We start from the raw sequence: 57,671 nt of genomic DNA, 5'->3' as shown, positions 1-57,671 counted from the left end.
AATTATGGACCAGCTCAAAGCGCAGCCACAGCAGATGCGGGACAGTGCGGCCAAGTATTTCGCCATCTTAAAGGATGGAAAAACGTTCAAATTGGACGACCCATCCATGGCATTCCTATTTCGCGAAAGTGTCCAGCCTTACATGATTTCCTGGATGAAATACAAACCACAGCAGGACATCAAGGCACTTAAAATCCCTGTACTTCTCGTGAATGGCACAAAGGACTTACAGGTTGCCGTATCGGAAGCGGAATTGTTGCATGCGGCGAAACCAGACGCGACGCTGGAGCTGATTCCGAATATGAATCATGTGCTCAAGACGATTGAAAATGGTGATGCAGAAAATGCTGCCTCGTACGGAAAACCCGATCTGCCGGAAAATCCAAAATTCCTTACAGTCGTTAATCAATTCATAAAATCGATTTGAGTTGTAACAGAACCGTGGTAAGTTTGACTTATGCTTAAAAAATCAAAAGGATGAGAAAAACTTTCGCTACGCTGTTTACTATATTATTGCTGACTGGCTTTACTGCAGAAGCACAGAAAAAGAAGGCTAAAGCACAGAAGCCGTCAGCGACCATTACTGAATCTGTTAAGGTTGACATTGACCTCAATATTGTACAGGATGACAAAATTATGGTTACGGTTTTACCTCCAAAAATCAATGTTGAAACCATCACGTATAATATTCCAAAAACGGTTCCTGGAACTTATTCTACTGATAATTACGGGAAGTTTGTTGATGATTTTAAGGCATTTGACGCTAGTGGAAAAGAGCTTACCGTAGTCCGTGATGGCGACAATTCCTGGAACATCAGCGAAGCCAAAAAGCTTGTAAAGGTAACTTATTGGGTTAACGACACCTTTGACGTGGAGTACACTCATGATATTTTTTCGCCGGCCGGCACCAATATCGACGATGGGAAAAACTTCCTGCTCAACACGCATGGTTTTATCGGCTATTTTAAAGAATTCCTGCAGATTCCTTATACGCTTTCCGTTGAACATCCGACAACTTTGTGGGGAGCAACCTCGATGACCGATAGCGACAAAAGCGATGCAAAAGATGTTTTTACGACACCGCGCTACGCAGAATTGGTCGAAAATCCCATCATGTACTCGAAGCCTGACCACACCACATTCAACGTCAACGGCATGGATATTCTGATCAGTGTTTACTCCCCGACCGGAAAATACACTGCAGCCATGATTACACCCGAAATGCAAAAAATGATGACGGCGCAGAAGAATTTTCTGGGCAGTTTTAACAGCACCAAAAAATACAGCGTGCTGCTGTACCTTACGGATTTGAGAAAAAAAGACGCGAAAGGCTTCGGCGCGTTAGAGCACCCGACGGCAACAACTGTGGTAATGCCCGAATTGCTTCCTAAGAAAACGATGGATGAGCAAATGAAAGACGTGGTATCACATGAATTTTTCCATATTGTAACACCGTTAACCATACACGCGAAGCAAATCCAGGATTTCGATTACAATGACCCAAAGATGTCAGAACATTTATGGATGTATGAAGGCGTTACCGAATATTTCGCAAACCTGTTCCAGGTCAATCAGGGATTGATTACGGAACCCGATTTTTATAAAAGAATGCGGGACAAGATCCGGAATGCCAGGTCGATGGACGACACGATGTCTTTTACCGAAATGAGCCGCAACGTACTTGTCCCGCCTTACAAAGCCCAATACAATAACGTGTATGAAAAAGGCGCCCTGATCGGGATGTGCATCGACATCATCATACGCGAAAAGAGTAACGGACAACGCGGCATCCTTGACCTCATGCAAAAATTATCTCAGGAGTATGGCGTCCACAAGGCATTTGATGATTCCGAACTGTTTCCGAAAATAACTTCATTGACATATCCTGAAGTGGGGGAATTCCTGACCACGTATGTTGCGGGGAAAACGCCGATTCCGTATGCGGACTATTTTGCGAGGATGGGCATTACGGACTTTGAGTTTACCGATACCTCCAAAACCGCATTAAAAGATGCTTGGCTGAAAAAATAAGTCCACATGGGCACAATCGCTGGCCCGGATGGAAGCGGCATCCTTTTTCCGGCCCTTTCGCCGGGAAAAGATATAGCGGACAGCCGGATCATGCCTCAAAAAACAAATTAATTCTATCCCTGATTTCGAAAGAGATTGGGGATTTTTTCATTATTTTGCGCCACTCCAGGCCAAGGTGGCTAAATGGAAAGAAGTTAAATCAAAACGAATGAGAAAAATAGTTTCGGCCATTGGATTGTGCCTGTTGATGGCGTCATGTGCCAAAGAAAAACCCAAAGGAAACCTCCAAATAACGGGAAATATTGAAGGTCTGAAGAAGGGCACCTTATATATTAAGCATATTAAAGACACCAGCCTGGTTGCGATTGACACCATCAACATTGACGGCGATTCCCATTTTGAAAGCTGGCTCGAACTGCCGTCGCCGGAAATGTATTACCTGGTTTTGGATCGGGGCGTTACCAATTCATTAGATGACAAAATTCCGTTTTTCGCCGAACCCGGGAAGATGACGATCGACACGAAGCTTGACCAGTTTTTTACACAGGCAAAAATTACTGGGTCAAAAAACCAGAAACTGTATGAGGACTATCGCAAGATTTTGGCGCGTTATACGGGAAAAAACCTGGACCTGACAGAAATATTGTTGCGGAAGCAGCATGCCAAAGTGACCACCGGTGTGGACAGCATTACTGCATTACAAAACCGCACGACAAAAAGCCAATACCTGTTTGCGGTAAATTTCGCTAAAAATAACGGCAAGTATGAGGTTGCACCTTACATCACGCTATCCGACATTCCCAATATCAGATTGGAATACCTCGAAATCATTTACAAGGCAATGTCTCCAAAAGTGGCTTCCTCGTACTATGGAAAAAAGCTGACGGCTTTTTATAATGAGCGAAAAAAAATGGGGCAATAAGTCCTGTTGACCAAAAGTAAAAAACCATCCTATTGCGGATGGTTTTTTTATTTCAGGCCGCTCGTAATATGTCCGATAGCAGGATCTTTTGGAAGCCCGATTAAAAAAACCACCTAACAAGCGGATGGTTTTTCTGGAGCCGATAGCGGGACTTCCCGAAGTGCCAGGCATTCGGGATAAACTTCTCATGGAGCGTATCACAAAAAAAAACCACCACTAAAAAAGTGATGGTTTTTTTGGAGCCGATAGAGGGACTCGAACCCACGACCTGCTGATTACAAATCAGCTGCTCTAGCCAACTGAGCTACACCGGCGACTTAACGGTGCAAATATAATTTTGATTTTCTAAATTCCAAAAAAATATGGACACTTTTTATCGTTAAATTTAATTACAGCGTGTTGATTTTAGCAATAAGCTGATTAGCAGATTGTTCTAAATCGGCACTGATCTGTTTAAAGTGTGCTTTTTTATTTTCAACGTTTTTAGCATTCACTTTTGCAATCAAAGCATCAAATGCAGCAAGCGCTTCATCGATTAATGCATTGGTTTCTGGTGTTGGTTGCCCTGAAGTCGACATCTCGAAAAGGTAAACCGCTTCTATGATATCGCCTAAAACGTAATTGATGTCTTTCTTTAAATTTCTAACATTTGCCATCTTGAACTGTATTTTTAAAATTTGGTGCAAAACTACACATTATCTTTGGATTAGCCTAGGAAATATAAATTTCTAAGATCGTGGCCTTCCCTTCCATCGTGTAGGATTCGATAGCCGCAGGCAAAAGTACGGTGTCGCCCGTGCTGTATTCGTAATGCCCGTTTCCGGTATCCAAAGAAAAACTCCCTTCCGTACACATGAATACACGAAAAGAATCTCCGTCCTGTGCAACTTGCTTTTTCCCATCAAGCGGAATAAAATTAGTTGTAAAGTAAGGGCAGTCTACCACTGGGTTCGACTGGTTTGGTGTCCTGGCATATTGTTTCTGCGTTTGAACCACGTCGTAATTAATCGCGTCCAATGCCAGGTCGACATGAAGTTCCCTGGTATTCCCGTTGGCATCCTTTCGGTCGAAATCATAAATCCTGTAGGTGATGTCTGAAGTCTGTTGAATTTCCGCAATCACAAGCCCTGCGCCAATCGCATGAACCGTGCCCGTTTCAAGAAAAAAAACATCGCCTTTTTTTGCCTCAATGGTGTCAAGGATGGAGATAATGCTGTTGTCTTTTAAGCTTGTGAGGTATTGCTCCGGACTTGACTTTTCTTTAAACCCAACAATGATGCGGGCGTTGGGGTCGGCTTGCATCACATACCACATTTCCGTCTTACCGAAAGAATTGTGCCGTTTTTTCGCCAACGCATCGTTAGGATGTACCTGGATCGACAGGTCTTCGCGGGCATCAAGGTATTTGAACAATAAAGGGAAATCTGTTCCGAAACGCTGGTGCACGGACTTTCCCAAAATGGCTTCCGGCGCCGCTTCAATGACTTCAGTCAGCGGCATGCCCTTGTTTTCACCATTGGCAACGATACTGATGTCGCCTTTGACAGTCGACAACTCCCAGCTTTCGCCTGTAATTTCAGATGTTATCGGTTTATTTAAAAGTGTATTTAGTTTTTGTCCACCCCAAATCCGTTCTTTCAGTATGGATTCAAATTGCATTGGATACAGCATAAAGACTATTTTATTGGTTTAAGCAAATGTCAATTTTCAGTACGAGAAATACTAATACAATTTTGATATTCTATTGTACAATTTCTATTGCCCCCTGTAAGTGGCGAATATACGTGGCGTTTCGTATAGCGTGACTTCGAGGTCATGTGCTGCCTTAATGTGGGCCCTGATCTTGTTATAGATGACTACCGAAAAATTCTCGACAGTAGGATTCAGTTCCTTAAAGTCAGGCACGTCCAGATTTAGGTTTTTGTGGTCAAAGGCATCTTCGACTTCGCTCTCGATAATATCGCTCAGTTTCTTGATATCCATGACAAAGCCGGTCTCAGGGTCAATATCACCTGTCAGGCTCACAATTAGTTCATAGTTGTGCCCGTGGAAATTCGGGCTGTTGCACTTCCCAAAAACAGCACTGTTCTTTTCGTCGGTCCAGTCTTTACGGAACAGTCGGTGCGCGGCATTAAAATGGGCTTTTCGGGAAATGGTTACTTTCATAGTGTTCTATAAGGTATGTGCTTCGAGATAATGGTAAAATTCGTCAAATATAATTTTGAACCAAACAGTATAAATTTCCGGATGACGCAGCATATCAGATTTTATGTCTTCCACTGACATCCACTTCCAGGCTTCGGCTTCTTCGGTATTTAAAACAGGTTCGTCATTGTAATACCCGATCATTACGTGATCGAGTTCATGTTCGGTAAGGCCATTATCGAATGGCGCTTTGTAAATAAAGTGAAACAATTCCGTTAAATCGGTCCTGATTCCCATCTCATCAAACAGTCGTCTTGTTCCAGCTTCAATGTTGGTTTCGCCTTCACGCTGATGGCTGCAACAGGTGTTTGTCCAGAGCAACGGCGAATGGTACTTCTGGCTGGCGCGCTGCTGGAGCATAATTTCCTTTTTATCGTTAAGGATGAATACGGAAAATGCGCGATGCAACACCGCTTTTTCGTGGGCTTCAAGCTTAGGCATTAAGCCAATCTGGTTGTCATGCTCATCAACCAATATAACCTGTTCTTCTGTCATGTTAATTCTATTGCAGCCAAAAATACTAAAAAAGTAACGGGCATCAAATCATGACTGTGAATTTGGGATTTGTTTAAGGTAAACTTGAATTTTTTAATGGGGGGAGCAATTCCCTTTCCCACTATTTTGCTTAGGAAAAACCTCCTGTTGTTCTTTTTGCTATTTTTACACCAAATCTAAAACCAACAATCACATGAGGAAACTATTATCAGTTTTACTAATAGTCGCAAGCCTTTCTTCTTTCGCCCAGGACTATAAGGTACCTGTATACAAATTCGGAAACGCGACGGACTACAGCAAATACAATGCTGAAATCATCAAATGCATCACCTGGATCGAGAGCAATCCTTCAGACATTGAAAGTAAAAACGCAGCCACACAGTTTTTTGTGGAATGGCTTACCGGAACCCCGGACGTCAGCGTAGAAATGTCATCAGCAATTCTAAAATTCAATCAGGAAAACAGTGATTTACTGATGGCTTTTATGTTTGGATGGACAAAGTATGCACTTCAGACTCCCGGAGCTGTAGAGGATAAAATAAAATTGAATGCTGCAGCGCTGAGGAATGTCATCAGGGTATATAAAAAAACAAGCGACCGCGATCCCGAAATAGACAAATTAGCCACGTTGGATAAAGAGGGGAAGCTTGAAACCTGGGTCAAAGACCAACTCAAAATAAAGTAATCAAAGTCGGGAGTTTCCCGATTTTTCTTTTTTTTAAATACTCATTTTAAAAAATAGGTTCGGGGTGATGCCCAGGGAATAATAATCCTGTTTTTCGTAGCGCTCGTTAGCCAGGTCGGTAAACGTCGAGTATTGCCGCTCGTATTCACGGCTGATTAGACTTTTCCTGTTATACAGATTATACACCGAAAACCCGGTTTTAAAATTCACTTTCCCGGATGTGAATGCATATTCGCATGAAATATCCATCCGGTGGTAGACTGGCAGGTTGTCCGCATTAAATGATTCTGTCATACCCCTTTCATTGACGGCGCTGTAAGGTTTTCCGGTGTGCCAAAACCAGCCCAATGCCGCCGAAAACTTCTTCCACTTCCGATTCAGGTTCATATTTACGGCATGTGCGATGTTATTATTTGCCTGAAAGTAACCACCATTGTTAATCCCGCTAAATTTATGCTGCGAATCCTGGAATGAATAGGTTAGTGATGTATTCCAACGATCCGATTTGTTTTGGATAAAAACCTCAACCCCTTTGGTAAATCCCTTTCCCTTAGAAGTCTGGTTTTCATTTTGATTAAAAAAGCCGAAATTCAATCCCGTAATCCCGTCGATGGTTTTAAAATAGCCATCGATATCCAATAGCCAATGGTCCTTTTTGTAAATGCCTCCAACGGAAAACTGGTTTGCCTTCTGGATTGGATACTTCCCGCTATCGGAAAGCACCCAGACATAGTTCTCGAGGCTCAGGTCATTGATGCTGTTCTCCCGCGCCTGGTTCATGAACTGATTCCGGCGCTCAAAGGACAGCTGCAATGCAAATGCGCCGGTAATCTTATCCTGCACAAAAATCCGCGGTTCAAAGGTACTGACGCCAATCCTCGCAAAATAATTGTACCGCAGCCCGGTCTGGAAACGCCAGGTCTTCAGTGTGTAGTTGTGGCTGAGATAAACCGAATGCAGCACGTTAAAAAGCTGCCGTTGGTTTAGATCGATCCCGACATCCTGATTGTACGTATTGAACAAATGGGACACGTCATTCCCGGAAATCTGGTATCCATAATCGAGTTGCATCGAAGGACTCAATAGGGACATGAAATTTAGTTCCGCGCCGGAATTCACAATCCTGTTCAGTTTTTTAAATACTTCAAAATTAGAGGTGATTTCATTGACCTGTTTCTTTGAATACTGAAAATCATACACCGAATAATATGCCAAAATTTCCTGGGAGAATGCTTTCGAATATTGCTGATGCCAATGAAGACTGTAGCCATCGTTGATGATTTGCATTTGCTGATTGGAGGTACTATCGGCAACAATTTTGTACTTGTAATTCAGGTTGTTGTTGATCGACAGGCCGGTGAAGGTAAGCAGCGATTTCTCGGAAGGCTTAAAAATTACCTTTGCTGAAAAATCATAAAACCGAAACTTATTCCGGTCATTGAACGACCTAAAGTCGGTATTCTGGAAAACCTTGTTTGCAAGCTGGTTAAAAGTTGTGCTTCTCCACACTTCTGTAAACGACTTTCTGCCGGAAACCTGAATATCCAGCTTGCCTTTTATTATGGGAAGCTGCATAAACAGATCGGCATTGAGCGCGTTAACTCCGCCAATGACTTTCACGTCTTTTTCAAGATTCCCAGACGTCCTGATGTCGATGACACCCGATACCCTTTCGCCATAATTGGCGCTAGCAGCCTTATTATAAAAGCTGACGCTCTTCACAATATTGGGATTGATACCGGAAATCATCCCGAACAAATGCCCAGGATGGTACAGCCTGATGCCGTCTATCAGGATTAGGTTTTGATCCTGTGACCCGCCGCGCACGTAAAGCCCTGTCGCGGTTTCATTTGGGCTCTTCACACCGGGAAGCTGTTGTAAAGAAAGCAGGATGTCTGAATCCGTAACGCCGGCTAATACCGATGATTTCTGCGGCGACAGCAAAAAACGCTGGTTGCTTTTGGTGATTCCGTCGGTGAGAAACGAACCGACAATGACCTCGTTCAGCTGTACTGGTTTTGCTTCACCACCTTCCAAAAAGGAAACCAAAGCATAATATCTTTCGCTGATTTTTTCCGGATGCAAACTGGTTTGCCGTTCCATTTCAGCATTGATTTCGTCTATCGAATATTCCTTTTCCGGCAGCGAAATCCTTTTATCGACGACCAGGCTGTCGGCGTACGAATATTTTATATCGAACTTCCTCTCAATTTTAGGAATCGCCCGTTCTAAAGCCATCCCGTCACATCCAAATTTCACTTTGTATTGTGACATGATAAGATTGGAAAAGAGTAAAAGACAGAAAAACAGAACCTTATTCATTCGTTACTGTTATTTTACCGGGACTTTGAAGGGTATATTTCAAATGCAGCGGTAAACAAATCGACTGCATGGCCTTGTTGAAATCGGTGTTCGAAATGGCACCGGTAAAACTGGCCTGTCTCATTTTATCAGGGAAATCAATATGAATCCCGTACTGGTTTTCTATCTTTTCAAAGACAACTGACGCAGGTGTCCTGTAAAAACTGCGCTCTGAAACCTTCAGGTAACTCCGTTCCCCTTCCCATTGACTTACTTTGCCACCATTCACACGGACACTCTTACCCGGTGTTAGTATAAAGCTCGATGTACCGGCATCAACTCGGACCCTACCTTCATCACAATGCACTTCGAAGTAATCATCAGAAGCGATTACATTGAATTTTGTTCCCAACACCGTCACCGTCCCCTGCCCAGTGTGCACGGTAAAACGGCTTCCTTTGGCTGCTTCAAAATACGCCTCTCCGCTGAGTGTCAGGTCTCTGCTATACTTGAAAAAATTAGAGTATGACAAGGCTGATTTTGGATCTAAATGTACCCGGGAATGATCCGCAAGTCTAATGATACGGTTTTGTCCGTAATCTGTAATAACCGAATGGCTTGTAGAAAAATACGCAAAAACACCTATACACAAAAATACTGACGCGGCCACCGTGATGTATTTCCACAAAGCAATGACTGGTTTCGTGGTCTCCTTTTGCAGCACCATCTTGTCTTTAATCAATTGGAAATGGCTTTCCAGTTCCGGGGTTTTCAAATCATATCCCTTTATAGCCCGTTTAATCCTGCTGTATTCAAGGAATTCTTCTTTTGAAATTAGCTGTTGCAAGGCTTCATCGGTCATTCTGTCCTCAAACCAATCGGCTAAATATGTTTCGTGGTTTTCCATAACAATAATCTCAAATTTTAGGGGTGGTTTTTCTTAGGGTCACCAGTGCCTGATGCATCCGTTTCTCTACCGCTTTGACTGATAGGTTCAATAGAGCGGCAATTTCGGTATAGGATTGGCTTTCAAACCGATTAAGCATGAAAACCTCACGCTGTCTCTCGGGCAATGCGCCAATAGCCCTTTCGAGTTGCTGCCTGAACTCGGTTTCCTCCATCAAGAACTGAGGCGATTCTTTGTCGGCTATCTTTGGTTCCAATTGCAATTGATAATCAGCCACCACTTTCTGGTGCTTAAGCTGGTTTAACGACAACCGGATTGCCGTGGTAAACAGAAAGCTTTTCGCCTGTTCCTTTTTCAGGATAGCGCAATTTTCCCACAATTTGACAAACGCATTTTGGGCAATATCATCGGCGAGATCATTGTCGCGGTATCGGAAAAGCAGGAAATTGCGAAGCATTTTATAGTGCGCATCAAACGTCAGCCTGAAAGCCGCCGGTTCGCATAACCCATGATTGTCTGTGTGTGTGTCCATCTGTTTAAAAAAGCATTACCACATGTCGTAAAAAACATGTGGCAATGCATACCGCAATCGGTTTAAATTTAGTTACAGTGGGTATTGATAAATTGTGAAAACTGCGCCGCACTTGTAATCGAAATCGAGCTTACTGGCGTGTCAATCACCTGCACTGGATAATGAAAATCAGGTAATTGCTCTACACTTGCATCATAATATTGGAGCAATTCTCCATCATTATTTACGGTAACCAAAGCACCCTGATACGCTACCTGAACCGGATAACTCAGCTGGAAACAGGTTCCGAGCAGCCCGCCGAAATTCGCCGGTGAGATGATCCCGCAATCCACAAAGTCTGCCTCTGTATATCCGGCACATGTGGCTAGACACTGGTTTCCAAACGTAATCACGCCCCCCATCCCGTCATTGACACATACTGGGTTATAATCCGCAGTACAAATGCAATCTGTATCACCTTCACATTGATCCATAAGATCGAACAATTCATAAATGTTGTTTGCCTGAACGGTTTGGTTATCCTTAATTAAAGAAATCGGATACACGAAATCTACGATATAATCATCCGAGTTTGAATTGGGAGAAGCAAATAAATTGTACAAATCAGTTTCATTGTTGATCACGATGGTTTGATTATCCTGATTGATAACCGAAAATGGATACACTGCCTGATAGCAGTTAAAAACATAAATATCCTCATCAATGGTATCAAAACCGCAGGACTGGACCAATGCCATAAATTCATCCTCGTTGTTAATCGTGGTAATCGTCATTTCCTCCTGGACCTGGAACGGAAACTGTATGCCTTCAAGGTAAAAGTTTTCGGTTTCGGCTTCCAGCAATGCGATCAGCCCATCATAGGAATTCACTTCAATCACAGTGCCGTTATTGTAAGACAGCGTAATCGGATAAACAAAATTAAAGCAAGTGGCCTGGTCGCCGCTGCCATCCCTTCCGGCGGTGCCGATGGTTTTCTTAATTTGCCTAAGCGTCGTCCTTAATGAAATGCTTGCATCGGTGTTAGTGGTGTTGTTCACCGGACTTTCGTCTGCACAGGATGATAAGGTAAGTGCCATAACGGCCAGCAGCAGGAATAATGATTTGATCTTTTTCATAACAATTTTTTTTAAGAGTTTAAGACTAAGACAACCCAGAAATGGAACACCCTACTTTTTTAAATAAAGTTTTAAAGATCCGGAGTTCAAAAGATCGGAAGTTATCCTGGCTTAAGAACTTACGATCTCACGAACTTACAAACTTCCGATCTTCAACGCACATTTCTCCCCATCAATCGCTGCGGAAATAATCCCTCCGGCAAAACCTGCGCCTTCTCCACAAGGGTAAAGTCCTTTGATCTGAGGATGTTCAAGCGTTTCAGGATCACGTGGAATCCTGACTGGTGACGATGTACGCGATTCGGGCGCGTGTAGTATGGCTTCATTGGTATAATAGCCTTTCATTGACTTCCCGAATTCCACGAATCCTTCTCGCAAGATCTGTGTCAGGAATCCCGGGAATACCTGACCGAGTTCGACCGAAGTCGTTCCGGGAACGTATGATGTTTTCGGAATATCCGATGATAATTTCTGTTGGCTAAAATCGACCATACGCTGTGCGGGTACTTTTTGCGTCTGTCCTGCTGAATGCCAGGCTTTCTGCTCAATGCTTTTTTGGAATTCCATTCCGGCAAGCGCGCCGAATTTAGCAAATGGCTTGAAATCCTCGAGTTTTAACTCGATGACAATCCCTGAATTTGCGGTGGCTTGGTCACGCTTCGACGGTGACCAGCCATTCGTGACTACCTCTCCCGGACTTGTTGCACAAGGCGCAATCACACCGCCGGGACACATACAGAAAGAGTACATTCCGCGGCCGTTTACCTGTTTCACAATCGAATACGGCGCCGGGGGCAGGAACTCGCCACGGTAGTCGCAGCTGTATTGGATTTTATCAATCAATTCCTGCGGATGTTCGGCACGGACGCCTAAAGCGAATGGTTTGGCTTCGATTAATATCTTTTTGCGGTCAAGCAGTTCGAAGATATCGCGCGCCGAATGTCCCGTAGCCAGGATCAGTTTATTGGCCGAAATGGTATCGCCGTTTTGGGTTACAATTCCCTGCACTTCATTATTTTTGACGAGGATGTCGGTCAGCCTGGTTTCAAAAAGGACTTTGCCACCGCACTCGATAATTTTTTCGCGGATGTCGCTGATGATTTGTGGGAGCTTGTTGGTGCCAATGTGTGGATGCGCGTCGACGAGTATGTCTTCCGTGGCGCCGAAAGCAACAAGCAGCCGAAGGATGCGGTCTACATCGCCGCGTTTTTTAGACCGGGTATATAATTTTCCGTCAGAATAGGTACCTGCACCGCCTTCGCCAAAACAGTAATTACTGTCTTCATTGACAATATGGTCACGGTTGATTGCCTTCAGGTCACGCCGGCGTCCGCGCACATCCTTACCGCGCTCGACCACAGTCGGCTTTAATCCCAGTTCAATCAATTGCAATGCCGCAAACAATCCCGCCGGGCCTGCGCCTACTACAATCACTTCTTTTGCATGAGCCACATTTGGGTATTCCGGAAGTTCAGGCTTTTCATGGGTAAAGGCATCTCCCGTAAAGAAGATATTGATTTTCAGGTTGATCTTAATCGCCTTCTGCCGTGCGTCGATTGACCGTTTTAATATCGTAATGTGCTGTATATCCGCCACAGAGGTACGGATCAGTTTCGACACATGGGCCAACAGCAGCAGTTGGTTTGCAGCAGTTTCAGGAGGCACCTGTATAAGCAGTTCTTTTGGCATGCGGCAAATTTAGGGAAATATTCTGAGCCGCCGTATCGATTGCCATAGCGCTGTCCCTACTTCAGGTTCCGCGCCGCCAATTCCTTTTTAATATCGGCAATCATATTAAAATTCATGATCAGGATAGGCAAAAGTGCCACCGGAATCACAACAAGTGCTGTAAATCCCTGATGCATAGTGATCCAGATGCCCAGTCCAAGCAATGCAATCTGCATCCCGGCTAACGTACCCGTCACGACCGAAACCGTCTTTTTCTTCTTGATTAATTCGTCCGTAGACAACTGCGTAAAATCTTCTTTTTTCATTTTGTTTCAGTTTGGTTTGAAGTTTATTGCCCTGGGAATCGGCGTGGGAATCGGCGATAACATGCCGTACGAAGCTACGAAAAGTAATTTAATTTTCTATCCGACGTCAATTTGAATAACAGCAACAGGCAACCTGATTCCTAATGCCGCAACGCCGTTGATGCCTGCCACAGACCATTTGTATACTTAAACTAAAGCCTTTTCTATTTCAACCGCAAACTGAATATCTTTTTTTGTCACATCGCCTGCATCGTGCGTACTAAGCCGGATCTTTACTTCATTATAAACCCCGGACCAGTTCGGATGGTGGTCTAACCGTTCCGCAATCAGCGCAACTTTGGAAAGAAATGAAAAAGCCTGCATATGGTCCTTAAAAACAAATTTCCTGCAAAGGAATTTTTGTTCATAAGTCCAGTCTTTTAGTGATTCAAGTGCCTGACTCAAATCGTCTTCGGATATTTTTTCGATCATCTTTTGGTTGTTTTACGAAGTTATTAAAGAAGTGAATCCTTGCATGCCTTTCACTACCGATGATAAAGTTATCAATTAAATGACTCAATCTGATAAAAACGCATAAAAGGCGTTTTTGGATGCCTGAATCACTGATTCACCGCTTTCATCCGATACTTTCGCGTCCACCTCACAATCAAAGGCACAAAAATAGCAGCCGGCAAGAGCCAGGGCAAAAAGGAAAGCCTGTTTGGCGCGTTAACAACCGCAAACGCTGTTAACGAAGCAATATAAGCACCGGTCATCCTTTGCAGGTGGAAGACAAGCCAGTAATTTTTTACAGTGATATGCCCGCGGTAGGCTTTATAATCCTGCACGACAAAGCCGATGCCACGCCACGCAAAAATAAAGATAATCGCACCGAAATACTCTTTATCCAGCACACTCAGGATGCCCATTGCGACAAATCCAATGTTGCCCAACAGCATAAAACCCATTAGCAGCCAGTCAACCGGGAACGGCTTCTGGCCTTTGGCAATATTCCGGAGGTATAAGTAACGCCAACCGGTCCCTGCCATATATATGGTGAAGATTCCTACGACAAACAAAAAATCGTTGCGGTGCATCGTCGCCAGTACCAGCGAGCAGATTCCGGCGCCGAGCATGCTTATGGAAAATATTTTCCCTACCCGCTTGTGCATACGGTCGCCCTTCTTCGCAATCATGATATACGTTCCTGCAAGAAGGCCCAACGTCCCTCCTGCAATGTGAATCAACAGGAACAAATTAAAGAGTGAAGCATCCATCGTAGTAAGGTTTAAAGGCAGGCTAACGACATGCGCGACGGCAATACCCAAGCCAAACAAACTTATGTAAAAATTCTTACTCTTTTACAAAAAAGAACAAGCGGCTACTGCATCGAAACCGCACCTATTCTTCGACCTGGTAGTTGATCTTCAATACATTGTTATTGAAATTTTTAAAGAACAAATGTCCGTTCGAAGGAACAGTAACGGTCATCGTCTGCGCGGCTTTGAGCGAAGGCGACACCCATTTCTCTTTACCATTTTCCGTAACCTTGTACACTTCGCACGACTGTGTAGCCGAGGAATTGCTGAGTGTCACTTTAAACGAAGGGTGTATCAGGCCTTTCCATGTGCGGAACTCGCCTTGCGCGGGCAACTCCATGGTGCCAGACTTCGGTTGGATTGCCGCCATTGTGCCGGTCGTTTTGCACGATGCCAAAAGGCCTACAACTGTTAAAAATAAGACTGCTGTTTTTTTCATTTGTTTGGTTTTGAAAAAGGACTGAATTCCTGTTTGCAAAACATAAACCATCGAAAACGGCTTTTGCTCCTGACAGGCTGAAGCAAAGATGGAACAAGTATGGTACGCCATCGCCTCAGATTATGATTTGAGACCTATTTCTTACGGCGAATGTCTACCCAGTTAATTCGAGTGCTAGTAAAATCGCCCCGCTTTTTAATACCGTATCTGGAAGCATAAGCGTTAAGATTGCATTCGGTGACGGCAGGCAAACTAAAGTTGGTTGTGGTCTAAACTGCCTACTGTCTTCCCATCTCTTCAAATGCATACAGCGCAAATGTCGCCAGCCAGTGCTCGCCTTCATAATTACCATCAACGACGGAAGGCAGGGAAAACGCCATATGTTTATCAGCCAATGCCTTCAGGTGCTGAAATTGTTTAGGATATTGGCTGATCAAATGGTATAAATTCCACGCCCGGCTAAAGTTGAGTCCGTCGAGATGTACGAGGTGGCCGTCGGTTCGGTCAGAGACTTTCGCCGGTGCCCAATCAAATTGCTTTTTGAACAACTGTGGTGCAAACTTTTTTAGCCATTTCAGAAAATCGGTTGAAGGCAGCACCCTTTGCATGATTGCCATTTCCTCAAAACACGGTGACAGGAAGTCGGTGCCGCTGGGCTCCCAGTTAAAAGGACAATCGGCATCAGCACTAAAAAGCCGTACGGCATTGTCATGAATCACTTTCTGGAAATCCGTATTCTTCGAAAATACCGCATAATCCCACGCCAAGGTCAGTCCAAATGCCGTATTCGGATGCATGCCCATGCGGATGGGATACAATAGTTTCGGTAAAAACTCAGTATACCGTTGCACCACCAGGTCTGAAAGAGGCTTAAGGTTTACCGCAATTTCCTTCGCAAACGGCGCATCAAACGTTTCGAGTTCCAACTGCAGTTTCAGCACCCAGGCCCAGCCATAGGTGCGTTCAAACGACTTTTCATGGTTTTTTGAAAGGTAGTCGACCTCCTTTTGGATGTTCTCCTTCGAAAGGTTAACCTTTAATTTGCTGATGATTTCGTCTCTTTTATCCAATTCCGGAAAATGCTTTAGCAGATACACCAAACTCCAATGCCCATGTACAGAAGAATGCCAGTCAAAGCAACCGTAGAATGACGGATGCAATTCCCTCGGCGATTTTATTTCGATGGAATCAATCAACATTTGCCCCAGCTTGTTTGGGTATTCCTGCTGCAGGCATTTAATCGGTAGGGTGGCAAGGTGGTTCGCCTGCTGTAAGGTGAGTTCTTGTGAGAAAGTCACCTTAGAAAGCAGCAACGCAATGAAAATAACATGCTTCATGGAATTGTTTTCGTAAAAATACGAATTTCACTTTGCAATCCCGAAGCTTCGGGATAACTTTGCCACTTTCCAATTTCCAAAAATGTCAAGAAAAATAAAACTCATTTGGGATTTCCGCGGACCCGCATCAGCAAAGACCGCTGAGCACCATGAAATCCACCTAAAGGAATACATCATTGCGGAAAAGCTGCCGCTGAACATTACTGGATTTGAAATTTTCGGCGAAATGCATGCGATTGCTTACATGGTAGTCACCGACGAAAATATGATTGCAGTAAGGGACGCGTTGAAGCCGCACAGAGGGGAATTAGCGGATTAGCAAATGTGATAATTAGCGAATGAGTCCAAAAATCGAGAGTTCGTGTAAATTTTGCAAAACGAATCAATTCGCTAATTTGCCAATTGACTCATTCGCCAATTAATTGGCTACTTCACTGATAAACTTAATCCGCATCAGCCTTAATTCGTCGATATCATAATCGCCATCAAATTCTTTCAGGGCATCTTCAATCTTATCTGTTTCTGATTCCATGAAATAGTCGTGGATTTCCTCCTGCTGCTCATCGTCGAGCATCTCGTCAATCCAATACTTGATGTTGAGTTTGGTTCCTGAATATACAATCTGTTCCATTTCCTTGATCAGGGTGTCCATCGTGAGCCCTTTCGCCGATGCGATATCATCAAGCGGCAGTTTGCGGTCGATATTCTGGATGATGTACAACTTATTCGCCGAATTGGCCCCGGTAGACTTCACGACGAGGTCATCTGGACGTATAATGTCATTGTCGTCCACATAACGGCTGATGAGTTCGATAAAATCCTTACCATATTTTTTGGCTTTGCCCTCACCTACCCCATGCACGTTGCCCAATTCTTCGAGTGTAATCGGATATTTTAGTGCCATATCCTCCAGAGAAGGATCCTGGAACACCACGAATGGCGGCACACCCAATTTCTTCGCCACTTTCTTACGCAAATCCCGAAGCATACCCATAAGCGCCTCATCGGCTGTACCGGTAGATTTCGCAGCGGTTACAATCGCATCATCTTCCGCCTCACTGTATTCATGGTCTTCAGACATCATAAACGAATGCGGATTGTCCAGAAAATCAAGGCCTTTCTCGGTAATCTTCAAAATGCCATAGGTTTCAATATCCTTTGACAGGTAGCCATCAACCAAAACCTGACGGATCAACGCCATCCAATAACGCTCATCGAACGTTTGCCCGGCTCCAAAAAAGCTTTGCGTATCAGTTCGGTGCGCTTTGATCATCGCATTGATTTTACCAATCAGCGTAAAAATAATCTCTTTTGATTTGTATAGATGTTTCGTATCCCGAACTACCTTCAACAGTTGGACCACCTGATCTTTCGCTTCCACTTTCGTTTTCGGGTTGCGGACATTGTCATCCATATCTGCCCCTTCTCCGGTTTCGCCGTCGAATTCCTCTCCGAAATAATGCAACAGGAATTTACGCCTTGACATCGAGGTTTCTGCATAAGCGACCACTTCCTGTAAAAGTGCAAAACCGATTTCCTGCTCGGCAACAGGCTTCCCAGACATGAATTTTTCAAGTTTTTCCACATCCTTATATGAATAATAAGCGATGCAGTGTCCTTCACCACCATCACGGCCGGCACGACCCGTCTCCTGGTAGTAGCTTTCCAGCGATTTTGGGATGTCGTGGTGGATGACAAAACGCACGTCGGGCTTGTCAATTCCCATCCCGAACGCGATCGTTGCGACCACAACCTCTACATCCTCCATCAGAAACATATCCTGGTGTTTGGCGCGGGTTTTTGCATCGAGCCCGGCATGGTACGGCACTGCACTGATGCCGTTGACCTTCAGCACATCGGCAATCGCCTCCACTTTCTTGCGGCTCAGGCAATAAATAATACCCGATTTTCCTTTATTCTGCTTGATGAAACGGATGATGTCTGCTTCGACATTTTTCGTCTTTGGACGTACCTCATAAAATAGGTTCGGACGGTTAAACGACGCCTTAAACGTATTGGCATTCACCATATCAAGGTTTTTCAGGATGTCTTCCTGAACCTTCGGTGTTGCCGTAGCGGTAAGCCCTATGATGGGTACGTCACCCAATTGTTTAATAATGTGCCTTAAGTTGCGGTATTCAGGCCGAAAATCGTGGCCCCATTCAGAAATACAGTGTGCTTCATCAATCGCCACAAATGAGAGTGGCACGGTTTTGAGAAACGTAACATATTCTTCCTTCGTAAGCGATTCAGGCGCAACATAAAGCAATTTAGTGATTCCCGAAGTGATGTCTTTTTTTACCTGACTGATTTCAGTCTTATTCAACGAAGAGTTCAGCACGTGTGCTACACCAGATTCAGAAGACAGGCTTCGGATCGCATCGACCTGATTTTTCATCAGTGCAATCAATGGGGACACCACAATCGCAGTACCTTCTTTAATCAATGCAGGCAATTGGTAACAAAGTGACTTTCCGCCGCCCGTAGGCATGATGACGAAAGTGTTATTTCCGACTATAATGCTACTGATGACTTTTTCCTGCAGGCCTTTAAATTGGCTGAAACCAAAATACTTTTTTAATTCTTTGTAGATATCGATTTCGTCTGAATTCATTCTTTACTTAAGGGAATTTACGTAAATTTGCAAATCTAAAGATAGGAACTTTCTTTAATACTTACAAACTTTATACTATTTCTGTTTTGACGACAAACCATGATATTCTTGCCGTTGCACGTGAAACCATTCTGTCTGAGAGTCAGGCGATAGCGCAACTTGAAGGGTTACTTACCGAGCACTTTCCAAAAACAGTTGAACTCATTTACAATGCCAAAGGCAGACTTGTTGTCACAGGAATCGGCAAGAGCGCCATTATTGCGCAAAAAATTGTTGCCACAATGAATTCGACCGGCACGCCTTCATTATTCCTGCACGCTTCTGAAGCCATCCATGGCGACCTTGGAATGGTACAGCCGGGAGACGTTGTGATTTGCATTTCCAAAAGTGGAAACAGCCCGGAGATCAAAGTTCTTGTACCCATCCTAAAAAGGTTTGGCAACACTTTAATTGCAATGACCGGAAACATCAACTCATTTTTGGCAAAAGGCGCCGATTATATCCTCGACACCACAGTGGAAACAGAAGCCTGTCCGCTGAACCTCGCCCCGACCAATAGTACGACCGCGCAACTCGTTATGGGTGACGCGCTTGCCGTATGTCTGATGGAACTACGCGGATTCAAAAGTGAGGATTTTGCGAAATACCATCCAGGCGGTGCATTGGGTAAGAAATTACTGCTGCGTGTTAAAGATATGTTAGAAGATAGCCATAAGCCGATGGTAACGCCGGATGCTTCGGTAAAAAAAGTTATATTTGAGATATCAGAAAAAAGATTAGGTGTCACTGCAGTGATTGAAGACAACAAAGTGATCGGCATCATTACCGATGGAGACATCAGGAGAATGCTGAATGATACGGACACGATTGCAGGGTTAACCGCCAAAGATATTATGACAAAAAACCCGAAAATGATAAAGCCATCGGATATGGCGATGGATGCATTAAACATTATGGAAGATTTCTCAATTACGCAGCTTGTAGTAGCGGAGCATAACGAATATAAAGGCATTATCCATTTGCATGACATCTTAAAAGAAGGCATTGTATAATGGCGAAGCGTAAAGACCAAATGTCCTTCATGGACCATCTGGAAGATTTAAGGTGGATGCTGATCCGAAGCACGGTGGCCATCCTGATCCTGGCTTCCGTATCCTACTTTTTTATTGACTATATTTTTAACACCATTATTTTCGGGCCATCGGAGCCTGATTTTATTGTTTACCAATGGTATTGCCATTTGATCCAAAGCCTCGGACTCGACTCGACCACGGCCTGCTCCACAAGTTTCGACTTTATCATACAAAATACGGAAGTCGGAGGACAATTCTCGATTTTCCTCTGGACGTGCATTACTTCAGGCTTTGTACTTGCTATCCCTTACATCTTATGGGAATTGTGGAAATTTATCAGTCCGGCGCTGTATGAGAAGGAACGCAAAAGTGCTGCTTCCTTCGTAGTCATCTCGTCGTTTCTCTTTTTTCTGGGCGCTTTATTCGGCTACTTTATTATCATCCCGCTTTCTGTGAATTTCTTCGGAACCTTTATCGCGAGTGACAAGATCAAGAATATTTTCATAGTAGATTCGTACATTTCGATGGTCAAGACATCGGTCATTGCCTCGGGAATCGTATTTGAAATCCCAATCATCATTTACTTCCTGTCGAAGTTTGGCATTGTTACTGGTGATTTCTTGAGAAAATACCGAAAAATCGCCATTGTCATCATCCTGATTATTGCCGCCATCGTTACCCCACCGGATATCCCAAGCCAGGTAATTGTGTCCATTCCAATCCTTGCTTTATACGAAATCAGTATATTTATTGCCGACAGACAGGCCAAAAAAAGATTAAAAAATGAGCAATCCAGTTAAGGAATTCAATGATTACCGTTCAAAAATGAACGAGAAACTATTGGCAGATAATAATAAGGTCATTAAACGCATTTTCAACCTCGACACCAATGCTTATGCTGCAGGCGCGCTCGATGTCAAGACTAAGGAACTTCTGGGATTGGTAGCCTCTGCCGTCCTGCGTTGTGATGATTGCATCAAATACCATTTAGAGACCAGCCATAAAGAAGGCGTTTCCAAAGAAGAAATGATGGAAGCCATGGGTATTGCGACATTAGTTGGCGGAACAATTGTAATTCCACACCTTCGCAGGGCTTATGAATTCTGGGAGGCGCTTGACAATGAATAATTGGCAATAAATAATTAATAACGATTCAGAAGGATTTGTTAATCCCAATGACCTTTACCGCATATTTTGTTTATTTGCACGGTAAACTTAGCAACTCTGTAACTCAGGCACTCAGCAACTATGAAATTAAGAGCCGAAAATCTAGTCAAGACTTATAAAAAACGAAGCGTCGTAAAAGGAATTTCCGTGGAAGTAAACCAGGGAGAGATTGTGGGGCTGCTTGGACCAAATGGCGCCGGTAAAACCACCTCGTTTTACATGATTGTAGGCCTCGTAAAACCCAATAGCGGCAACATTTACCTTGATGACACCGACATCACAAACTATCCCATGTACAAACGGGCACAGTACGGCATCGGTTATCTCGCGCAGGAAGCCTCTGTATTCCGAAAACTCAGCATAGAAGATAATATTCTCAGCGTATTGCAACTGACCAATCTTTCCAAAGCCGAACAGGAAGCCAAAATGGAATCGTTGATTGATGAATTCAGCCTGCAGCATATCCGTACAAACCGTGGCGACTTACTTTCAGGTGGCGAGCGGCGGCGGACTGAAATTGCCCGGGCATTGGCAACGGACCCTAAATTTATCCTGCTCGATGAGCCATTTGCTGGTGTAGATCCGGTTGCTGTGGAAGACATCCAGCGCATTGTCGCGAAATTAAAAAACAAGAATATTGGAATCCTGATTACCGACCATAACGTTCAGGAAACACTTGCCATTACAGATAAAACCTATCTGATGTTTGAAGGCGGTATTTTAAAGGCCGGTGTACCGGAGGAATTGGTACAGGACGAAATTGTGCGTCGGGTGTATCTCGGCCAGAACTTCGAGCTTCGGAAAAAGAAACTTGAATTTTAGGAACCATCCCTTTTACTCAAGGAGTCCTAGCCCTGATCGAAGCAGCATCCTTTTCTTTTTTTCTTTAAAAAAGAAAAGATACCGCGGAGAGCAGGAAATAGCTCCTGAAAAAGCGAATTATTTCCCAAGGCGCAAAAACTCCAGCTGCCGCGCATTCCCGTTAAAAACATTCACATCCACATCCCCTTCAATGCCATTTGCCGATGCTTTCTCGCTGAACTGCCAGAATAGCCAGTCCTTTTTAATGTTTTCTTCGAAGAAATTATAATTTGCAATCCAGAATTTGTATCCGTGGAATTCCTCCTTCAGGAAATCCTCATAATACTTTTCGCCAGAATAAATGATTGGCCGAACCCCATAATAGGCTTCTACTTTATTTAGCCAGCGCTTCAGCCCTACTTTAAGGCTGTCTAACGATTGTCCTTTGGGAAGTTTTTCGATATCGAGTACGGGCGGTAAATCGCCTTTCCTCAGCTGCACGGTCCTGATAAAAAGCTTAGCCTGTTCGAGCGAGTTTTCGTCCGGGCGGTAATAGTGATAGGCGCCGCGGATAAAGTGATGTGACTTTGCGGATTTCCAATTGGCCGCAAACGTATTGTCAGCCCGGTCGTTCCCTGCCGTAGCGCGGATAAAAACAAAACCTATCGGGAATGTGTTTTCTATTTTCCCGAATTGATCCCAATGGATATTCCCTTGGTATTCAGACAAATCGACCCCAATTACTTTATCGCTGTTGCGGCTCATAATTTCGATATTTCGAATCATGGAAACGCGGCGTGCCTGCCTTTCTTCCTTCAAAACCTTATCGGTCTTAAAGCTGAAATAATAGGCCAATCCCTCACGGTAGTGGTACGCAACGGCAGCAATTATGAATAATACAAATAGCCCCCAGAGCCAAGGTTTCCAGCCTGGTGATTTCTTTTTTCTGGAAGTCCTGCTTCGCGGATTGGTTTTCCTCATCCGAAAAAAACTATGCTTTCCTGAATTTATTGTTGATTAACGACAGTAAAATGTAAATGAGAATGACCAACGTAACACCAAGATATTGGCAAAACACCAACAATGCTAAAGACAGCATTAAAAACGAAATCTGGAGCAGATTGTCCTTCACATTGAGCTTCTTAAATTTCAATGAAAAAAGAGGCACTTCCGCATTCATGATAAACGCGCTGAAAAGTGTTAATGCCAAAAGCACCCATTTATCCGACAGGATTTCCAAGAGTATCAAATCGGTCGTATCCATGTAGCGCAAGACACACAAACTCAGTATAAAAAGTGTATTTCCGGGTGTCGGCATCCCAATAAACGAGTCTGTCTGCCGTGTGTCGATGTTAAAGTTTGCCAGACGGTAGCACGATCCCAATGTGATGAGAAAACCAAGATACGGAAGTAGTGAATCAGCCAGCATGCCGGACGCCGAACGCAACATGCAAAACATCGCAACGCCTGGCGTTACGCCGCTGGTGACCATGTCTGCCAGGGAATCGAGCTGCAATCCAAGCGAACTTGAAACTTTAAACAGACGCGCAAAAAATCCATCAAAGAAATCGAGAAAAATCCCTAAACATACAAACAGGAAAGCCATTTCAAAATGACGCGGATGGGTTGCCGTTTCCTGAAAAGCAAAAACGACTGCGATACATCCGCAGAAGAGATTCATCAGCGTAATGGCGTTTGGCACATGGGATTTTATGTTCATCTTTAAAAATTTGAAGACAAATTTAGCACAATAAGTTTACCCCCGATGCGTTTTAAACACAGTTTTTACGCGGCACTACTTTTATGGAAGTAACCTCAGCAAAAATTTATACTTTTGACAAAAAATTACAGGCTGGTTCCTGTCAAAAAAATTGCTTTTGAAAAAGATCCTTTGCGCAGTCCTGTTCTTCCTATTTTCTTTCGCCAATGCACAGGCTGTACGGAAATATTCGAACGAGTTTATGAACATTGGTGTGGATGCCGCAGCTTTGGGAATGGCCAATGCGGTGACTGCAAATACCAGCGATGTAAATTCCGGATATTGGAATCCTGCCGGTCTCATTGGGCTCGAAACACAGCAGGCTTCGCTCATGCATGCGAGTTATTTTGCGAACATTGCACAATATGATTATGCTGCATTTGGCAAGCCCATTGACGACCGCAGTGCCTGGGGAATTTCGCTGATCCGTTTCGGGGTTGATGACATCCTGAACACGACGGAGCTCATCGACAGCGAAGGCAACATCGACTATAACCGCATCAGCCTTTTTTCTACTGCTGATTATGGGCTCACGCTTTCTTACGCGAGAAAGTTACAGGTACCCGGATTTCAATATGGAGTTAACGCAAAGGTCATCCGTCGGGTGATTGGGAAATTTGCAAGTTCCTGGGGTTTCGGATTTGATTTTGGGTTACAGTTTGAACGGAATGACTGGAAATTTGGATTGATGCTTCGCGATATCACGACGACTTATAACGTTTGGGCGATTGACGAGGATGAATTCGCAAAGATCAAGAATGCCATTCCCGGTGAAAATCAGGAGCTACCGGAAAACACTGAAATCACGCTGCCCAAAGCACAGCTCGGCATGTCAAAGAAATTTGAGTTCCACAATGAAACGAGTTTACTGGCCTCTGCAAACCTGAACATGCGTTTTGAACAAACCAATGACATTTTCTCAACCGACGGATTGAGTATTGATCCCGCATTTGGTTTTGAATACGGGTATACGGAGCTTGTATTTTTAAGGGCAGGCGTTGGAAATTTTCAAAATATAGAACAGATTGACGGTACAAAACGCGTGGGTTTCCAGCCAAACATTGGGCTGGGATTTAAATACCGTGGCATCCAGGTAGACTATGCGCTGACGGATTTGGGTGACCAAAGCGCTGCGTTGTATTCAAATGTTTTTTCGCTCAAAGTAGACCTGAGTATCTTCAGCCGCTAAAAGTTAACCCATACCATCTGATGCTTCGAAACAAAATTACGATACTGCTTTTCTCCATATTGTTCTCGGTAAGCGGCTGGGCGCAACACATCCCATTATCACCCCAGGCAAAAATAAGCGTTCTGACCTGTGATTCGGGGAACGAACTGTATTCGCTATTTGGACATACGGCCATCCGCGTTGATGATCCCGTAAACTTCATCGACAAAGTATACAATTATGGCGCATTCGATTTCAGGACGCCCAACTTTTACCTAAAATTTACCAAAGGTGACCTGCAGTACTTTATTATCACCAGTTCGTTTGACGATTTTTGTGAGCAGTACCGATATGAAAATCGTGGCGTATATGAGCAGGTTCTGAACTTATCGCCTTCACAGAAGCAAAAAATATCTGATGAACTCGAGGCATCGCTTTCTTCCGATAACAAATATTACACGTATAAATTTATTGATCGCAATTGCACTACTAAAGTAGCAGACCGCATTAATGCCAACATTAATGGGAAATTATCATTGGATGTAAAGGGATCAGACGAGACCAACCGCCATATTATTTACGGCTACGTGCACAATCATTTCTATGAAAATCTAGGGATCAATATCATGTTTGGGATCAACACCGACAAAGATTTTTATAAAGTTTACCTGCCCTTACAACTGATGGAGAGTATCAGCAAGACCAAAAACGGCGCCCAGCCTTTAGCTGATGGCATTGTGACGGTCAACAAAGCAGTTAAGACGACTGAAGCGTTTTCATTTTGGAACAGCATCTGGAGCCTGGTGGCTTTATTGGGGCTAATTGTGTTGGTTAACAATAAAGTTGTCACACTCACTTTTTTTACGGTGCAGGCTGTATTGGGCTTGTTCCTGATTTCCGCCGGCTTTTATTCCTTACACCACGAACTTACCTGGAATTACAATATCCTTTTGTTTAATCCGGCCTTGTTATTGTTGGTGATATTTGTTTTGGCGGGAAAGCTTAAACGCGCCATACTCGTGTTATACCTCTGCCTTGTAATGCTGTGCTGCTACTTTTTATTCCTGGCCAATAAAGTACAATTTTGGATGTTTTTACCAATGATTTTTGCGAATGGTGTGTTACTTTACCGAATGTTGCTTAAAAACAAAAGGCTATTGTCCGCGGTAAAATAGTACCGTGCTAAACGTTTTGATCAGGATATTCAAGTCAAGGAACACACTTCTGTGCTTGATGTAATATAGATCATATTGCAATTTTATGAGGCTGTCGGCCATGGTCTCTCCATAAGCATAATTTACCTGAGCCCAACCCGTGAGACCTGGCTTAATGACGTGACGGGTATCATAAAACGGCATCACCTCTGCAAGTTCCTGAACAAAAACAGGCCTTTCCGGTCTTGGCCCGATAAAGCCCATATCCCCTTTTAGGATGTTGATGAACTGTGGGATTTCATCAATTCGTGCTTTTCTCAAAAATTTTCCAAATGGTGTAACCCGGATGTCATTATTTGTAGTAAACACGGCACCATCTTTCTCGGCATTCTTAACCATGGTGCGCAGCTTATAAATTACGAAAGGTATGCCGTTTTTACCGACCCGGGTTTGCAGGTAAAACAGCTTCCCGCTGTTGCCCAGCATGTTGCCTAACAGAATAAATGGCAGCAACAACAATCCGATGGTCAGTCCGGCAAGTGATAGTAAAATTTCCAAAATGCGGACAACCGAAAGGTAGAGTTTGTTCTGGTTGCTTCGGCTGAACGGGAAATAACGATAAAAATCCTTGTCGAAATGCTGGATTGGTATCCGTTGGGTAATCGTTTCATAAACTTGGGTATACTCCCTGATGATGTAACCCGATTCCAAAAGGTATAGCAGTTTATTATAAAGCGGAACAGTCATTCCGTCCGTTTTCTGCGAGGCGATTACGATTTCCGATACGGAATTGTTTTTTACAAAATCATCAAATTCGTTGATATCAAGATTTGTGACATAATCATATCTGAAAGAATCATTGTGGGTTATATCCGAATTAATATAGCCGATTATCCGATAATGAGGGTCAATGTTTTCCAGCCCGGTGACAAGTTCTTCCACTTCTTCGCGGTCACAGATGAGCACCACTTTCTTTTCGAAACGATAAGAAGCAAGAAATGCCTGATAAAATATACGCCAGGCGAGCAATCCCCCAAAAATGGCCAGAAAGAAATACACGATCTGCAATCGGCTTAAAGGCAGGAAAGGCGTAAAGACTGGAGTAAGAAGGTAGAAAAGTGCGGTTGTACAGGAGGTAAGGACGATACTTCTGATCACCTGAAACTGGTTGCTGGCGACCTGAAGGTTGTACATTTCAAAAACGGTTCCGAGGATGTTGACGTACAATCCAAGAACGACAATCCAATAAAAATTCTGGCTGGTAAAATTAAAATAATTAAAATTGAAAAAATAATCTACTGCGTAAAGTGAAAGCACGATGGAAAGCACGTCGAATAAACGAAGGAGGATTTTTCTTTCAGAAATTTCAAAGTGTATTTCTTTGCCCGAACGCATTACTGTTAAAATTATAGCGCAATTTAATATTTTAAGCGGAATATTTCCAAGCCTGAAGTATTAAACTTAACGACTTTACTAACAGGTTATGAACGCCGTGATTCCGTTATGAGGGCGAAACCGCTTTACGCTTTGTGGGTTCATTGATGTACACTTTAAGCAATGAAAGTGAATATACAAAAGCTGGCGCGGCGATCCGCATTGCGGCATGGTTTATGGTGAGAAGCCAGAAAAACAGTATTGGAAACATAAAGAAGTTCTCTTTATTATCAAAATGCAAGAAGATAGGAGTTATAAATAAGATGAGTAGAATAATTATCCCAAGCGTGCCATGCTCTGCCAATAATCTTGTAATTTCATTATGCGAGGCTGCATTAACACCAGTTTCAGCTTCACGGATTTCAATTGATTTTCCAACTCCTACTCCAAATAAAGGGTTCTCATAAAAAGCTTTTAGCTCTGATTCTGCCAGTTCTTCGCGTCCGGTGAACTTACTTTCTTTGACCCTTCCCACTGCATCTTTGTTTGCATATCGATTTTCAATCATCCCATTAGTCTGGACGATGCTATATGACCAAATTGCCGACGCGACCAATAATGTTCCTATAATAAAATAGTTCATCTTCACTTTGCCCTTCCCATGTATCCTAAAGTAAATACCCAAAATCAGCAGCACGATCATCGTTATCGCGGTAAATATGCCCCCTCTCGAAAAAGTGACGAGGCCCCTGAATGAAATAACGCTTGCAATAACAATATTTAAGACCAGTATTACTGGCTTACCCGATTGCAGGATGGCCCGGGTGACAAATACAAATATACCTATCCCTAAAGCAGTGGAAACCTGGTTAGGCCCAAATCCTCCTGAAGTCATTCCGTTAGAATCAGTGCCCGTGATGACATCCTTCACACTTGGATTGAATAAAATCAAGTATGTGGTAAGGCTAACAATAGGTAATGCAAGTGCAAGTAGAATATTCTGAATTTGCTGGTAAGTCATTTTTCTTTGGTAAGTATAAAGCGAGCAAATCCCGAGGCAAAGTGGACCGGAAATGACGAACGAGATAATCTTTCTGTCCTCAACAGAAGAATTAAGGACAAATGTAGCAATGATAACACTTGGAATAAGCAGTAGCAGATATGCCCAGTATGGTATCGCATTCTTAGAGAACCCGCTGTAAAACATGCCCACCAAGATCATTATTACCACTCCATACTTTGCAAATTCATAGACAAAAAGTCCGTCGGTACAACGGAGCAAAACTTCACTTCCGGTTATATATGCCGCTACAAGCAACGCCTCGTTATTTTTATTCTGCTTTTTTACCGTATATATAATACCAGCGACCAAAATCGCAACAGAGTATAGCTTCCCGAGCAACGGAACCGAAAAAATTGCTAATGCAATTCCGATGTGAAGCAATATCAACCGAATATATTTAATTCCTGCTTTATCCATTACACGATTTTAGCCAATTTCTATATTTATCTATTATCCCCTGGTCAGAATAATCTTTTATAATGAGGTCGTGAAGGCTTTCGCCGAGAATTCTCTGCAGGTTGGTATCAGCGGCCAATTTAGAGAGGCTTTCCTCAAATTCTTCAACATCCCCATTTTCAGCAATATAACCGGACACCCCATGTTTAATGAGAGAGGCAACTTGGCCAACAGCGGTTGCAACCACTGGTTTTTTATAAAATCCATATTCCAGCAATGAGACCGGAAGTCCTTCTGAAGAAGATGTTAAAATACAAATATCAGATTGTGCAATAATATTTCCAATATCTTCCCGTGAACCATAAATGAAAATTAAATGTGATAGGTTTCTTTCGGCAATCTGCTTTTTTAATGATACTGAATAGTGGTCCTCGAAATCCTTTCCCACCAAATGGAAACTCCAGTCAGGGAATTTTGAAATAAATTTTGAGGCAACGTCCACCAACATAAAATGATCCTTCTGCGGACGGAGGTTTGCTAAACATAATATTCTTTTTCCTTCTTTCCCCTTTAGGACGGTATGTTTCCCGGTCCGTTTTATCGGGTTTGAAAAATTCGGTAAATAAATAACATTCCTGCAATGAAGCGTTACGGCGTCCCACTCTCGCAGAAGATTGTTCACGGCTATAATACCAAAAAAGAAATACGAAGCCAGTTGAAGTATCCTCTTTTTCCTATATTGCAGGAACTCGCTCATTCCATCATGGTCATGCCATACAATCCTGATAGCGGGATGAACTATTTTTACCATACAAGCAATGGCATAAGAGCTGCTATGCGCATGTAAAAACTGGATTTGGTTCATTTTGCAGAACTTTCTTACTCGGATAACTGCTTTAAAATCAAGCATATGTTTTCGATTCAAAAATAAGTAAGAAACGTTTTCATTGATTTGACTTTTGAGGCTACCTTCCCTGCGCGTGGCAATTAATCCCGAAAAATCCACATTTTCACACAAGGTATTAGCATAATTTACTGCCATCATTTCGGCACCGCCAGCGTCCAGGGAATCTATAATCTGAACTATCCTCATGTCCTAATAATTTTTTTGATTTCCGTCTCAAATAAATCTATTGTATAGGCACGGGACCATGCTGCAGCGGCTTTACTTTTTGCTTTAAAATCCTCCTGATCATTAATTAAACCACGAATTGCTTTCGTATCATTGACTAAGTTGGATGTAAGCAATAATCCACGGACGCCATGGTTCAACATGTCAGGCACGCAGGAAACAGGTGTTGCAATAGGAACACAACCCCAGAACATACCCTCCGCAATGGCTTTCGGCCAACCTTCGCTATCGGATGGCAATATGACGAAATGGGCCCGTTGGTAAGCCGCATTTAATACCTGCTTGTTTTGGTTTCCGTGAACTATGATTTGATTTTGCAGTCCATTTTGGCTGATATATTCCCGAATAGGCTCGTTTAAACGCCCATCGCCATACAAATCAAGCAAAACCGCTTTCCCGTTTTTATGCAATGCTTCCACAAGCCTAATGGCATAAAACGGGTTTTTACCTGCGACCAATCCGCCCGCAAAAACGAATCGTATCGGAATTTTAGGGGTCTTACCCGTAAACGGCACTATTTCTTCCTGGCGGTAAGTCGCTGTAAAAAACGGCTTGATATTTTTTCCCGAATCAGGCCATTCACCGTACACCAGCACCGTCATGTTTTTGGTGAGGAACGTATTGTTGAGTATATATCGCTGTAACTTGTAACTCCACGGCTGGAGGGACTTTGGATCCCAATTCCCGGCGTATTTTGCTGTTTTGGTTTTCGAAGGCAGGAATATTTGGAGCAAACACCCGAGCAACCCAACATTTCCAGGGCATCTCAGGTGGATATGTTCCGCCTTTCTCATAGCGCTGAACAAAGTCAGGCACAGGAACGGAATCTTTATCATACTACCTATAATCGACCGCTTGGATAAAAGGTCAAAAGATCTCAGCTTCACAAAATCAATAGCTTCATGCTCATATGCGGATTGTATTGGTGAGATTTCCTGCGAGAAATCCTCGGGCGCGGCAATCGTGACCTTTTCGACGGTATTTACCCATAAATTCATCTCGTTCACATAGGGTGCATACGCATAGTATTTTCCTTTATGGACGAGATGGGGGACGTGAGTTATAATCAGGAAGCTCATGATATGATGTCTAAAAACTGACGGCAATATTGCTCCATGGTAAATCCATCGGCGAATGTTTTCCTGGCATTAATACACATTTCGGGATGCTTATGAATATTTTCTTCTACCTTTTTAAACAGCTTGACAGTGCTATCCACATCGGGATCAAATTTAAAACACTCTTTGTCCTCGGTAAGATATTGCGACAGCCCGGCGCCATTTGACACCAATAACGGCACTTGGTTCATCATCGATTCGAGCCCAGTGACGGGCATCGTATCCCATTTTGAAGGAATAATGGTAAAATGACCTTGTTGCAGGTACCGGTCAATCTCACCGTACGGCAACCCACCCATATACTGAATATCATCCTGTCCTGATATCAAATCCATGATATGTTGTTGCTGGCTGCCGGTGCCGGCAATCCTGAGTTTTATTTTGGAATCCGGAACATGTTGCTTGTATAATTTAAAGGCGGTGATCAAATCTACCACGCCTTTTGACGGGTCAAGTCTTCCCAGGTAGGATATGATGATGTCGTTTTCGGAAACCTGGATTTTATCCTCGAACCGATCTGCCATCGGATTCAGCAGCACCTTGGTATTGGCGGCGCCATAACGCTTTTCGAAGTCCGTTTTCGCCAATTCTGACGGACATATGATAACATCGCAGAACCAACGGTAGAAGCACTTTTTCCTCATGAACAATAATTTATCCCTGAAGCCCTCTTTCTTCCGGTCAGCTTTGAGTTGGCTTGATAACGTGTGGTAGTATTCATAAGTCCTTGCTGTGCCAAACGACAATATTTTGGAAACCGTTATCGTGATATTGCTTCCGACAAAATGCCCGATAATGATTTTTGGCCGATGTTTTAAAAAAAACCATCCATACCATAAAAAATCCCCTAGACCGGTCGGTCTTGTTTCCTTTGGCCAGGATGTGACAGTAATTTCACCTTTCCCTATATGGGATGAAAACGATTCGTTTAAATAGGGGCTGTGAGAGATAAAAAACACTTCATTGCCTGATTCAGCAAGGAAATGAGAAAAATGATAGCTCATTGCGGCAAACGAAATCTCGCTGTAATTGTGGGCAATCAATACTTTCATTTCGCATTTTTATTAGCCTTGTCCGGACATTCAATATAATGATCGGATGGCATCTTTCCAGTAATCATTTCAAAGTTCTCATTTCTTCTGCATAAGCATGGTGAGATGCATGCAGCGGAACAAGGCCTTATCTGAAGTGGCTGAATTATTCCAGTCCTTTTGGTGCCAATTCTTGCCAATTCTTGTTTTCTTTTCCGCAGATAACGGTAACATATTCACAAACACTATCCATTTTGACAGTCCCAGAAGACCATGTTTTTCAATGATATGAAATGCTTCTCGGTATTGATAAAGAGTTTTCTTTGAAAAAGGCCATTCCCAGTCGGCATCGGTTTGGAAAGGGCGGTAAATGGTTCTGATGATTTTTATAGGAATGCTGGTTTCCATCGGGTCATAGCTGATCACCTGCCCGTTATCGGCGAGTTTTTCGTTCAGCCTGTCGATCAGGATCGGAGTGCTTTCAAAATGGTGCAGTACTCCATAAGCGTAAATCAGATCAAAATCCTTTTCTGCAAATTCATCGGACAGGAAATCAACCGCCAATGCGGATGCCGTTGGATAAGGCTTGAGCCTTTCGGCCAATTTTGCAATGGCTACGTCGCTCAAATCGATACCTATATATTGCCGGGCATGCTGGGCAAGGTAGATAGACCAGTAATTACCGGCATAACAACCCAGATCGAGGACTTTTTTATCCGATAAGTCACCAAACCATTCTTTATGAAGCAGATAAGCCTGATCCTGTACGCCGATATTTTTGCGAACCTGATTAAGTATCCCATTTCTGAATTTTGCCCAAATCCGCGTTAGGAAATTCTGACGGATGTTGTTGTAAAACTCTTTTTGCTTTTTATTGGTTTCAATAATGGCTTCAGTCGACTTCATGTTTTATCTTTGGCTTACTGATCAGCAAACTCCACCATCCTATGCTCCTCCCGATGGCTTCAGTAAATGCTTCCTTTCTGTTGGTGGCTGTAAATATATTGGTAAATCTTATGATTGTCAATAATATCGTGATTAAATTCCATTTTAATTTCGCGTTGAAATCGGGACAGGGGTTTTTGATTCTCCACACATACCAGCCATTTCTAACAACCATTTTTCCATATTGGTATTGATTTGGCCTTCCGCCCGTCGCATGAAAGTGGCTTAATCTGGCCGCGGTATTCAGGTACAGGTTTCCTATTTTTGCCACCCTGATTGAAAAATCGGCATCTTCATACAGGCCATATCCTTCGAAATACGTCGAAAATCTGACCCTGTTAAAAACTGTTTTCCTAAAAGAGGACACACCGCCCATAATTTGCTCTGCGGGATAGATCTTTCCCGAAGGAGGCAAAAAACCGACGCTTCTGCCATGAGAGAACAAAGGTGAAAATCCCGGCGGGCAATTGCTGTCAAGCCCCAGTTTCTTCCGTGCTACGAATCGGGAGCCTTCGCTGCGACGCCAACCGTCATAAAAATATTCAGTAATTTTCGGGATATAATCCTGACCGACATATTCGCAATCAGATTCATTGATAATGTATCCACCAACGCCGAGCGCATCTGGATAAATCTCGTAAGCCTGAAGCAGGTTTTCAAAATAATCGGGTTCTAGCACCACATCATCATCCAGGAAACAAATAACGTCGATTTCGGCCCCAGTTCTTTCGATACCATAATTGCGTTGCCTGGTAAGTCCCCTACTCTCGGGCGGAACAAGGAAATAAGTGATGTTGGGAAAACTGTTTTCTGAAAGCATCTGCCCGGTTTCGTCATTTTTAGAACCGTCAACAATCAGGATTTCATCGGGATAGGCCGATTGGTCTTCCACAGATTGAAGCAAATTTCGCAGCGCGGCCGGACGCATATACGTACATACAATTAATGAGAACTTCATCATTTATAGCGTGTGCCGGATTTAATTAATTTTTTAGCATAAAAAACTGACTTCCTAAACTGTAGGTTCTTATATGGAATCCTGATCAGCCTGTATAGAAATCCCGATTTGCTGCCGTCGAACAGATAATAGCTGAAATGTTTGTATTTGTATTCTATCAGTTGTTGTGGCGTAAATTGCTTTAAGATGCCGTACATCACGGTTGGACTCGGCACAGGCTTAATCCATTTTACAGGCGTATCGAGTTCCCATGGCTGCTTTTTTCTTTTTTTTCCGGTAACCTTTGCCTGTGTTCCCCAAAACCTGTATCCCCCTGCAGGAGGTTTAAGGTGCAGGTTTGCAGAAAACGGATTATTGAGCACCGTGGCGCCTATTTTTGTAAGGGACATTCCAAAATCGCTGTCTTCGCCATAACCGCCATCAAAATTTACATCATTGCCAATCAATGCTTTCACCAGACTATATTTGACGCAGGAGTTTGCGTTGCTGAACATTTGGGCAGTGCCGACAATTTTCTGCTGTGGTTTCAGCATGGCGATGGCTTGCTTTAAATCATCCAGTGTTTGCTGGTGATGCATTGCACGAACATCGAGCCCGTTGCAGGCTTCGGCGTTGTAGGTCTGAAGCAGCCTGATATGATTTTCAATAAAATCCTCAGCAATACGGATGTCGTCATCACCAAAAATAACGTAATCACCTTTACAGCAATCAATTGCTTCGTTTCTAGCCCTACAGCTTCCTTTGGATTGCTGCCAGATAACTATCAGCTCGAAAGGATAACTTTTTTTATAAAATGATTCATCCCGTTCTGTTATTGGTGTCGCATCAACTACAATAACGCGAAAAGGCTTATACGTCTGATTGCTTAAATCTTCTAGCAGCTGAACGGTAAATTCCTGCCTGAGCATCGTTGGGATAATATAATTAACTGACGGATTTCCTACAATCTGCTGAAGCTCCCTTGGCGCTACTAAAGCTGTATGTTGCCGAAGGCTGAAGTGATTTGATGCATACAAATAGGCGGTCCACTCTTTCACTTTCCAAAACCCTACGCGGAAAAGCATAAAAACAGCATGCCTCTTTCTGAAATTTTTTAAAAAAAAGGTATATCGGTCCTTCGGGGAAATGGTAATATTCTCTTCAGTGGTTGAACGAAAAAGTTGTTTTACATATAATGGAACCGCTCCCAGGTAGCGAATCGTACGAAAACCAAAATCCAGCGCCTGCATCTGAATGTTTTCGTAGTCAGCGTCGAAGCCGCGAGTAATTTCCCATACGGATTTACGGACTGCAAACTGGTTCGGATTTATACGCCAGCTCACACACTGCTCGAGGTCATCGAAATCGTTAAGGTACCAGAACATTACTGCGGTCTGGTAAACCAGTTCTGGAAAAGCGTTCTTGTATCCTTGTTCAAAAGAACTGTGCCAGATATCACCGGGTCCTGCTGCGAGTTGGTCAAACCGCTCCAGATCGGGCTCGCCACAGTATAATATTGATTCACCCGAAGCGGTGATAAATTCGTTCAATTCAAATTTCATTTCTAATCATTTTCTGATCAAATGTTGTGAAAATTCAGGTCATTGCGTCTGTTCCAACATTTCCCCGAACCCACTGCAGTGTCCAAAGATAATAATAAATCGGGATTGGCAATCCCTTCGCCGGTGCAGTAAATTAGGGATGGTTATTCAGGTAGCTTTTCGCAATCCCATACATCCCGTAAAAGGCAAAAAGAATTACTAAAACATAGTTTGCGGTGAGGTACCATTGTCTTACCTTACCCTGTCGCTGATTCATATAGTAAAATAAGATTGCGGGAACGAATATTCCAATAAACCATCTTGGTTCGATGTAGGAGACCACAATCAGTGATAGAATGGCCATTACGCTAAGCATGATTAATGGAATGAACATATCCGGACTCCGGAAATCTCTTTTGTAAATTCGGGCAAACAATATTATGAACGGAAAAAAAAGCATCAGTGCCAATTGTCGAAAGCCGAAAAAAAGCGAAAATCCGAAGTCTTTGACAAATTCCGTTGCAGTCATTTTATAGTCGAAGGTGATGCCTTCCAACAAAGTGCGAGGCAAAGCAGCATTTCCATGTTTATCCAGATATGCCCTGGTCTCGTCCCAACTGGGGTGTTGAAAGTTGTCCAGTTTCCCCTCATTGACCATTAATTGTGCCAGATACTGTCTTTGCCGCCAGTTGACTCCAAGGCTTGAAGGAGCCACCTTATCGTCATATGACAACTTTCCCCTGGACTGCAGGCACGGGATATTTATCGTGACAAACAGGCAGAATACCGCGAACGGCAAAAGCATTTTATTTTGAAAGAATCGAAATCCCGTTTTATACAAAAAAAAGAATGCCAGAATCAAAGCTGGAAAATATACAAAAACAAGTTCACGGGTAAATATTGCGACCACCAGCATTGTAAAGGCCAGCGTTGTATTATTCATTTTACGATATACAATGTAAAGGTAGGCTTCGGAAAAAAAAATGATTAGGCTTATAAAAAAAAGGGTGTCATTCGTGCCGCCACAGAACACAGCCGATGTTGCCAGGAAAAAACTCAGGTAGCCATAGAAATAGAGGCTTCTGATTTTGGCTATTTTAAAAAAGTATATTAGTAAAAAAAAAACAAGCAAGAAATTTGTCAGCCGGAGCGCAACGTAATTTTCCATGATGAAAGAGAACGGCAGCGATATGATCATATAGGGGACGGAGATGCTTTTTTCAACAGCTGCCATCCATCCGTGGGCTTTGATATAATCCAAGTCACTTACAAAGAGCCATTCATCGCCCGAGGATGCAGGTGTAAAAAAATAAAAATAGACGTACGCTATGAACAAGTAAACAAATGATAATAGGCACGCTGCTTTTTTCAAACGATCTGTATTTATCCGCAAAATCTGCTTCATAATTTTCTTATTTAATTCCCGGCTTTGAAAAAATCAGGCTAAACCATCCAACTGTCCTGCCAAATGCTTCTGTTAAGGATTGTTGCTTATTGGGTAATGTAATTGCGTTAGCGTAACGAATTGCCGTCAACAATAAGGTTATTACATTCCACTTAACAACTGATTTAAAAGATGGTTTAGGATGCCTGACGCGCCAGACATACCAACCATTGCGAACAACCATTAGTCCGTACTTATATTGATTCGGCCTGCCTGAAGGAGCATGATGATGGGTGAGCCTGGCATTTGTATTGACAAAAAGTTTGCCTTTTTTTGAGACACGCAGGGTAAAATCGGCGTCTTCATACAGGCCATATCCTTCAAAATAGGTGGAAAACTTATTTTCGCTGAATACTGACTTCCTGAATGAGGAAACACCTCCCATTAATTGTTCTACTTCATAAATCTTTCCGCTTGGCGGCAAAAATCCAACACTTCTTCCGTGTGAAAACTCAGGTAAAAATCCGGGAGGCACATCACTGTCCAAGCCTAATCGCTTCCGCAAAACAAATCTACTGCCGTCTTGACGTTTCCAGCCATCATAATAAAATTCATTGATCGAAGGGATATAGTCCGCCCCTACAAATTCGCAAAGAGACTCATTGGTAATATACCCGCCTGCTCCGACAGCCTCTGGATAGCGTTGGTATGTATTTAGAAGCTGCTCAAAATAGTCTTCTTCCAATATGGTATCATCATCCAGAAAACAAACGACATCTATTTCACGGCTTACTTTGGATATACCGAAATTGCGTTGGCGTGTTAGTCCCCTATGTTCTTTTGGAACGAGGTAGTAGTTGCAGTTTGGAAATTCATCCTTAAGGCGATTTTGCGTGGCGTCATCAAGCGACCCATCGATAATCAGTATTTCATTGGGATAGCGGCGCTGCTCCCGAACTGATTCAAGCAGCCTGCACAAAGATTCTGGCCGTTGATAGGTACATATTATTAGTGAAAAGCGCATTGAGTCTTTTTATAGATTTTAGTCAGAATATCCAAGTTAAGAAACAGGAAGCACGCTAGCAGGCACAATCCGTATATGGCGTTAAACCGTAATCCCGTATAGATCAAAATCGCCATTAGTAGTTGACCGGACAACACCGACAACACAACGATAAGAACGCGGCTGTTAACGGTTTTTCTGTAAAAAACTCTTTTAACAACGAGCAGGATGGATTGAAAAAATACGAGCAACCATAGACCGCGTAAAACAATCGCGGATTTTTCAAGCCAACCTTCTTTAGGGGTTTCTGGGAAAGGATTAAAATTAGATCTCAATTTTACATAAATAATCTTTAACCTTTCAAAAAAACCAATCTTCTCGATGTAGGCTATGGTTCCCTTCCTATAAAACTTTCCCATATCCAAAACGCTTCCGGAAGCGCTGGCATAAGACTCTTTTGTTAAAAATTTCAGATTAATTGATTCGTCAGCATTGTCTCCCTGTGTATTGGTAAAGTCACTCACAACCTGTTCATTCCATCCTTTCGAAAAAACGGCTCCCTGTGATGCGGTAAGATACCATCCCTTGTGAAAACTCAATTCGTTACGTAGTCCCCAGCTCCCAACTAGCCCTATAAATAAAAGCGCTTGTAGAAATGCATCTCTTAAATTCTTCCTTGCAGTGATAAAGAAATGAACTGAAAATAACGTGGCAATAAAAAAAACCGCAACAGGATGACAAAGTATTATTAAGGCCGCAAGTACCGAAATCCTCAGCCCTGATCTTAAACTCCTGTCATCATAAACAAACAAAACAGCAAGTAGAAGGATCAACACCGCAGTAAGACTTTCAGACAAAAAAGTAACTGAATATTTCAGATAATGTGGTTCCAATAATAAAAATAGAAATGGAATTACGAATTTAAAACTTCTGCCCGAGCGCTTTTTGATAAAAAGCAGCGAAAACAAAATCAAAGCAGTTTCAAAGATTGTTTTTAAGATGACTACAATCAGTAGGTTATTTGTGAGCAGCAATGCCGGTGACAGCAAAAACGGCCATAAAGGCGGTCTCCAGGTGGCATTTTCACTGAGTCCTTTCTTATCTAAATCTGAGTATTCGTGAAATTTTCCGATGTGTTTTGCTATTTGTAGGTAATGACCGGCATCGCCATTGTTTAGAAATGCATTTTTCGCTTCGTAGGCGCCTTGTGAATTAAACGCACCAATAAAGTAAAATTTAATTGCAAGACCACAAATAATTATCCCAATCGCCAACAAACCGGTCTTGCCTCTCATAATTATTTAGAAAAATAATACTTAAAAATACAGAAAATTGCCCGGAACCCGTCCTTCCAACTTATTTTTTTGCCTTCTTCAAAAGTGCGTCCATAATAGCTTATACCCACTTCGTAAATCCTTATTCCAGGTAGTCGGGCAATTTTGGCAGTAACTTCTGGTTCAAATCCAAACCTTTTTTCATGAAGGTTCAAAGACTGAAGTAACGGTGTCCGGAACATTTTATAGCAAGTCTCCATATCCGTAAGGTTTAGGTTTGTAAACATGTTACTTAAAAATGTTAGGAAGCGATTGCCAATACTGTGCCAAAAGAACAATATCCGATGTGGTTTGCCACCCATAAAGCGGCTTCCATATACGACGTCGGCAAACCCGTTTATAATAGGCTGAAGTAAAATATTATATTCTGTGGGATCGTATTCAAGGTCTGCATCCTGTATTATTAGAATTTCGCCTGTTGCCTCTGAAATTCCTGTGTGGAGTGCCGCTCCTTTTCCTTTATTCACCTGATGTTCAAAATACTTTATTGCCAATTCCTTGTTTTCACGGATGTAAAGATCAATCTTCTCCCGGGTGTCATCGGTACTACAGTCATTCACAAGAATAACCTCCTTTTCCATTCCATTAATTAGTGCTACTTCTTTAACCTTGTTAAGGATCAAATGGATGGTATTTCCTTCGTTGTACGCAGGAATGACAATAGATAATGTCTTGGCAGGTGGATTCATTTTTTGACGAAATGGTTATTGATGTCGTATGCCCAGCTTCAATAGTTTTCTGGAATAGAACAATGATTTATTAAATTGTAGGTTTTTGTAGGGCAATTTCAGAATTCGTAAAGGCAGGGTCACTTTGGGCCCCTGCATCAAAAAATAAAGAAAGTTCTTGTATTTGTATTCTCTAACCTGATTTGGTTTAAATTGTTTGAGTACCCCGTACATCACTGTTGGGCTTGGCACTGGACGTATATACCGCACCGGGGTATCGAGTTCCCACGGTTGAGCCTTCCGTTTCGTCCCCATTTTGCCGGCTTCTGAACCCCACCAGCGATAACCGCCAGCGGGAGGTTTGAGATGTAGATTTGTAGAAAAGGGATTGAATAAAACGGTTACCCCTATTTTAGCAAGGGATAGCCCAAAATCGCCATCCTCGCCGTATCCGCCGTCGAAATTAATATCATTCCCTACTAACTGGGTTACATATTCTCGTTTGACGCAGGAATTGGCGTTGCTGAAATTTCCTGTCACTCCTAATTTCCAACGCAAAGTCCCCATTTCAAACAGTTTTCGAGACAAATCATGGAAATCCTGGTTTTGATGGTCGGCGCGTATATCGAGTCCATTACACGCTCCGGCACTATAGGTTTGTAAAACCCTGATATGATTTTGAATAAAATCATCTGGCACACGTATATCATCATCGCCAAAAACGATATATTCACCTGTGCATATAGCAATAGCTTCATTTCTGGCCCGACAACTTCCCTTTGTTTGCTGCCATTGAACGACTAATTCAAAAGGATAACTTCGGGAAAAGTAAATATTCTCATCTCTTTCCGATTCGGGTGTAGCATCAACAATAACGACTTGGGATGGAGGGTATTTCTGCTTTGAGAGATCCACAAGCAACTGCAATGTAAAATCTTGTCTCAGCATAGTCGGGATGATATAGCTAACGGTTGGATTGCCTTCAATTTCATTTAACTCACGTGGTGGTAGTATATTGAAGTTTTTACGCATTGAAAAATGGTTACGCACCTTGAAAAACAAATACAGTTCGGGTAATCTCCAGATTCCGCTACGAAAAACCATATATACTGAGTGGACACCTTTAAAGTTTTTCCTGAAAAAAATATGCCTGTCTATTGGCGATACCGAAACTTCTTCTTTATCTCCAGTAGTAAAAAGACCTTTAACATAAAGCGGAATGGCTCCAAGGTAATGGAGGCTGCGATAACCGTAATCAAGCGCCTGCGCCTGAATACTCTTAAAATCGGGATCGAAACCACCTGTAATCTCCCAGACATTCTTCCTCACCGCAAACTGGTGCGGATTTACCCGCCAGCTAACACATTGTGAAAGTCCATCGAAATCATTAAGGTACCAAAAAAAAACCGCTGTCTGGTAAACCAATTCCGGAAAAGCATTTTTATATCCTTGCTCAAATGAACTGTGCCAAATGTCACCGCTACCTTCAGAAAGCTTCTCCAGTAATGCGAAGTCCGGATGTCCGTTGTATAGTATTACTTCGCCTTTTGTAGTAATAAATTCTTTCAATTCAAGTTTCATGCGTAACATCTTTGTAAAATGCAATATTTTTTTCCACAACAACTATGGTAGAAAAGTAATCTTCTATTCTTTGGCGCGCTGCGCATCCAAAGGTATCCAATATAAGACGATTTTGTAATAATATATTTATTTTTTCGGCGAATAGCTTATGATTGTTCGGGTGAACTAAAAATCCGCTCTGTCCATCCGTAATCATCTCATTTGCCCATCCGATGTCAGATGCTACAATTGCTTTTCCCATTGACATCGCTTCGAGCCAGGACACTGGCAGGGCTTCCGCAAATGACGGAAAAACACACACCACCGCTGTTGCTATATATGACCCGACTTCATCGTAGGATTTGGGGCCAATATAACTTACTTTTTTGAACGCTTCCGCAGAAAAAAGCCCGCGCATCATTTCCCATGTCGAAGCATTTCCTGACATAATATCGGGAACATCTTTCCCTATAAGCATTAGTTCAGCGTCTGGATTCATTGCCACCACCTGATTAAAAATCAATGGAAGCTCAAGCAGTCCTTTTTTTCTGATTAAGCTGCCAAAATACAAAATCCGTTGGTTATCGTTTTGCTTAGGGACAATATTAAAATGTGTAGAATTTATTGAGTTTGGGATTACTGTAAAATTCCTTTTTAATTTGAAAAGTTGATTCGTAAGATCTCCCGTAAACTGGCTTACAGCAATGACAGAATCGGCCTTACGGAGTGCACGCCTTTCGTGAAAAAAGTTTTTAAATTTTACTTTTCTGCCGTCCAGATGGCAAAAATAAGTATCAGACCCATTTTCACGAATTACAATAGGGCACTTCACATTTATAAAGGAGGTAATTCCGGTCCAATCTGGGGCTTCAACAACATCAATTTTTTTCTCAGCGTAGAGTTCATTAATGCGTTTTTGTATTTTTTTTCTGGTCAAAAACCATGACAACCCTTTCAATTTCACATTTTTAATGCCGTAAAAGTCAATGCCGCCCTCCTGAAAAAAATAATCTGATTGTTGTCCATAAATCAGTACGGAGGGCTGTAAATCTCTTTCGGCTAAAGCTTGTGCAAGGTTTTTAATGCCAGTCCCGATCCCTCCTGAATTGCCGGTTTTCGAATGCGGATATTCCGGTGTTAAGAAAGCAATTTTCATTTTATCAATTTAAAATAATTTTCAACCATGCTATCAAGTGTCAGTGCATTTAGACGGATATCGTCGCCAGCATTACCCGTTACCGAAAGCGCTCCACTTGAAATACGGCATAGTATACTTTCCAGTTGTGCTGTATTTCCTGCGCTATAAAGAAAGCCATTGTATCCATTCTCTATCAATCCAAGTACATTGCCTTGTTCGGTGGTAATCACCGGTAAGTTACTCATAAGGCTTTCGACTATGGTATAGCAGAAAGTTTCTGCATGCGATGGATGAATTAGGTAATCATAATCTTGATAAGTTTCATTAAGGGTTGCGACACTCCCTTTAAAGTTGATAACGGATTCCAGTGAAAAATCGCTCACCATTTTAGTTAGCCCTTCTTCCATGGGCCCGGAACCATATATGTGAATTACAAAGTCGGTTTTTCCTTCTAACTGCAAAGCGCGAACGGCCGTAATAACATCTTGAATACCTTTACTTTTCCGAAGATGAGATGCAATAATATACTTCCCCGTAAAGACCCGTTTGGGCTTTCTGAGAAATTTTTCAGGTTGTAAACCGTTAAAAATTACTATTGTTTTGGGTTTAATAAAATTTCCAAAGTCGAAAATCAATTCAGCTTTTGTAGCTTCAGAAACGGCAACAAATACGTCTATAAATCTGGAGTAAAAAAATCCCTTTAGGCGTTTTTCAATCTTTTTTTTAAATGAATATCCGCCTAGCGGCCTGGGATTATGATCAACCACAATAAGTTGTGCTCCGGTTTTAGATTTAATAGATTTTAACGATCGGGTACAAAGCTCTACAAAGTGTACCATTATATGAGAATAGTGCTTGCCGCTCCTTTCCAGATGTCCTAAAAAAAAAGTTTCAGGCTGGGCTCCTGAAGCAATGACGTTCAAATCGGAATATTCGCCGTGATCAGCCGTATTTGGAAAAAACCAGTCAATCATAATGTCATTTTCCTTGCATTTTCTGTCAAAATTCCAAAAAAAGTAATCCATCCCGCCAACCCTTTGCGGGAGCAATTCATAGTTGCAGATTATGGCGATTTTAGAAGGAAGATGCATAGTTCGAATATGTTAACTGTAGCGCCATTTTTGATACCTTATCATTTGGATGAAAATTTACGATCCAAACTGAACTTAAACAATACATCAGCAAAACGAGTACTTACTTCAGCCAACGGTTCGACCATTTCGAGTGCCACCAATTGCCGCTGTTGGGTTAATTTCTCACACGGATTTTCCAGCATATGATTGATGGCATCAATTAGTTCGGTTTCATTCAATGCCACAGTTGCCGCATCGCTAGCCAATACATGCTTGATGTGCTTGAATTCGAGAAAACGACCATCGTTGTAAAGCGCGTTATTTATGTTACCAAAAACTGGAAAAATAACTGGTTTATCAAATATCATAAAATCAAGAGTCATCGTAGACAGCATATTGACATTAAGATCGCTATGCTGGGCTAAAGCTCTAAGCTCGATGACATCATCAGTTTGAGGAACCCGTTGTGACCAGGCCTCCTGATGATTTTGTCGTAAAAGTACCCACTTCGGATAATTCCATTTTATGAATGGGAACTCTGCCGCAATCGCAAAGAAACGCTCCGGACTTTCTGCCGGAGATGTTCGAACAATGAAATTGATATTATTAATTCTGTTTTCTAAAACAGCCTTAGCTATAATTGAGATGTACAATTCGTCATTTTTGCTTGTAGAGCTATCACCACAACTGTAACAGAGTGTTTTCAGAGAAATCTGTAACTTAAACTTTTGTAAAAATTCGTTTTTAGTAATTTCATAGCGGCTCAGTACATAAGGCTCAAATTGTGGTGTGCCAACAACCGCTATTTGCCCGTTCTTTACCGTTGAGTAAAACTGAAGCAAGTCACGCTTCATAAGTTCACTCCATACTAAAAAATAATCAAAATCGGCAGCCATTCTGCCTTTAGAGGCCAAATTGTCCCAACTGAATATAAACGTAGCCGTTTTGATGTGCTGTTTCCTTGCGGCGTAGACCAAAGGAGCAATAAACGGGGGGCGCTGATGTGTAAAAAAGATGATATTGAGCTTTTCATCCCTTAAGATTCGCCGGTATTGACGAGTCAGTTTGTGATTTTTAAAGGTAGCCTGCTGAAAAGCATCGAAACGACGTATCCACTTCTCTGAGTGGCATACTGAAACTAAATGATAAATCAAACGGGTAGCGAAACCTCTTGGGTTGTTTGCTTTACTTTGATTTATTCTATAATTATCATCGATCCCAAAGTTATCGGCTCTATGAAGCCTCAAATGCGCACTTTCTTTTAATTTCCTAAAAAACCATGTCGCAAACCGTTCTTCAAAAACGTCGAGTTCGACGACCTTTGCACTATGGTTATATTCAAGGTAAGCCTCTTTTGGGAGGCATGATAAAATAACTACTTCATCAAATTTCTTCTCAGACTCATTTAGGAAATCGCTTAGGATGAAATTCCTAAAACCTACTCCATCTGTGATGACTACCCCTAATTTTCTCATTTCAATTTTGTTCAGTTCAAATATAATAACATCGCTGTTTGAAAAAATGGTTATTCCGGTTAATTGTCATTAAATTGTTTCTGGTGATCAATACTCCAGATTGTACTGTCGGTCAAACAGCTTAGAAATTGCTGCGTACTGTTGCCCGAACCAAAATCAAACTCAGGCCGCTTAACGCGATGTGTATTTATATTTTGAAGTGCCTCTTTGATATTTTCTAATTCATAGCCCACATTCATTATGTCTGCGCGTTCAGTTCGTTTAAATTGTCTTGTGCCAACATTGATTGTCGGGATGCCGTAGTAAGGGGCTTCACGAATACCCGCGCTACTGTTGCCAATAATAAACTTACTGTGTTTCAATAACGTAAGGAAATACTCAAATCTTAAGGATGGGAAAATCCTAAACCGTGGGTTATCTTTCAACTTGTCATAAGCACGAATAATGTGTCTGCTTCCCAAATCATTATTAGGGAAAATAACAATATAATTTCGCTCATCTGTAAGGAGTGCAATCGCGAATTCAGAGGCATAGTGCGCCATCTCTTTTGATTCAGTCGTAACAGGGTGAAACATCGCAATAGCATAGTCTGAAAACTCAATATTATAGTAATCCAATGCTACTGTTAAAGTGGGCAACGTTTCAGAACGCATGATATCGATATCCGGCGATCCAATTGGGTAAACAGATGAAGGCAGCTCTCCCATTTGTATTAATCTTTTTTCGGCTTCCGAATTAGACACGAAATGCACGTGACTAAGTTTAGTAACACTGTGTCGTATTAACTCATCAACTGTGCCCGAAAGTTCGCCACCTTCGATGTGCGCGACAAGAATATTGTTGAATGATCCTACAATTGCGCCGGCTAAAGTCTCTGGTCTGTCACCATGTACTACGATCATATCGGGGTTTACCGTTTTACAATATGCTGAAAATCCTTCTATTGTCTTGGCCAGTGTGAGATCCATGGTTGTCTCATGCGTATGATTGTGAAACGTGTGAATGTGTTTAAAACCACAACGCTCAATTTCAAGTAGGGTGTAGCCGTATTCCTCAAGAAGGTGCATGCCCGTAACAAAAACAAAGACCTCGAATCCCGACTGATTTTCAAGAGCTTCGATTAATGATTTGACTTTGCCAAAATCAGCACGCGTTCCGGTTAAAAAGAGGATTTTCTTCATTTAACTATTGAATGTATTTTAAAATATATTGTGATAATCTCTACTCTTAATTGACAACAACTTGCGGTCGCACTAATGATAATATTACTCATTTGGAAATTGATGAAACGCAAAAAACTGCCTTTATCAGAAGGCGAACAGCCGATTTAAAAATATTGTTCTCTTGTTTTAACACAAACAACTTGCTTAACAATCAATTTGAATCGTGGTTATCACGCCAGTTATTCCCTTTTGACTATACGAAATCGTTAAAATCCAAATGTTCGTCATCACCAATATCTCTTGAAGCTATTTTTCCAATTATATTATTGAAATGTTCTGCGGGAATTTTACCCGTCCCCGGGCGTTTCACCCAAATGTTTTCCTTAGACAGCTTCTCACCCGCCTTAATGGCCTGAATACTGCAAACGGTTGCAAAAGCAAAATCCATAGTGACTTGTTCTTCTGCTGCTGGCTCCTTTCTCCCTCCCCGCATTTGCCAGATTTCTCTTGAAGACTCGATCAGTTCATTACATGCCGTTTCATCCATACTACAAACAATATCGGGACCTGTTCTGTACATGGAGTCTGTAAAATGTCTTTCCAAAATACTTGCCCCCAGTGCGACTGCTCCTAAACATGCGTTATTGTTCAGGGTGTGGTCACTTAACCCAAAAACTTTGTCTGGAAAAGCCTGATGCATTTCGGTCATCGCGCCAAATCTCACGAGATGGCTTGGTGTAGGGTACAAATTCGTGGTGTGTAACAGCGCGCACGGAACGTTATATTTGTCGAAAATAGATATCGCTTTGCCGACGCTCTCAATTGTGTTCATCCCTGTACTTAAAATTACAGGTTTGCCAAAAGTCGCAACGTGTTCCAATAGCGGATAATTGTTGCATTCTCCGGACCCAATTTTATACGCTGGGATGTCAAATTTGTTAAGCCTGTTGGCAGCAGCTCTTGAAAAAGGAGTAGAAATAAAAATCATTCCCTTTGCTTGAACATAGTCTCTTAGTTCCCTTTCTTCAAATTCGCTAAGTGCGCATCGTTCCATTATTTCGTAAATGGAAACGTCAGCATTTCCGGGTATCACTTTTTTGGCAGCACTACTCATCTCATCTGCCACTACATGTGTTTGGTGTTTTACGACTTCTACACCTGCCCGAAAAGCGGCATCAACCATTTCTTTAGCAATTTGCAGTGAGCCTTCGTGGTTGATTCCAATTTCAGCAATCACCAATGGCGGGAAATCTGGGCCTATTTTCCGGCCCTGTATTTCGATAAAAGGTCTGATTTTCATACGTTAAATCTGTTGTCTTATAAATAATCTAGTTAAATATTTCGAACCTATTTGGGCAAAAATAGGTTACTGGCATTGCAAGTAAAATGTGACAGACCATCATTAAAAAACCAAGCTTTAAAATGACCGTCAAAGTTATTGTACATCTCAGAGCGAGGCATCCGGATTACTCTGAATTTAAAATAAGAACTAAATTTGAGTCGAACACCTCATCAATCTATCGTCAGGTCTTTCTAATAATTTCGACTCACTACTGCATTGTTTTTTCACACTTAACATTATCTCTGAGGTTTTGGGTTCCAATATATTTTTGTTGGCGCTAATTTTTGGTATTGATTGAATTCCTTCCTTGTGAAACGGTTACTTTGCATTAGTAATTTAGGCAGCGCGACGACAACATCAATACAGGCAAGCATGACTGCTTTTAAAGCGGTAATATCTCCCTTAATTATTTTGCTCTTAAATTGAATCCAAATTGAGTAAACCATAATTCCTGGAATTTTAGTTAACGGATAAAAAAGCAATATCGAATACCAGCCTGACCTTAATGACCGCCGGAGACGAACGCCATAATCCTGTTGTTTTTTTCGATCCCTTACCACTACCCTGTGCTGAACCAGTATTTCTGGCACAAAATTAACCGCAATACCTTTCTTATACAAATGGTAAGACGCAAAATCTTCCTCGCCATAAAAGCCGAACCACTCCGGGTAATCCGGAATGGCATCCCATGCAGTTTTTCGCCAGGCGTGGGCACAGCCAACAAAACTTTTAACCCAGGTTGGGTTTGAATCATCTGTGATGTCATCAGGCATCAAGTCACCCCAGTAAATCCGCATTGCAATAACCCCACATCCGGGATTTTCTTCAAAATAGCTAATGATTGTCGGGAACGGATTTGACGTAACAAAGTGGGCGTCATCATCGAGAGAAATAATGAAATCAGCATCTGTTTGATTAAGCATTTTATTCCGGCAATATAGGTAGCCTTTTGACTCATGGTTTCTGAGTACACTGACCTCAGGATAATTATCAGTTACGTATCCAAATGTGTTATCAGTGGAACCGTCATCAAAAACGACGCAGCTCACCTTGTTACCCAGAAGCGGTTGTAGCTTATTGAGCGTAAAAGCGAGATCACGAATTCTGTTTTTGGTAGAAATATGAACGGCTATTTTCTTTTGGTTATTCAACAGCTTTTAATGAATTATAGTGCTTTATCATTTCCTTAGGCAATTTCTTCCAGCGGAAAAACAGTCTTGATATCTTATCGTTAAGGAGAACTTTCGGCACCAGTTTATTTTTTATAAAAAAATGAAAAGAGGAAATCCTTCTCCCTTTTTTAAACCCTTCAGGGACATTATTATTATCGACCGGCATATATTCGGCCTCAGACATCCACGCTTCATATATATTTCCCATATGATATGCGAAATTATCATGGGTTGTGACCCGCCAGTAATCCTTTTCAAGTGATTTTGAATCAATATAAATTTCACCAATTCCAGCAGCTTTTTTACCACCTATAAAAGTATAGAGTTCTTCGAACATATCTCTTTTGTAGGTAGCGACAAAGTGGCCAGAGCCCACAAAACAAGTCAGATCCTTGTCCTGCAGTCCCAGACCATACTCAAGGTAGCTCTGATTGTAATTTCTGTCCCAGCCGATACTATCATAGAAATGCACAAGAGCATCCCTGTTTTTCACACGTATAAACTTCAATCTTTTACTAAATAAATTATCCGTTATGATATTGCCACAATGACTGTTAAAGGTTCTAAATTGAGGTGTCAGCCCAATTACTCCTACCCGGGGCAAATGGGAAAATATTTTCAGGGTTTCTGCCTGCCATCCGGAGACAAATAAAACATCAGCATCGGAAATGGTAACCAGTTCAATATTATTTCCCGATATCCCCTTAAAGACTGCATTGATTTTTCCGATGTTGTGGGTGTGGATCAGTTCATGTATTTTTTTATCTTCAAGAAGGGTGTTCAGATAATGTGTCACCGTTTCGCAACTGCCGTTGTTCACTATAGAGACGAACGTTTTATTATGAATTGTTTTTAACAGCGATTCAATGCAAATTTTCAGTATTTGCAAACTGTCCTTGAAATAGTCCTCTTCATGTGGTATATAAACAGGAATTATTACCTGGTGTTTGTATGGCGAGGGTTGTTGATCTACCTGTTTATTCGGATTGCTTCCTACTCTCATGCTTTCAGTTTTCTTGTTTAGCTTCTAAAAAAATTATTGTCCAGCAATTTTTCGTGAAGCTGTTGTTTAGTGACGGCCACATTCCCACTGGAAAACTCATCAAATTTAATTTCTGGATCATTATAAATCTTTTGGTAATGCATCATGTACTGATTCAGGCTTTTGTCTAAATACGTTCTGGAAACCTCTTCACGAGCGATCATTACTTCATGAATTTTCTCGGAAATCCGGGGTGCTCCAATTGAATATTGCAGTCCAAATTCTTCCTGATAAATCTCAAAAAGATGGGAAACATTAAAACTTGGGATATTGGGAATGATATTGAACCCAGTGAAATTAAAAGAATTTTCGATAAGTGCCACGGCTTCCTCCACATCAATCATGAATCGTGTCATCTGGGGAGAGTATAATTTAAGTTCGTACTTGTTTTTTAACGAATCCTGTATCAATGGGATGATACTGCCTGTCGAATTCAGCACGTTTCCGTAAATGGCGGTTGTAAGGTTTACTTCAGATTGTTCCGCATTGACAATAAACGCTTCTCCTCCAATAAATTTCATTGCGCCATAAAGTGTTGTCGCGCCGCGGCTTTTATCCGAAGATATAAAGCAAGCTGCCTTAAACCGATTGGCTTCAGCAACATTCCTTGAATTAATTGCTCCGTTCACTATAGTTCTGACAGCTACTTCCACATTTTGGTCGACTGCTTCAATTTGTTTCAGGGACGCAGCAAAAATTCCGTAGTCATGGTTCTTAGCCGCTTTGTTCATCAGGTCAAAATCAGCAACGTCACCGATAATACATTTTATTTTTGGAAATTGTTTTCTTAGATAATAATGTTTCGCCTCATCCCGACTGTAAATCGTAATGTCAGCCTTATCATAAAATCTCTTTACAATTTCCCTGCCTAAGTAACCGGCGCCGCCCGTAATAAATAATTTCACCCTTTACATTTTATAGTTAGTATACCCCAAATAGGTCTGGTACAAATCTAATTCAAATTTTGTTTTTAAGTTTGGAAACTGTCCGCTTAAATTCATCTCGTGAAAATCCTTAAGCAACAGATAGACAGCATTGACATTTGTCGTAGTGTAAGTAAATTCGTTCGGAGCCAATGTTGCAATTGTCGACACCGCGTCGTCAATATAGCAAAGCCTTATTTCATTCGAATTAAAATTAACAGCCTTATTATGTATAAGGTTGTAGCAGAAGGTAGCTATAAATGATGTTTTTTCGGGAATTGCATATTTCCCAAAAATATTTGGCAGTTTATACGAAATGAAATTCATATTCCTTCGTGTACAAAATTCATGAATTTTGGTCTTTGCTTCTGATTTAGCTTTACCATAAAAGGAGTCATTATCCTCTTGTATTGATGATAAAAAAGCGATATTACATCTTATGTTGTTTTGACAAAGGCAATTCAGCGTATCTTGTGTAAGTCTGCGGTTCAATTCAAGTACCATTTCAGGATTTTCATGTCTATGAATAAACGCTGCATGGATTAGCCAATCAATAGGCCCTGCATGTGGTAATGTATTTAAATAATCCCTGCCCAATTCGATCACCTCAAATTTCAACACATACCTAAAATAAGCTGTCAAATGAATCCCAAGAAATCCTCGTTCTCCTGTAATGGCAATTTTCATAAAATCCGAATATCGTTAAATTTTTAATTGTGGGGAGCAACTTCAAAAGCACTCCGGAAATCAGCTATTTTGAAATCAAAAACAGATTTCCCAAATCACCGTTAATGATTGATTTTGCGGCAAGTCTGTAATCTTTATCTTCTAAATATCTTACAATTTCAGATCCGATGTCGTCAATAAGCGGATTGTCGCTTTCAACCAAAATTACTTTAGGTCGAAATTTATCCCAATTATTGGATTTCAGTACCTCAAGATCGAAACCTTCGACATCTATATCGAAAAAGTCCAGTCTGTCTCCATCCTTGATGTGCATCTCTAAGATGGCACTTAAAGACCGCATTTCCACGTCGATTCTCTTGATGATTTTAGACCCGACATCATGCTTAACAATGAATTCTTTGTCGAAAGTGTTCATGGAACTCTCTTCAAACATGCAATATGTCAGTGGCTGTGTGCTGGTTCCCACCCCTGCATTAATAAATACATCAGCGGGACGGTATTTTCTGTAAAGCGCTGCCATTTCAGGGTTTGCATCGATACAAATCCCTTTCCAGTCCCTCAGGTAAAAGTGATAGGTATTCGATGCATTGAACGGATGCCAGCAACCAACATCAACGTAAACGCCAGGCGTAGACTGATTGATAATTTTCATGAGCTGAATATCGTCTCCTGATTTTGAAAAGCTGATGTTGTATCTTTTGCGTATGAGCTCTTTTAAATTATTTATCACCGATTTCTGATAGAATTAAATTGAGGGATTTTTTGAAATTATCGTCACTGAAATAATCCCCGAAAGGGTACATTGGTGCGTCAGAACTAAATCTGTCCCTGATCAAATAGGCTAATTTTTGTTTTATTTCTTCCTTATCTGTCGCAGTTGCTATAAATTTTTCTTCCTTGACAATATTCCTCAATTCACTCTTTGGAGGTGAAATACAAAGTATTGGTTTATTGTATGCTGCAAGAAATGGCGCTTTTCCAACAAGTATATTACATACCAAGGGACCATTTTCAAGAATAACACCAATGTCTGTTTCATGAATCTGCTCATTGGATGAATTAGAAAAATTCAGGGTATCCAGCACTACGATATTTTGTGTTTCGGCATATTTTGCAATGAGGCGTTTGTTGTCCTGACCGCGTAATCTCAAAATAAACTCAGTATTTTCTCTATAATATTCGTTTTCGTTAACAAGTTCCTTATATGCATCGAGCAGGCAATCGGCATTTCTACCGAATTGAATTGCCCCGTGATAGGAAATCGTTACTTTCTTATTTTTTTTTACGACCTGCGAATTGTTGGATAAATCGAAAACCTTCTCACAAAATTGATGCGGTAATGTATGGAATTTCTTTTTACTCCCGTATAGAAATTGCAAATCATCTGACATCAGTGCTGCTGTGCTGATGCAGGTTTTGGCCTGTGAAACAACGTCATTCATCTGTCTTAACCGAAACAGATCAAGATTGGAAAGCGCCCTGTTTGTTCCAGAATACCAATAAAGCGGGTAAGGGTCATGAAAGCTGACGATAGCTTTTTTAAGGATAGGCAGGTCTTTTGAGCCCAGTATTGTCTCGTGGTTTAATCCGGAACTCATTATAAAAATATGATCGTATCTGGCATAGTCTATATTGGACAGATGAGCAGCATATATTTTATGGATATATTGTTCGTTAAGCGACTTATGAAATAGGCGCCAATAAATGCTGTTCACGCATTTGGTTATAAATGGGATCCGAAGATCAAGCACATGACTTTCAATATTATCGACAGGCAATAGGTGCAACTGATCCTCAGTCGGAGCCTCTTTGAGATATACCACATCGATTATACTATCAGGATAAACGTCTCTTAATTTGGACAGGAAAGATCGGGAACAAATCCCCTGGCTTGTCCCTGAAACCCTCAAATCCTGTTTTACAATTAAAAATTTCAACTTCATCTATATTTTTCTCTGGCTGCGTGAATGAATTTAAGCAAAAACAGGATGTATCGCTTCACATAAAATCTTTGCAGATAAAACCAGCTCATCTGCATCCAAAAGTATATATTCTTTTTATTATTGAGGAATGTTTTTTCCAACCGGTCGAATAAAATTTCTCTTTGTACTGCATCAAAGGTATGTAACCAACTTTTCATTAAATGTAACATGAACTGAAACGTTGCATGACTTTTCAGTTTATGGTTTTCACTGAGCGAAGTGAGGTTCATTCCGCTGACTCGAAAAAATACTTTGGCCTCATTTATTGTAAAGATTTTATTCCCAAGGGAAAACTCAAAAACAGCCAGTAAATCTGTATTCCACGCCAGCGGCAGGTCTCTGAATTTTACCTTTTGCATCGCTTCCCTACTGAAAATATATTCGCTTAGCGAACTTCGCGTTTTACCACATAGCTTCCGAATCATGAAATCCTGAGGACTCTCGAGTACCGGATGCGTAAAAATAGACGAAACTTCGTTTCCTGACCCATCGATAACAATAGACGCGTACCTAATTACTGAGGCTTTACGAGTCTTGATATCAGCAATATTTTCATAAAAAGTGGAAACTACATTGTCGCCTAACACATCATCGTCACCCAAAATCATTATCCATTCTTCATTTTCCGTGAGTGCAATGCATCGCTCCCATTGTTTCACAAGAGACTTTGAGCCAATGTTTTCACTGAAACCCTTGTAATAACAATCAAACATTCCTTTATATTTTTCAAGCAATGGCAATGGCGATACTTTGCCGGCATCATTACCGATATAAACTTTAAATCGGTGATCGCTCTGACCCGCCAGCGATGCCAGTGTATCCTCAAAAAAAGCTTCTTTAAAATATGGAATCACGATGGCCAGCATATATCTTACTTTTTCAGGAAAACTATAATTTTTAAGAAAACATATTTTGCCGGAGTTAAAATTCCGAGTTTTTTAAAGCACTTCTTAAGTAAGATGCCCAACTGATATGAATTTGATTGAGTAGTTTTATAAAGGCGTGTTTTAAAATAAATGTTGGAACTGTAATATTTTGAGATCATATTTCTCGAAAACTGATGAAAGTCTTCAGGAGCAACATCTTCCTTCAAGCAATCGTATACCTTTAAATAATCTTCAAGCATGCTTTCTTTCATCGTCATACTATTGGGATTACGCCTATAGAATGCCAATGGCTGGTCTAAAAATTTTGCTTTGGAACCTTGTTTAAAAAAACTGATCCACATCATCCAGTCTTCTTTTGCCTTCAAATTTTCATTAAATCTAAAACCATCAAATAAATTTCTTTTAAAAAAGCCACAATGAATTGGGATACTGAACGAATTGTCCCATTGAAAAAGCACATTGTGGTACGTAAAGAGCGATTGTTTGAGGTTACAATATGGGATGGTAGACTTTTCGGGACGGTTCACAAACATCCTGAAATCTGACACGACAATTTCGGCATCAAAATCCTCTTTAAATACCTGAATCGACGCGAGTAATTTCTCTTTATCAATAAAATCATCAGAGTCTAGGAATTGTATGTACTGCCCATTGGCTTTATCTATTCCGCAGTTTCTTGCGCTGCTGAGCCCTCCATTTTTTTTATAGGTGTAACGAAACCGGGAATCGCGTTCAACCCATCTTAAAGCTATTTCTGCTGTATGATCCGTACTCCCATCATTTACAATCATACACTCCCAGTTTGGGTATGCTTGATCCGCAACGGACTGGAGCGCTGTGTCAAGGAAATCTCCCTGATTATAGCACGGTACTATGATTGAAATTAGTGGACCTTCCATGTTGGCGATATTAGTAAGAAATTCCCAGTTTACGATATAATTGACGATTAAAATATTTTGTGCAGACCTTAACAACGAAATACATTAGTCGCGGTGGTAAGCTAAAAAATCTGTCCACAATAATACCTTTAAATTTATTCATAAGGAAGTAGTCCCCTATAAAGGAGTTTTTCATCTGCTCCGTAATCTCAATAAACTCTTTTACCTGGTATAGCTGCTTATTTCTATTTTTTTCCTGTACTTCATGAAACCATTTTAACATCAGCCTGAATTCCTTTCCAGACAAGGCAAATTCCCGATTTAATATTTTTAGCACCAATGAATCCGGAAACATTGAAACATCATAATGGAGCCGTTTAAATAGCAGGATTCTTGATTCATTAAAATGACGGGTCTGTTTGTTGTTTTTAGTGTTTGAAACCTGCAATTCGTGCTGCCTGTATTGCATCAAGGGCTGCTGAATGTTATAAAAGTGCCCCAACCAAATCATTTTTGACCAAAGATCGTAGTCTTCTGCAGGCTCTTTAAATTTATCATATTCAAGTGACGTTATCGCATCCTTCCTGATAAACACTGAAGGATGACCGATAGGGTTTTTATACAATAACTGCAACAAAATTTGCTCATGATTTTCCGGATTTTGTATCACTCTTTCACTGGCTATTATGGACAGCCATGTCCCGCAAACAATTATATCAGGACGGTCTTCCATCAGCCGGTATTGCTTCTCGAATCGATCAGGCATGGCAATGTCATCTCCATCCATTCTTGCAATATATTTTCCATTTGCAAACTTTAACCCCATATTCAAGCTGTCTGTGTAGCCTGTGTTTTTTGCCTTGGTGATCAGCTTGATCCTCGGATCATTGAATTTTGAAATAACGTCCAAGGTAGCATCAGTGGATGCATCATCGATAACAAAAACCTCAAAATTGGCAAACGCTTGATTTAGAATGCTACCTAATGCTTCTGCAATGTACTTTTCACAGTTATAAACGGGAAGAATAACAGAAATTGCCGGGTTTTTCATTTGTTATTTTGGTTTAGAGGCATTCTCGAGGATACGAATGACAATTTATCCAACCGGAGAAGGTATGTACGACCAGTGGTGCAGGTTCCTTCGATCGGTATCGAGGAAAGTCGCGGTAAATCTGAAAACAATCCTTTTTCCATATGCTAAAGCTTAATCCAGTCTTCAGGAACGATGTCCGATGAATCAATGTCCTGGTCATTAAACCAAAGCGCGGGCGCAGTAACAATCTTGTCTGGATTACTATTTAACCAGGCACCCCACCAACTGAAACTACTGTTCGCAATAATATTATGCTTGCATTTTGACATCAGTACCATGTCTTCAAAGTTACTTGAAGCATCGTTAAAATCGACAAATACAATTTTTGAATTTGCTTTAAAATGTTCCTTAGCCCACGCAATATCGTCTGAAAAAACGTAAAAAACCGGAGATTCAATCTTCGACTCGACCAGTGTTACGGCTTTTTCATAGTATGCTTCATTTTTAGTATCATGTAAACCGTGCCCGACATAATCCCCACGCCTAAAATGAATCGATACGGCATTTTCCTGCTGCATCTGGAGAATCGTGTTGGAAGTAATCTGTTTTAATGGTGAGGTAACAACAAAATCATTCCGAATTTCCTGTTCATAGTTTTTAAAGTATTGCTCTGACTGGAAATAACCTGATAAAACAGTAGGATTGCCCTTCAACGAATAAAAATCCTTGTTATAACTAAAATCTGTTTCTTCGTAGTCGAGGCTTTTCGAAAAAATTGATCTTATCTTTCTTGAAAACCGATTTTCTTCTGAAGAAAAAAGTACATTGGCATTAAAATGATTTAATCCGTACTGGTGTGTTTTGTAGGTTTCAAATGCAGACCGGTCAACCAGTAATTTTTTGTTTTGGTTTAGCGCTAAAGATTTTGCAGCAGCATACTGAAACATTTGATTTCCGAGTCCTCCGATAAGTTTCACAATAATCATAAGTACAGCCGTTCTGCAAAAATTTTTAAAATCAGTTTATGGGGCATCGGTTTCAAATAACCCTTGTTTTTCCAGGTGGGCAATTATTACTTTTGCTTCCTCTAAATTTTTCTCCCACCATTTCGATTCTTGTATCATGCGAATTTTATCATCCGTAAAACGCATCTTTATCGTCCTCGCAGGAATTCCTCCAACAATTTCAAATGGTTTTACATCTTTATTTACAAAGGAATTTGCCCCTACAATGGCGCCATCTCCTATGGTTACACCGCGTCTGACTACCACATTAGATCCCAGCCATACGTCATTCCCAATAGTACATTTTCCATCCGTAAGCGTTTGAAAAGGCCTCGCGTAAAAAAGTGAGGAAGTCCTTGCCCTGTGATTTTAATGCTCCCCGCCACCTC

56 protein-coding genes, 1 tRNA gene and 1 pseudogene (1 of these 58 cut by a window edge) are annotated in these 57,671 nt (G+C 41.6%); 11 read left to right on the top strand and 47 right to left on the bottom strand.

Annotation, left to right across the window (positions count from 1 at the left end):
* The 3 genes and pseudogenes from CFE23_RS07705 to CFE23_RS07695 form a co-directional block, all read left to right on the top strand.
* Window positions 1-427: the 3' portion of an alpha/beta fold hydrolase gene (locus CFE23_RS07705; RefSeq protein ID WP_291086414.1), read on the top strand. The gene continues 509 nt to the left of window position 1, outside the view; the window shows 427 of its 936 coding nt (coding positions 510-936); its start codon lies off the left edge, out of view; the stop codon is at window positions 425-427.
* A 50-nt stretch (window positions 428-477) separates the two neighbouring features.
* Window positions 478-1,971, top strand: a pseudogene (locus CFE23_RS07700) (peptidase M61); the annotation flags it as partial.
* Between the two features lie 268 nt (window positions 1,972-2,239).
* Window positions 2,240-2,953, top strand: a complete 714-nt coding sequence (locus tag CFE23_RS07695; protein ID WP_291086412.1) for a DUF4369 domain-containing protein — start codon at window positions 2,240-2,242, stop codon at window positions 2,951-2,953.
* 237 nt (window positions 2,954-3,190) lie between these two features.
* On the opposite strand, the gene CFE23_RS07690 is transcribed toward CFE23_RS07695, so the two are convergent.
* The 5 genes from CFE23_RS07690 to idi all read right to left on the bottom strand — a co-directional run bounded on the left by CFE23_RS07690 (window position 3,191) and on the right by idi (window position 5,653).
* Window positions 3,191-3,267 (bottom strand) — tRNA-Thr (locus CFE23_RS07690).
* A 75-nt stretch (window positions 3,268-3,342) separates the two neighbouring features.
* On the bottom strand, window positions 3,343-3,609 hold the full coding sequence (locus CFE23_RS07685; RefSeq protein ID WP_291086410.1) for a hypothetical protein: 267 nt from the start codon (window positions 3,607-3,609) through the stop codon (window positions 3,343-3,345).
* A 55-nt stretch (window positions 3,610-3,664) separates the two neighbouring features.
* Window positions 3,665-4,633 carry a type I phosphomannose isomerase catalytic subunit gene (locus tag CFE23_RS07680; RefSeq protein ID WP_291086470.1) on the bottom strand — a complete coding sequence of 323 codons (969 nt, stop codon included), beginning with the start codon at window positions 4,631-4,633 and terminating at the stop codon, window positions 3,665-3,667.
* A gap of 75 nt (window positions 4,634-4,708) precedes the next feature.
* Window positions 4,709-5,119 carry a 6-carboxytetrahydropterin synthase gene (locus CFE23_RS07675; protein ID WP_291086408.1) on the bottom strand — a complete coding sequence of 137 codons (411 nt, stop codon included), beginning with the start codon at window positions 5,117-5,119 and terminating at the stop codon, window positions 4,709-4,711.
* Between the two features lie 6 nt (window positions 5,120-5,125).
* Window positions 5,126-5,653, bottom strand: coding sequence for an isopentenyl-diphosphate Delta-isomerase (gene idi, locus CFE23_RS07670; RefSeq protein ID WP_291086406.1), 528 nt, complete (start codon window positions 5,651-5,653; stop codon window positions 5,126-5,128).
* Window positions 5,654-5,846: 193 nt separating this feature from the next.
* Here idi and CFE23_RS07665 point away from each other — a divergent pair, with 193 nt between their 5' ends.
* Window positions 5,847-6,338 (top strand): hypothetical protein, encoded by a 492-nt coding sequence (locus CFE23_RS07665; protein WP_291086404.1) that lies wholly within the window; start codon window positions 5,847-5,849, stop codon window positions 6,336-6,338.
* 33 nt (window positions 6,339-6,371) lie between these two features.
* On the opposite strand, the gene CFE23_RS07660 is transcribed toward CFE23_RS07665, so the two are convergent.
* The 10 genes from CFE23_RS07660 to CFE23_RS07615 all read right to left on the bottom strand — a co-directional run bounded on the left by CFE23_RS07660 (window position 6,372) and on the right by CFE23_RS07615 (window position 16,261).
* Window positions 6,372-8,660, bottom strand: a complete 2,289-nt coding sequence (locus CFE23_RS07660) for a TonB-dependent receptor plug domain-containing protein (protein ID WP_291086402.1) — start codon at window positions 8,658-8,660, stop codon at window positions 6,372-6,374.
* A complete protein-coding gene (locus tag CFE23_RS07655; RefSeq protein ID WP_291086400.1) occupies window positions 8,653-9,546 on the bottom strand; it encodes a FecR family protein in 894 nt (297 codons plus the stop codon). Before CFE23_RS07655 ends, CFE23_RS07660 begins: the two co-directional genes overlap by 8 nt.
* 10 nt (window positions 9,547-9,556) lie before the next feature.
* Entirely contained in the window at window positions 9,557-10,078 is a 522-nt protein-coding gene (locus CFE23_RS07650; protein ID WP_291086398.1) for a sigma-70 family RNA polymerase sigma factor, read from the bottom strand.
* Between the two features lie 68 nt (window positions 10,079-10,146).
* Window positions 10,147-11,193: a Kazal-type serine protease inhibitor gene (locus CFE23_RS07645; RefSeq protein WP_291086396.1), complete on the bottom strand. Its 1,047-nt coding sequence runs from the start codon at window positions 11,191-11,193 to the stop codon at window positions 10,147-10,149.
* 135 nt (window positions 11,194-11,328) lie between these two features.
* Entirely contained in the window at window positions 11,329-12,882 is a 1,554-nt protein-coding gene (locus CFE23_RS07640) for an FAD-dependent protein (RefSeq protein ID WP_291086394.1), read from the bottom strand.
* Window positions 12,883-12,938: 56 nt separating this feature from the next.
* A complete protein-coding gene (locus tag CFE23_RS07635; RefSeq protein ID WP_291086392.1) occupies window positions 12,939-13,187 on the bottom strand; it encodes a redox-active disulfide protein 2 in 249 nt (82 codons plus the stop codon).
* A gap of 186 nt (window positions 13,188-13,373) precedes the next feature.
* On the bottom strand, window positions 13,374-13,658 hold the full coding sequence (locus CFE23_RS07630) for a 4a-hydroxytetrahydrobiopterin dehydratase (protein ID WP_291086390.1): 285 nt from the start codon (window positions 13,656-13,658) through the stop codon (window positions 13,374-13,376).
* Between the two features lie 128 nt (window positions 13,659-13,786).
* Entirely contained in the window at window positions 13,787-14,443 is a 657-nt protein-coding gene (locus CFE23_RS07625; RefSeq protein WP_291086388.1) for a hypothetical protein, read from the bottom strand.
* 124 nt (window positions 14,444-14,567) lie between these two features.
* Entirely contained in the window at window positions 14,568-14,924 is a 357-nt protein-coding gene (locus CFE23_RS07620; RefSeq protein ID WP_291086386.1) for a hypothetical protein, read from the bottom strand.
* 278 nt (window positions 14,925-15,202) lie between these two features.
* The gene (locus CFE23_RS07615) at window positions 15,203-16,261 is read right to left on the bottom strand and encodes a DUF2891 domain-containing protein (RefSeq protein WP_291086384.1); all 1,059 of its coding nucleotides are present in this window, start codon (window positions 16,259-16,261) and stop codon (window positions 15,203-15,205) included.
* Between the two features lie 82 nt (window positions 16,262-16,343).
* Between CFE23_RS07615 and CFE23_RS07610 the strand changes: the two genes are divergently transcribed.
* The gene (locus tag CFE23_RS07610; RefSeq protein ID WP_291086382.1) at window positions 16,344-16,580 is read left to right on the top strand and encodes a hypothetical protein; all 237 of its coding nucleotides are present in this window, start codon (window positions 16,344-16,346) and stop codon (window positions 16,578-16,580) included.
* A gap of 99 nt (window positions 16,581-16,679) precedes the next feature.
* On the opposite strand, the gene recQ is transcribed toward CFE23_RS07610, so the two are convergent.
* A complete protein-coding gene (gene recQ, locus CFE23_RS07605) occupies window positions 16,680-18,875 on the bottom strand; it encodes a DNA helicase RecQ (RefSeq protein ID WP_291086380.1) in 2,196 nt (731 codons plus the stop codon).
* An 86-nt stretch (window positions 18,876-18,961) separates the two neighbouring features.
* Here recQ and CFE23_RS07600 point away from each other — a divergent pair, with 86 nt between their 5' ends.
* From CFE23_RS07600 to lptB, 4 genes are all read left to right on the top strand, one after another.
* Window positions 18,962-19,927 (top strand): KpsF/GutQ family sugar-phosphate isomerase, encoded by a 966-nt coding sequence (locus CFE23_RS07600; protein WP_291086378.1) that lies wholly within the window; start codon window positions 18,962-18,964, stop codon window positions 19,925-19,927.
* Window positions 19,927-20,748, top strand: a complete 822-nt coding sequence (gene tatC / locus CFE23_RS07595; RefSeq protein WP_291086374.1) for a twin-arginine translocase subunit TatC — start codon at window positions 19,927-19,929, stop codon at window positions 20,746-20,748. The genes CFE23_RS07600 and tatC overlap by 1 nt, the downstream gene beginning before the upstream one ends.
* Window positions 20,732-21,076, top strand: coding sequence for a carboxymuconolactone decarboxylase family protein (locus tag CFE23_RS07590; protein WP_291086371.1), 345 nt, complete (start codon window positions 20,732-20,734; stop codon window positions 21,074-21,076). The genes tatC and CFE23_RS07590 overlap by 17 nt, the downstream gene beginning before the upstream one ends.
* Before the next feature lie 120 nt (window positions 21,077-21,196).
* A complete protein-coding gene (gene lptB, locus CFE23_RS07585; protein ID WP_291086369.1) occupies window positions 21,197-21,937 on the top strand; it encodes an LPS export ABC transporter ATP-binding protein in 741 nt (246 codons plus the stop codon).
* A gap of 117 nt (window positions 21,938-22,054) precedes the next feature.
* On the opposite strand, the gene CFE23_RS07580 is transcribed toward lptB, so the two are convergent.
* On the bottom strand, window positions 22,055-22,897 hold the full coding sequence (locus CFE23_RS07580; protein WP_291086367.1) for a GH25 family lysozyme: 843 nt from the start codon (window positions 22,895-22,897) through the stop codon (window positions 22,055-22,057).
* A gap of 10 nt (window positions 22,898-22,907) precedes the next feature.
* The gene (locus tag CFE23_RS07575; RefSeq protein WP_291086365.1) at window positions 22,908-23,636 is read right to left on the bottom strand and encodes a CDP-alcohol phosphatidyltransferase family protein; all 729 of its coding nucleotides are present in this window, start codon (window positions 23,634-23,636) and stop codon (window positions 22,908-22,910) included.
* Between the two features lie 241 nt (window positions 23,637-23,877).
* On the opposite strand from CFE23_RS07575, the gene CFE23_RS07570 reads away from it, so the two are divergent.
* Both CFE23_RS07570 and CFE23_RS07565 read left to right on the top strand, forming a co-directional pair.
* On the top strand, window positions 23,878-24,864 hold the full coding sequence (locus CFE23_RS07570) for a PorV/PorQ family protein (protein ID WP_291086468.1): 987 nt from the start codon (window positions 23,878-23,880) through the stop codon (window positions 24,862-24,864).
* A gap of 20 nt (window positions 24,865-24,884) precedes the next feature.
* Window positions 24,885-26,018, top strand: coding sequence for a DUF4105 domain-containing protein (locus CFE23_RS07565; protein ID WP_291086363.1), 1,134 nt, complete (start codon window positions 24,885-24,887; stop codon window positions 26,016-26,018).
* On the opposite strand, the gene CFE23_RS07560 is transcribed toward CFE23_RS07565, so the two are convergent.
* The 29 genes from CFE23_RS07560 to CFE23_RS07420 form a co-directional block, all read right to left on the bottom strand.
* A complete protein-coding gene (locus CFE23_RS07560) occupies window positions 25,998-27,392 on the bottom strand; it encodes an exopolysaccharide biosynthesis polyprenyl glycosylphosphotransferase (RefSeq protein WP_291086361.1) in 1,395 nt (464 codons plus the stop codon). The two genes, CFE23_RS07565 and CFE23_RS07560, sit on opposite strands and share 21 nt — an antisense overlap.
* Before the next feature lie 106 nt (window positions 27,393-27,498).
* Complete coding sequence (locus CFE23_RS07555; RefSeq protein ID WP_291086359.1) at window positions 27,499-28,851, bottom strand: O-antigen ligase family protein; 1,353 nt, start codon at window positions 28,849-28,851, stop codon at window positions 27,499-27,501.
* Window positions 28,844-29,923 carry a glycosyltransferase gene (locus tag CFE23_RS07550; protein ID WP_291086357.1) on the bottom strand — a complete coding sequence of 360 codons (1,080 nt, stop codon included), beginning with the start codon at window positions 29,921-29,923 and terminating at the stop codon, window positions 28,844-28,846. Before CFE23_RS07550 ends, CFE23_RS07555 begins: the two co-directional genes overlap by 8 nt.
* Window positions 29,920-31,041, bottom strand: a complete 1,122-nt coding sequence (locus CFE23_RS07545; protein WP_291086355.1) for a glycosyltransferase — start codon at window positions 31,039-31,041, stop codon at window positions 29,920-29,922. Before CFE23_RS07545 ends, CFE23_RS07550 begins: the two co-directional genes overlap by 4 nt.
* Window positions 31,038-32,132, bottom strand: a complete 1,095-nt coding sequence (locus CFE23_RS07540; protein WP_291086353.1) for a glycosyltransferase — start codon at window positions 32,130-32,132, stop codon at window positions 31,038-31,040. The genes CFE23_RS07545 and CFE23_RS07540 overlap by 4 nt, the downstream gene beginning before the upstream one ends.
* A 78-nt stretch (window positions 32,133-32,210) precedes the next feature.
* Complete coding sequence (locus CFE23_RS07535) at window positions 32,211-33,017, bottom strand: class I SAM-dependent methyltransferase (RefSeq protein ID WP_291086351.1); 807 nt, start codon at window positions 33,015-33,017, stop codon at window positions 32,211-32,213.
* Window positions 33,004-34,017, bottom strand: a complete 1,014-nt coding sequence (locus tag CFE23_RS07530) for a glycosyltransferase (RefSeq protein ID WP_363331567.1) — start codon at window positions 34,015-34,017, stop codon at window positions 33,004-33,006. The genes CFE23_RS07535 and CFE23_RS07530 overlap by 14 nt, the downstream gene beginning before the upstream one ends.
* Window positions 34,014-35,555 carry a glycosyltransferase gene (locus CFE23_RS07525; protein WP_291086349.1) on the bottom strand — a complete coding sequence of 514 codons (1,542 nt, stop codon included), beginning with the start codon at window positions 35,553-35,555 and terminating at the stop codon, window positions 34,014-34,016. The genes CFE23_RS07530 and CFE23_RS07525 overlap by 4 nt, the downstream gene beginning before the upstream one ends.
* A gap of 133 nt (window positions 35,556-35,688) precedes the next feature.
* Complete coding sequence (locus CFE23_RS07520; protein ID WP_291086347.1) at window positions 35,689-36,339, bottom strand: hypothetical protein; 651 nt, start codon at window positions 36,337-36,339, stop codon at window positions 35,689-35,691.
* Between the two features lie 607 nt (window positions 36,340-36,946).
* Entirely contained in the window at window positions 36,947-37,942 is a 996-nt protein-coding gene (locus CFE23_RS07515) for a glycosyltransferase (RefSeq protein WP_291086345.1), read from the bottom strand.
* Window positions 37,927-39,216 (bottom strand): hypothetical protein, encoded by a 1,290-nt coding sequence (locus CFE23_RS07510; protein WP_291086343.1) that lies wholly within the window; start codon window positions 39,214-39,216, stop codon window positions 37,927-37,929. The genes CFE23_RS07515 and CFE23_RS07510 overlap by 16 nt, the downstream gene beginning before the upstream one ends.
* Before the next feature lie 2 nt (window positions 39,217-39,218).
* The gene (locus CFE23_RS07505) at window positions 39,219-39,944 is read right to left on the bottom strand and encodes a glycosyltransferase family 2 protein (protein WP_291086342.1); all 726 of its coding nucleotides are present in this window, start codon (window positions 39,942-39,944) and stop codon (window positions 39,219-39,221) included.
* A 15-nt stretch (window positions 39,945-39,959) separates the two neighbouring features.
* On the bottom strand, window positions 39,960-41,504 hold the full coding sequence (locus CFE23_RS07500) for a glycosyltransferase family 2 protein (protein ID WP_291086340.1): 1,545 nt from the start codon (window positions 41,502-41,504) through the stop codon (window positions 39,960-39,962).
* Window positions 41,494-42,639: a glycosyltransferase family 4 protein gene (locus CFE23_RS07495; RefSeq protein WP_291086338.1), complete on the bottom strand. Its 1,146-nt coding sequence runs from the start codon at window positions 42,637-42,639 to the stop codon at window positions 41,494-41,496. The genes CFE23_RS07500 and CFE23_RS07495 overlap by 11 nt, the downstream gene beginning before the upstream one ends.
* Window positions 42,636-43,712, bottom strand: a complete 1,077-nt coding sequence (locus CFE23_RS07490) for a glycosyltransferase family 4 protein (RefSeq protein WP_291086336.1) — start codon at window positions 43,710-43,712, stop codon at window positions 42,636-42,638. Before CFE23_RS07490 ends, CFE23_RS07495 begins: the two co-directional genes overlap by 4 nt.
* Before the next feature lie 41 nt (window positions 43,713-43,753).
* Window positions 43,754-45,169, bottom strand: coding sequence for a hypothetical protein (locus CFE23_RS07485; RefSeq protein ID WP_291086334.1), 1,416 nt, complete (start codon window positions 45,167-45,169; stop codon window positions 43,754-43,756).
* Window positions 45,170-45,228: 59 nt separating this feature from the next.
* Window positions 45,229-46,350: a UDP-N-acetylglucosamine 2-epimerase gene (neuC, locus tag CFE23_RS07480; RefSeq protein WP_291086331.1), complete on the bottom strand. Its 1,122-nt coding sequence runs from the start codon at window positions 46,348-46,350 to the stop codon at window positions 45,229-45,231.
* Window positions 46,351-46,585: 235 nt separating this feature from the next.
* On the bottom strand, window positions 46,586-47,632 hold the full coding sequence (locus tag CFE23_RS07475) for an N-acetylneuraminate synthase family protein (RefSeq protein WP_291086329.1): 1,047 nt from the start codon (window positions 47,630-47,632) through the stop codon (window positions 46,586-46,588).
* A 278-nt stretch (window positions 47,633-47,910) separates the two neighbouring features.
* Complete coding sequence (locus CFE23_RS07470; protein WP_291086327.1) at window positions 47,911-48,825, bottom strand: glycosyltransferase; 915 nt, start codon at window positions 48,823-48,825, stop codon at window positions 47,911-47,913.
* On the bottom strand, window positions 48,818-49,849 hold the full coding sequence (locus CFE23_RS07465; protein ID WP_291086325.1) for a glycosyltransferase: 1,032 nt from the start codon (window positions 49,847-49,849) through the stop codon (window positions 48,818-48,820). Before CFE23_RS07465 ends, CFE23_RS07470 begins: the two co-directional genes overlap by 8 nt.
* Window positions 49,850-49,866: 17 nt before the next feature.
* Window positions 49,867-50,793 (bottom strand): polysaccharide biosynthesis protein, encoded by a 927-nt coding sequence (locus tag CFE23_RS07460; RefSeq protein WP_291086323.1) that lies wholly within the window; start codon window positions 50,791-50,793, stop codon window positions 49,867-49,869.
* A 3-nt stretch (window positions 50,794-50,796) separates the two neighbouring features.
* Window positions 50,797-51,498, bottom strand: a complete 702-nt coding sequence (locus tag CFE23_RS07455) for an NAD-dependent epimerase/dehydratase family protein (RefSeq protein ID WP_291086321.1) — start codon at window positions 51,496-51,498, stop codon at window positions 50,797-50,799.
* 64 nt (window positions 51,499-51,562) lie between these two features.
* Complete coding sequence (locus tag CFE23_RS07450) at window positions 51,563-52,228, bottom strand: FkbM family methyltransferase (protein WP_291086319.1); 666 nt, start codon at window positions 52,226-52,228, stop codon at window positions 51,563-51,565.
* Window positions 52,218-53,441, bottom strand: a complete 1,224-nt coding sequence (locus CFE23_RS07445; RefSeq protein ID WP_291086317.1) for a hypothetical protein — start codon at window positions 53,439-53,441, stop codon at window positions 52,218-52,220. Before CFE23_RS07445 ends, CFE23_RS07450 begins: the two co-directional genes overlap by 11 nt.
* On the bottom strand, window positions 53,438-54,346 hold the full coding sequence (locus tag CFE23_RS07440; protein ID WP_291086315.1) for a glycosyltransferase family A protein: 909 nt from the start codon (window positions 54,344-54,346) through the stop codon (window positions 53,438-53,440). The genes CFE23_RS07445 and CFE23_RS07440 overlap by 4 nt, the downstream gene beginning before the upstream one ends.
* A gap of 5 nt (window positions 54,347-54,351) precedes the next feature.
* The gene (locus CFE23_RS07435) at window positions 54,352-55,266 is read right to left on the bottom strand and encodes a glycosyltransferase family 2 protein (RefSeq protein WP_291086313.1); all 915 of its coding nucleotides are present in this window, start codon (window positions 55,264-55,266) and stop codon (window positions 54,352-54,354) included.
* A 10-nt stretch (window positions 55,267-55,276) separates the two neighbouring features.
* Entirely contained in the window at window positions 55,277-56,296 is a 1,020-nt protein-coding gene (locus tag CFE23_RS07430) for a glycosyltransferase family 2 protein (RefSeq protein ID WP_291086311.1), read from the bottom strand.
* A 146-nt stretch (window positions 56,297-56,442) separates the two neighbouring features.
* Entirely contained in the window at window positions 56,443-57,264 is an 822-nt protein-coding gene (locus CFE23_RS07425) for an alpha-1,2-fucosyltransferase (RefSeq protein ID WP_291086309.1), read from the bottom strand.
* Between the two features lie 36 nt (window positions 57,265-57,300).
* Window positions 57,301-57,579: a DapH/DapD/GlmU-related protein gene (locus CFE23_RS07420; protein WP_291086464.1), complete on the bottom strand. Its 279-nt coding sequence runs from the start codon at window positions 57,577-57,579 to the stop codon at window positions 57,301-57,303.
* Between the last annotated feature and the right edge of the window lie 92 nt (window positions 57,580-57,671).

Source organism: Flavobacterium sp. BFFFF1, assembly GCF_002256285.1.
Lineage (GTDB): Bacteria > Bacteroidota > Bacteroidia > Flavobacteriales > Flavobacteriaceae > Flavobacterium.
The sequence above is the reverse complement of the archived record's forward strand: the minus strand, read 5'-3'. Positions and strand labels throughout refer to the sequence as shown.

Excerpts from the sequence above, each read along its gene's own strand:
- CFE23_RS07695 (WP_291086412.1), top strand. The coding sequence starts at position 2,240 with ATGAGAAAAATAGTTTCGGCCATTGGATTGTGCCTGTTGATGGCGTCA.
- CFE23_RS07685 (WP_291086410.1), bottom strand. The coding sequence starts at position 3,609 with ATGGCAAATGTTAGAAATTTAAAGAAAGACATCAATTACGTTTTAGGC.
- CFE23_RS07675 (WP_291086408.1), bottom strand. The coding sequence starts at position 5,119 with ATGAAAGTAACCATTTCCCGAAAAGCCCATTTTAATGCCGCGCACCGA.
- idi (WP_291086406.1), bottom strand. The coding sequence starts at position 5,653 with ATGACAGAAGAACAGGTTATATTGGTTGATGAGCATGACAACCAGATT.
- CFE23_RS07665 (WP_291086404.1), top strand. The coding sequence starts at position 5,847 with ATGAGGAAACTATTATCAGTTTTACTAATAGTCGCAAGCCTTTCTTCT.
- CFE23_RS07660 (WP_291086402.1), bottom strand. The coding sequence starts at position 8,660 with ATGAATAAGGTTCTGTTTTTCTGTCTTTTACTCTTTTCCAATCTTATC.
- CFE23_RS07655 (WP_291086400.1), bottom strand. The coding sequence starts at position 9,546 with ATGGAAAACCACGAAACATATTTAGCCGATTGGTTTGAGGACAGAATG.
- CFE23_RS07650 (WP_291086398.1), bottom strand. The coding sequence starts at position 10,078 with ATGGACACACACACAGACAATCATGGGTTATGCGAACCGGCGGCTTTC.
- CFE23_RS07645 (WP_291086396.1), bottom strand. The coding sequence starts at position 11,193 with ATGAAAAAGATCAAATCATTATTCCTGCTGCTGGCCGTTATGGCACTT.
- CFE23_RS07640 (WP_291086394.1), bottom strand. The coding sequence starts at position 12,882 with ATGCCAAAAGAACTGCTTATACAGGTGCCTCCTGAAACTGCTGCAAAC.
- CFE23_RS07635 (WP_291086392.1), bottom strand. The coding sequence starts at position 13,187 with ATGAAAAAAGAAGATTTTACGCAGTTGTCTACGGACGAATTAATCAAG.
- CFE23_RS07630 (WP_291086390.1), bottom strand. The coding sequence starts at position 13,658 with ATGATCGAAAAAATATCCGAAGACGATTTGAGTCAGGCACTTGAATCA.
- CFE23_RS07625 (WP_291086388.1), bottom strand. The coding sequence starts at position 14,443 with ATGGATGCTTCACTCTTTAATTTGTTCCTGTTGATTCACATTGCAGGA.
- CFE23_RS07620 (WP_291086386.1), bottom strand. The coding sequence starts at position 14,924 with ATGAAAAAAACAGCAGTCTTATTTTTAACAGTTGTAGGCCTTTTGGCA.
- CFE23_RS07615 (WP_291086384.1), bottom strand. The coding sequence starts at position 16,261 with ATGAAGCATGTTATTTTCATTGCGTTGCTGCTTTCTAAGGTGACTTTC.
- CFE23_RS07610 (WP_291086382.1), top strand. The coding sequence starts at position 16,344 with ATGTCAAGAAAAATAAAACTCATTTGGGATTTCCGCGGACCCGCATCA.
- recQ (WP_291086380.1), bottom strand. The coding sequence starts at position 18,875 with ATGAATTCAGACGAAATCGATATCTACAAAGAATTAAAAAAGTATTTT.
- tatC (WP_291086374.1), top strand. The coding sequence starts at position 19,927 with ATGGCGAAGCGTAAAGACCAAATGTCCTTCATGGACCATCTGGAAGAT.
- CFE23_RS07590 (WP_291086371.1), top strand. The coding sequence starts at position 20,732 with ATGAGCAATCCAGTTAAGGAATTCAATGATTACCGTTCAAAAATGAAC.
- lptB (WP_291086369.1), top strand. The coding sequence starts at position 21,197 with ATGAAATTAAGAGCCGAAAATCTAGTCAAGACTTATAAAAAACGAAGC.
- CFE23_RS07580 (WP_291086367.1), bottom strand. The coding sequence starts at position 22,897 with ATGAGGAAAACCAATCCGCGAAGCAGGACTTCCAGAAAAAAGAAATCA.
- CFE23_RS07575 (WP_291086365.1), bottom strand. The coding sequence starts at position 23,636 with ATGAACATAAAATCCCATGTGCCAAACGCCATTACGCTGATGAATCTC.
- CFE23_RS07570 (WP_291086468.1), top strand. The coding sequence starts at position 23,878 with ATGAACATTGGTGTGGATGCCGCAGCTTTGGGAATGGCCAATGCGGTG.
- CFE23_RS07565 (WP_291086363.1), top strand. The coding sequence starts at position 24,885 with ATGCTTCGAAACAAAATTACGATACTGCTTTTCTCCATATTGTTCTCG.
- CFE23_RS07560 (WP_291086361.1), bottom strand. The coding sequence starts at position 27,392 with ATGCGTTCGGGCAAAGAAATACACTTTGAAATTTCTGAAAGAAAAATC.
- CFE23_RS07555 (WP_291086359.1), bottom strand. The coding sequence starts at position 28,851 with ATGGATAAAGCAGGAATTAAATATATTCGGTTGATATTGCTTCACATC.
- CFE23_RS07550 (WP_291086357.1), bottom strand. The coding sequence starts at position 29,923 with ATGAGGATAGTTCAGATTATAGATTCCCTGGACGCTGGCGGTGCCGAA.
- CFE23_RS07545 (WP_291086355.1), bottom strand. The coding sequence starts at position 31,041 with ATGAGCTTCCTGATTATAACTCACGTCCCCCATCTCGTCCATAAAGGA.
- CFE23_RS07540 (WP_291086353.1), bottom strand. The coding sequence starts at position 32,132 with ATGAAAGTATTGATTGCCCACAATTACAGCGAGATTTCGTTTGCCGCA.
- CFE23_RS07535 (WP_291086351.1), bottom strand. The coding sequence starts at position 33,017 with ATGAAGTCGACTGAAGCCATTATTGAAACCAATAAAAAGCAAAAAGAG.
- CFE23_RS07530 (WP_363331567.1), bottom strand. The coding sequence starts at position 34,017 with ATGATGAAGTTCTCATTAATTGTATGTACGTATATGCGTCCGGCCGCG.
- CFE23_RS07525 (WP_291086349.1), bottom strand. The coding sequence starts at position 35,555 with ATGAAATTTGAATTGAACGAATTTATCACCGCTTCGGGTGAATCAATA.
- CFE23_RS07520 (WP_291086347.1), bottom strand. The coding sequence starts at position 36,339 with ATGCTTTTGCCGTTCGCGGTATTCTGCCTGTTTGTCACGATAAATATC.
- CFE23_RS07515 (WP_291086345.1), bottom strand. The coding sequence starts at position 37,942 with ATGCGCTTTTCACTAATAATATGTACCTATCAACGGCCAGAATCTTTG.
- CFE23_RS07510 (WP_291086343.1), bottom strand. The coding sequence starts at position 39,216 with ATGAGAGGCAAGACCGGTTTGTTGGCGATTGGGATAATTATTTGTGGT.
- CFE23_RS07505 (WP_291086342.1), bottom strand. The coding sequence starts at position 39,944 with ATGAATCCACCTGCCAAGACATTATCTATTGTCATTCCTGCGTACAAC.
- CFE23_RS07500 (WP_291086340.1), bottom strand. The coding sequence starts at position 41,504 with ATGAAACTTGAATTGAAAGAATTTATTACTACAAAAGGCGAAGTAATA.
- CFE23_RS07495 (WP_291086338.1), bottom strand. The coding sequence starts at position 42,639 with ATGAAAATTGCTTTCTTAACACCGGAATATCCGCATTCGAAAACCGGC.
- CFE23_RS07490 (WP_291086336.1), bottom strand. The coding sequence starts at position 43,712 with ATGCATCTTCCTTCTAAAATCGCCATAATCTGCAACTATGAATTGCTC.
- CFE23_RS07485 (WP_291086334.1), bottom strand. The coding sequence starts at position 45,169 with ATGAGAAAATTAGGGGTAGTCATCACAGATGGAGTAGGTTTTAGGAAT.
- neuC (WP_291086331.1), bottom strand. The coding sequence starts at position 46,350 with ATGAAGAAAATCCTCTTTTTAACCGGAACGCGTGCTGATTTTGGCAAA.
- CFE23_RS07475 (WP_291086329.1), bottom strand. The coding sequence starts at position 47,632 with ATGAAAATCAGACCTTTTATCGAAATACAGGGCCGGAAAATAGGCCCA.
- CFE23_RS07465 (WP_291086325.1), bottom strand. The coding sequence starts at position 49,849 with ATGAGAGTAGGAAGCAATCCGAATAAACAGGTAGATCAACAACCCTCG.
- CFE23_RS07455 (WP_291086321.1), bottom strand. The coding sequence starts at position 51,498 with ATGAAAATTGCCATTACAGGAGAACGAGGATTTCTTGGGATTCATTTG.
- CFE23_RS07445 (WP_291086317.1), bottom strand. The coding sequence starts at position 53,441 with ATGAAGTTGAAATTTTTAATTGTAAAACAGGATTTGAGGGTTTCAGGG.
- CFE23_RS07440 (WP_291086315.1), bottom strand. The coding sequence starts at position 54,346 with ATGCTGGCCATCGTGATTCCATATTTTAAAGAAGCTTTTTTTGAGGAT.
- CFE23_RS07435 (WP_291086313.1), bottom strand. The coding sequence starts at position 55,266 with ATGGAAGGTCCACTAATTTCAATCATAGTACCGTGCTATAATCAGGGA.
- CFE23_RS07430 (WP_291086311.1), bottom strand. The coding sequence starts at position 56,296 with ATGAAAAACCCGGCAATTTCTGTTATTCTTCCCGTTTATAACTGTGAA.
- CFE23_RS07425 (WP_291086309.1), bottom strand. The coding sequence starts at position 57,264 with ATGATTATTGTGAAACTTATCGGAGGACTCGGAAATCAAATGTTTCAG.